The sequence below is a fragment of the Streptomyces arenae genome (genome assembly GCF_022343545.1).
In the GTDB taxonomy this organism is placed as follows: domain Bacteria; phylum Actinomycetota; class Actinomycetes; order Streptomycetales; family Streptomycetaceae; genus Streptomyces; species Streptomyces humi.
This window is the reverse complement of sequence record NZ_JAKQYH010000087.1, coordinates 1-57,671: the sequence shown is the minus strand read 5'-3', so window position 1 is coordinate 57,671 and position 57,671 is coordinate 1. Positions and strand designations below refer to the sequence as shown.

Annotated in this window: 48 protein-coding genes, 1 tRNA gene and 2 pseudogenes (1 of these 51 running past the window's edge); 24 read left to right on the top strand and 27 right to left on the bottom strand. The window is 69.2% G+C overall.

Features of this window, described 5'->3' with window-relative positions:
* On the bottom strand, window positions 1-507 hold the 5' portion of the coding sequence (locus MB828_RS39540) for a TetR/AcrR family transcriptional regulator (protein ID WP_301652547.1). The gene continues 87 nt to the left of window position 1, outside the view; 507 of the gene's 594 nt are visible here — the first part of the coding sequence; it begins with the start codon at window positions 505-507; its stop codon lies beyond the left edge, outside the window.
* A gap of 603 nt (window positions 508-1,110) precedes the next feature.
* Window positions 1,111-2,124 (bottom strand): sigma-70 family RNA polymerase sigma factor, encoded by a 1,014-nt coding sequence (locus MB828_RS39535; protein ID WP_133027992.1) that lies wholly within the window; start codon window positions 2,122-2,124, stop codon window positions 1,111-1,113.
* Between the two features lie 225 nt (window positions 2,125-2,349).
* Between MB828_RS39535 and MB828_RS39530 the strand changes: the two genes are divergently transcribed.
* The gene (locus MB828_RS39530) at window positions 2,350-2,868 is read left to right on the top strand and encodes a GNAT family N-acetyltransferase (RefSeq protein ID WP_301652381.1); all 519 of its coding nucleotides are present in this window, start codon (window positions 2,350-2,352) and stop codon (window positions 2,866-2,868) included.
* 79 nt (window positions 2,869-2,947) lie between these two features.
* On the opposite strand, the gene MB828_RS39525 is transcribed toward MB828_RS39530, so the two are convergent.
* Window positions 2,948-3,760, bottom strand: a complete 813-nt coding sequence (locus MB828_RS39525) for a dioxygenase family protein (RefSeq protein ID WP_240528553.1) — start codon at window positions 3,758-3,760, stop codon at window positions 2,948-2,950.
* A 177-nt stretch (window positions 3,761-3,937) separates the two neighbouring features.
* On the opposite strand from MB828_RS39525, the gene MB828_RS39520 reads away from it, so the two are divergent.
* A complete protein-coding gene (locus MB828_RS39520; protein WP_301652380.1) occupies window positions 3,938-4,453 on the top strand; it encodes a MarR family winged helix-turn-helix transcriptional regulator in 516 nt (171 codons plus the stop codon).
* Window positions 4,454-4,528: 75 nt separating this feature from the next.
* Here MB828_RS39520 and MB828_RS39515 read toward each other — a convergent pair whose 3' ends face one another.
* The gene (locus tag MB828_RS39515) at window positions 4,529-6,067 is read right to left on the bottom strand and encodes an MFS transporter (protein WP_301652379.1); all 1,539 of its coding nucleotides are present in this window, start codon (window positions 6,065-6,067) and stop codon (window positions 4,529-4,531) included.
* A 246-nt stretch (window positions 6,068-6,313) separates the two neighbouring features.
* Window positions 6,314-6,964 (bottom strand): TetR/AcrR family transcriptional regulator, encoded by a 651-nt coding sequence (locus MB828_RS39510; protein WP_133027996.1) that lies wholly within the window; start codon window positions 6,962-6,964, stop codon window positions 6,314-6,316.
* Window positions 6,965-7,414: 450 nt separating this feature from the next.
* On the opposite strand from MB828_RS39510, the gene MB828_RS39505 reads away from it, so the two are divergent.
* The 5 genes from MB828_RS39505 (at window position 7,415) to MB828_RS39485 (ending at window position 12,107) form a co-directional block, all read left to right on the top strand.
* Complete coding sequence (locus MB828_RS39505; RefSeq protein WP_301652562.1) at window positions 7,415-7,597, top strand: hypothetical protein; 183 nt, start codon at window positions 7,415-7,417, stop codon at window positions 7,595-7,597.
* The gene (locus MB828_RS39500; protein ID WP_133027998.1) at window positions 7,552-8,811 is read left to right on the top strand and encodes a M6 family metalloprotease domain-containing protein; all 1,260 of its coding nucleotides are present in this window, start codon (window positions 7,552-7,554) and stop codon (window positions 8,809-8,811) included. Before MB828_RS39505 ends, MB828_RS39500 begins: the two co-directional genes overlap by 46 nt.
* Window positions 8,812-8,879: 68 nt before the next feature.
* Window positions 8,880-10,598: an IclR family transcriptional regulator domain-containing protein gene (locus tag MB828_RS39495; protein WP_430381497.1), complete on the top strand. Its 1,719-nt coding sequence runs from the start codon at window positions 8,880-8,882 to the stop codon at window positions 10,596-10,598.
* Between the two features lie 68 nt (window positions 10,599-10,666).
* A tRNA-Arg gene (locus tag MB828_RS39490) sits at window positions 10,667-10,739 on the top strand.
* Between the two features lie 708 nt (window positions 10,740-11,447).
* Window positions 11,448-12,107: a class I SAM-dependent methyltransferase gene (locus tag MB828_RS39485; protein WP_301652378.1), complete on the top strand. Its 660-nt coding sequence runs from the start codon at window positions 11,448-11,450 to the stop codon at window positions 12,105-12,107.
* Here the strand turns inward: MB828_RS39485 and MB828_RS39480 are convergent.
* From MB828_RS39480 to MB828_RS39450, 7 genes are all read right to left on the bottom strand, one after another.
* Window positions 12,098-17,743 carry a DUF4011 domain-containing protein gene (locus tag MB828_RS39480; protein ID WP_301652377.1) on the bottom strand — a complete coding sequence of 1,882 codons (5,646 nt, stop codon included), beginning with the start codon at window positions 17,741-17,743 and terminating at the stop codon, window positions 12,098-12,100. The two genes, MB828_RS39485 and MB828_RS39480, sit on opposite strands and share 10 nt — an antisense overlap.
* Window positions 17,744-18,176: 433 nt before the next feature.
* Window positions 18,177-18,590: a hypothetical protein gene (locus MB828_RS39475; RefSeq protein ID WP_301652376.1), complete on the bottom strand. Its 414-nt coding sequence runs from the start codon at window positions 18,588-18,590 to the stop codon at window positions 18,177-18,179.
* Window positions 18,587-21,049, bottom strand: coding sequence for an AAA family ATPase (locus tag MB828_RS39470; protein WP_301652375.1), 2,463 nt, complete (start codon window positions 21,047-21,049; stop codon window positions 18,587-18,589). The genes MB828_RS39475 and MB828_RS39470 overlap by 4 nt, the downstream gene beginning before the upstream one ends.
* 295 nt (window positions 21,050-21,344) lie before the next feature.
* Window positions 21,345-21,779: a hypothetical protein gene (locus tag MB828_RS39465; protein ID WP_301652374.1), complete on the bottom strand. Its 435-nt coding sequence runs from the start codon at window positions 21,777-21,779 to the stop codon at window positions 21,345-21,347.
* Window positions 21,780-21,996: 217 nt separating this feature from the next.
* Window positions 21,997-22,593, bottom strand: a complete 597-nt coding sequence (locus MB828_RS39460; RefSeq protein ID WP_301652373.1) for a hypothetical protein — start codon at window positions 22,591-22,593, stop codon at window positions 21,997-21,999.
* A 63-nt stretch (window positions 22,594-22,656) separates the two neighbouring features.
* Window positions 22,657-23,229: a ribonuclease HI gene (locus tag MB828_RS39455; protein ID WP_301652372.1), complete on the bottom strand. Its 573-nt coding sequence runs from the start codon at window positions 23,227-23,229 to the stop codon at window positions 22,657-22,659.
* A gap of 152 nt (window positions 23,230-23,381) precedes the next feature.
* The gene (locus MB828_RS39450) at window positions 23,382-23,711 is read right to left on the bottom strand and encodes a hypothetical protein (protein ID WP_301652371.1); all 330 of its coding nucleotides are present in this window, start codon (window positions 23,709-23,711) and stop codon (window positions 23,382-23,384) included.
* Between the two features lie 203 nt (window positions 23,712-23,914).
* On the opposite strand from MB828_RS39450, the gene MB828_RS39445 reads away from it, so the two are divergent.
* The 7 genes from MB828_RS39445 (at window position 23,915) to MB828_RS39415 (ending at window position 37,264) form a co-directional block, all read left to right on the top strand.
* On the top strand, window positions 23,915-26,068 hold the full coding sequence (locus tag MB828_RS39445; protein ID WP_301652370.1) for an N-6 DNA methylase: 2,154 nt from the start codon (window positions 23,915-23,917) through the stop codon (window positions 26,066-26,068).
* Window positions 26,069-26,158: 90 nt separating this feature from the next.
* Window positions 26,159-28,168, top strand: a complete 2,010-nt coding sequence (locus MB828_RS39440) for a type I restriction-modification system subunit M (RefSeq protein WP_301652369.1) — start codon at window positions 26,159-26,161, stop codon at window positions 28,166-28,168.
* A gap of 107 nt (window positions 28,169-28,275) precedes the next feature.
* Window positions 28,276-29,388, top strand: a complete 1,113-nt coding sequence (locus MB828_RS39435) for a restriction endonuclease subunit S (RefSeq protein ID WP_301652368.1) — start codon at window positions 28,276-28,278, stop codon at window positions 29,386-29,388.
* Between the two features lie 2 nt (window positions 29,389-29,390).
* Window positions 29,391-32,588 (top strand): type I restriction endonuclease subunit R, encoded by a 3,198-nt coding sequence (locus tag MB828_RS39430; protein ID WP_301652367.1) that lies wholly within the window; start codon window positions 29,391-29,393, stop codon window positions 32,586-32,588.
* A 149-nt stretch (window positions 32,589-32,737) separates the two neighbouring features.
* Window positions 32,738-33,988: a hypothetical protein gene (locus MB828_RS39425; protein ID WP_301652366.1), complete on the top strand. Its 1,251-nt coding sequence runs from the start codon at window positions 32,738-32,740 to the stop codon at window positions 33,986-33,988.
* Window positions 33,989-34,146: 158 nt separating this feature from the next.
* Window positions 34,147-35,730 (top strand): serine/threonine-protein kinase, encoded by a 1,584-nt coding sequence (locus MB828_RS39420; RefSeq protein WP_301652365.1) that lies wholly within the window; start codon window positions 34,147-34,149, stop codon window positions 35,728-35,730.
* Between the two features lie 142 nt (window positions 35,731-35,872).
* The gene (locus MB828_RS39415) at window positions 35,873-37,264 is read left to right on the top strand and encodes a hypothetical protein (RefSeq protein WP_301652364.1); all 1,392 of its coding nucleotides are present in this window, start codon (window positions 35,873-35,875) and stop codon (window positions 37,262-37,264) included.
* A 51-nt stretch (window positions 37,265-37,315) separates the two neighbouring features.
* Here the strand turns inward: MB828_RS39415 and MB828_RS39410 are convergent, their stop codons facing one another.
* From MB828_RS39410 to MB828_RS39390, 5 genes and pseudogenes are all read right to left on the bottom strand, one after another.
* The gene (locus MB828_RS39410; RefSeq protein ID WP_301652363.1) at window positions 37,316-38,989 is read right to left on the bottom strand and encodes a DUF262 domain-containing protein; all 1,674 of its coding nucleotides are present in this window, start codon (window positions 38,987-38,989) and stop codon (window positions 37,316-37,318) included.
* Between the two features lie 793 nt (window positions 38,990-39,782).
* Window positions 39,783-39,851, bottom strand: a pseudogene (locus MB828_RS39405) (tyrosine-type recombinase/integrase); the annotation flags it as partial.
* Complete coding sequence (locus MB828_RS39400; protein ID WP_301652362.1) at window positions 39,820-40,272, bottom strand: hypothetical protein; 453 nt, start codon at window positions 40,270-40,272, stop codon at window positions 39,820-39,822. The pseudogene MB828_RS39405 and the gene MB828_RS39400, both read right to left, overlap by 32 nt.
* Complete coding sequence (locus tag MB828_RS39395; protein WP_301652361.1) at window positions 40,272-40,484, bottom strand: excisionase family DNA-binding protein; 213 nt, start codon at window positions 40,482-40,484, stop codon at window positions 40,272-40,274. Before MB828_RS39395 ends, MB828_RS39400 begins: the two co-directional genes overlap by 1 nt.
* Window positions 40,477-41,757, bottom strand: a pseudogene (locus MB828_RS39390) (replication initiator). The gene MB828_RS39395 and the pseudogene MB828_RS39390 overlap by 8 nt, the downstream one beginning before the upstream one ends.
* A 166-nt stretch (window positions 41,758-41,923) precedes the next feature.
* Here MB828_RS39390 and MB828_RS39385 point away from each other — a divergent pair.
* The 3 genes from MB828_RS39385 to MB828_RS39375 all read left to right on the top strand — a co-directional run bounded on the left by MB828_RS39385 (window position 41,924) and on the right by MB828_RS39375 (window position 43,189).
* Window positions 41,924-42,073, top strand: coding sequence for a hypothetical protein (locus MB828_RS39385; protein ID WP_430381496.1), 150 nt, complete (start codon window positions 41,924-41,926; stop codon window positions 42,071-42,073).
* 265 nt (window positions 42,074-42,338) lie between these two features.
* Window positions 42,339-42,560, top strand: a complete 222-nt coding sequence (locus MB828_RS39380) for a mobile element transfer protein (protein ID WP_301652360.1) — start codon at window positions 42,339-42,341, stop codon at window positions 42,558-42,560.
* A gap of 11 nt (window positions 42,561-42,571) precedes the next feature.
* Window positions 42,572-43,189 (top strand): TetR/AcrR family transcriptional regulator, encoded by a 618-nt coding sequence (locus tag MB828_RS39375; RefSeq protein ID WP_301652359.1) that lies wholly within the window; start codon window positions 42,572-42,574, stop codon window positions 43,187-43,189.
* Between the two features lie 107 nt (window positions 43,190-43,296).
* Here MB828_RS39375 and MB828_RS39370 read toward each other — a convergent pair whose 3' ends face one another.
* Both MB828_RS39370 and MB828_RS39365 read right to left on the bottom strand, forming a co-directional pair.
* Entirely contained in the window at window positions 43,297-44,163 is an 867-nt protein-coding gene (locus MB828_RS39370; protein ID WP_301652358.1) for an LLM class flavin-dependent oxidoreductase, read from the bottom strand.
* Window positions 44,164-44,349: 186 nt separating this feature from the next.
* Window positions 44,350-44,937 (bottom strand): TetR/AcrR family transcriptional regulator, encoded by a 588-nt coding sequence (locus tag MB828_RS39365; RefSeq protein ID WP_301652357.1) that lies wholly within the window; start codon window positions 44,935-44,937, stop codon window positions 44,350-44,352.
* 128 nt (window positions 44,938-45,065) lie between these two features.
* On the opposite strand from MB828_RS39365, the gene MB828_RS39360 reads away from it, so the two are divergent.
* Window positions 45,066-45,857 carry an SDR family NAD(P)-dependent oxidoreductase gene (locus tag MB828_RS39360; RefSeq protein WP_301652356.1) on the top strand — a complete coding sequence of 264 codons (792 nt, stop codon included), beginning with the start codon at window positions 45,066-45,068 and terminating at the stop codon, window positions 45,855-45,857.
* A 74-nt stretch (window positions 45,858-45,931) separates the two neighbouring features.
* Here the strand turns inward: MB828_RS39360 and MB828_RS39355 are convergent, their stop codons facing one another.
* Window positions 45,932-46,432, bottom strand: coding sequence for a cupin domain-containing protein (locus MB828_RS39355; RefSeq protein WP_301652355.1), 501 nt, complete (start codon window positions 46,430-46,432; stop codon window positions 45,932-45,934).
* Window positions 46,433-46,799: 367 nt separating this feature from the next.
* Between MB828_RS39355 and MB828_RS39350 the strand changes: the two genes are divergently transcribed.
* On the top strand, window positions 46,800-47,765 hold the full coding sequence (locus MB828_RS39350; protein ID WP_301652354.1) for a helix-turn-helix transcriptional regulator: 966 nt from the start codon (window positions 46,800-46,802) through the stop codon (window positions 47,763-47,765).
* A gap of 197 nt (window positions 47,766-47,962) precedes the next feature.
* On the opposite strand, the gene MB828_RS39345 is transcribed toward MB828_RS39350, so the two are convergent.
* The 5 genes from MB828_RS39345 to MB828_RS39325 form a co-directional block, all read right to left on the bottom strand.
* Entirely contained in the window at window positions 47,963-48,853 is an 891-nt protein-coding gene (locus tag MB828_RS39345) for a patatin-like phospholipase family protein (RefSeq protein WP_301652353.1), read from the bottom strand.
* Window positions 48,854-49,381: 528 nt separating this feature from the next.
* Window positions 49,382-50,359: a TIGR03564 family F420-dependent LLM class oxidoreductase gene (locus tag MB828_RS39340; protein ID WP_301652352.1), complete on the bottom strand. Its 978-nt coding sequence runs from the start codon at window positions 50,357-50,359 to the stop codon at window positions 49,382-49,384.
* A gap of 213 nt (window positions 50,360-50,572) precedes the next feature.
* Complete coding sequence (locus tag MB828_RS39335) at window positions 50,573-50,959, bottom strand: VOC family protein (RefSeq protein WP_301652351.1); 387 nt, start codon at window positions 50,957-50,959, stop codon at window positions 50,573-50,575.
* A gap of 269 nt (window positions 50,960-51,228) precedes the next feature.
* Window positions 51,229-51,438 carry a hypothetical protein gene (locus MB828_RS39330; RefSeq protein WP_133028007.1) on the bottom strand — a complete coding sequence of 70 codons (210 nt, stop codon included), beginning with the start codon at window positions 51,436-51,438 and terminating at the stop codon, window positions 51,229-51,231.
* Between the two features lie 369 nt (window positions 51,439-51,807).
* The gene (locus MB828_RS39325; RefSeq protein ID WP_301652350.1) at window positions 51,808-52,671 is read right to left on the bottom strand and encodes a helix-turn-helix transcriptional regulator; all 864 of its coding nucleotides are present in this window, start codon (window positions 52,669-52,671) and stop codon (window positions 51,808-51,810) included.
* Between the two features lie 101 nt (window positions 52,672-52,772).
* On the opposite strand from MB828_RS39325, the gene MB828_RS39320 reads away from it, so the two are divergent.
* The 5 genes from MB828_RS39320 to MB828_RS39300 all read left to right on the top strand — a co-directional run bounded on the left by MB828_RS39320 (window position 52,773) and on the right by MB828_RS39300 (window position 56,567).
* Entirely contained in the window at window positions 52,773-53,534 is a 762-nt protein-coding gene (locus tag MB828_RS39320; protein ID WP_301652349.1) for an SDR family oxidoreductase, read from the top strand.
* 200 nt (window positions 53,535-53,734) lie between these two features.
* Window positions 53,735-54,472 carry an SDR family oxidoreductase gene (locus MB828_RS39315; RefSeq protein WP_301652348.1) on the top strand — a complete coding sequence of 246 codons (738 nt, stop codon included), beginning with the start codon at window positions 53,735-53,737 and terminating at the stop codon, window positions 54,470-54,472.
* A gap of 75 nt (window positions 54,473-54,547) precedes the next feature.
* On the top strand, window positions 54,548-55,447 hold the full coding sequence (locus MB828_RS39310; protein WP_301652347.1) for an SDR family oxidoreductase: 900 nt from the start codon (window positions 54,548-54,550) through the stop codon (window positions 55,445-55,447).
* A gap of 77 nt (window positions 55,448-55,524) precedes the next feature.
* Window positions 55,525-55,857, top strand: coding sequence for a nuclear transport factor 2 family protein (locus tag MB828_RS39305; RefSeq protein WP_301652346.1), 333 nt, complete (start codon window positions 55,525-55,527; stop codon window positions 55,855-55,857).
* Between the two features lie 89 nt (window positions 55,858-55,946).
* The gene (locus tag MB828_RS39300) at window positions 55,947-56,567 is read left to right on the top strand and encodes a TetR/AcrR family transcriptional regulator (RefSeq protein ID WP_301652345.1); all 621 of its coding nucleotides are present in this window, start codon (window positions 55,947-55,949) and stop codon (window positions 56,565-56,567) included.
* A gap of 113 nt (window positions 56,568-56,680) precedes the next feature.
* On the opposite strand, the gene MB828_RS39295 is transcribed toward MB828_RS39300, so the two are convergent.
* Window positions 56,681-57,118 carry a DUF2267 domain-containing protein gene (locus MB828_RS39295; protein WP_301652344.1) on the bottom strand — a complete coding sequence of 146 codons (438 nt, stop codon included), beginning with the start codon at window positions 57,116-57,118 and terminating at the stop codon, window positions 56,681-56,683.
* Window positions 57,119-57,327: 209 nt separating this feature from the next.
* A partial coding sequence (locus MB828_RS39290) for an Hsp20/alpha crystallin family protein (protein ID WP_301652343.1) occupies window positions 57,328-57,671 on the bottom strand: 344 nt, incomplete at its 5' end.

Genomic DNA, 57,671 nt, shown 5'->3' with positions numbered 1-57,671 from the left:
TGGTGCCGTGCCCGCCGCCCAGGACTGCACCGCGACCCGGACCGCCGCGCCGGCCACCGCCGCCGTGAAGCGGAGGCGGGGGCTCGGGGCGACGTCGTCCTCCGGGTTCGAGGTGCGCTCCGCCAGGATCGCGGCCAGCAGGTCCTCCGCGGACTGGCACACCTCCGCCCACACCTTCCGCAGCGCCGGGCTGGTCTCGGCCAGGTGGATCAGGGTGCGGACCCACTCCCAGGAAGCCGCCGAGACACCGGCGCCCGGGGTGAGCGTGTGGTGGACGGCGTGTTCGAGGGCGTCGGGTACGGAGAGGTCCGCCGGGGCCGACCGCACCGCCTCCACCCAGCGCCGGGCGCCCGCCGCGTAGAGCGGGGCGACGGCCTCCTCCTTGGTGGCGAAGTAGCGGTAGAACGTGCGCGGGGCGATGCCCGCGGCCTGCGCGATGTCCTCGGCGCGGGTGGCCCGCAGACCGTGCCGTACGAAGAGGCCCGCGGCGGCCCGGGCGATCTCCATCCGGGTCTCGGCCTTGCGCCGCTCCGTCAGGGAGGCGGCGGGAGGGTACTGCTCGGGGGTGGTGCCAGTGGTGCCGGTAGTGCCAGTGGTGCCGGTAGTGCCGGTAGTGCGGGGGGTGCTCACCTCGGCAGGCTATGCCGCTGTGGCAGAATCTGCCATCCGGTGGTTCACCCCGTGGTTCAGGTACGGGGTGGACCACCGTTCCGGCATGCGGGGGAGGATCAGCACCGGTGGACCCGCGGAACGCATGGAACCGGGCTCCGGCGCCCGGGGGGGATGGGCGCCAGAGCCCGGCTCTGGGAAAGTCCCGGCGCCGGGGGGGATGTTGCGTCGGGACGTGGTCTCACTGGGGGGTCGGTCAGAGGTCGTCGAGGGTCGTCGAAGAGGCGGTCGGGCAGTGACGCGATCTGCCGGAACGATTCGCCCCGGTGCAGAATGGTTGTTCCCTGCGCACGGGTCCTGAAGCGGCGGTACCGCGCCATGTTTGCGCCGTCTTTCGCCACCCGGCGTACGCGCCCAGGGTGAGTGGAACCTCGCGCGCCCCCAGGCACGCGAGCCCCACGTCCACGCGTTCCCCTCGTCTCCCCCTCACCGCCGCACGCCTTACGCCGCCGGTTCGAACCCGGTGGAACGGGCCAGCTTCTTCAACTCCAGCAGTGCGTGCTTCTCGATCTGGCGGATGCGCTCACGGGTCAGCCCGTGCTCCTTGCCGACCTCCGTCAGCGTGCGCTCCCGGCCGTCCTCGATGCCGTACCGCATCTTGATGATCGACGCCGTGCGCTGGTCCAGACGGCCGATCAGGTCGTCCAGCTCCTCGCTGCGCAGCAGGGTCAGGACGGACTGCTCGGGGCTGACCGCCGACGTGTCCTCCAGGAGGTCACCGAACTGGGTGTCGCCCTCGTCGTCCACCGACATGTTCAGCGAGACCGGGTCACGGGCCCAGTCGAGGACGTCGATGACGCGCTCCGGCGTGGAGCCGAGCTCGGCGGCGATCTCGGCGGGCTCCGGGTCGCGCCCGTTCTCCCGGTTGAACTCGCGCTGGACTCGGCGGATCCGGCCGAGCTCCTCCACCAGGTGGACGGGGAGCCGGATGGTCCGGGACTGGTCCGCGATGGAACGGGTGATCGCCTGGCGGATCCACCAGGTGGCGTACGTGGAGAACTTGAAGCCCTTGCGGTAGTCGAACTTCTCGACGGCGCGCACCAGGCCGGCGTTGCCTTCCTGGATCAGGTCGAGCAGGGGCAGACCGCTGCGCGGGTAGCGCCGGGCGACGGCCACGACCAGGCGGAGGTTGGAGCGGATGAAGATGTCCTTCGCACGCTCACCTTCGGCTACGAGCGCCTCCAGCTCCTCACGGGTGGCGTCCGACGCGGACTCCTCCTCGCCGTCGAGGACCTGCCGCGCGAACACTCCCGCTTCCACGGCCTGGGACAGCTCGACCTCCTTGGCTGCGTCGAGCAGCGGTGTGCGCGCGATCTCGTCGAGGTACATGCCGACCAGGTCACGGTCGGCGATCTCGCCGGTGTGGCTGCGGACGCCACGGGCGCGAACACTGCTTGCCGAGTCGGCCGCCTCGCCAGTGGCGGTCTTACGACGGGCGACGGCACGGGTTGCCATGCGTGCTCCCTTGCGATGGTGGGCGGGCGGGTGGTCCTGTCGGTCCTTCAGCTGCCGGGTCCTCGACTCGACGCCCTGGGGAACTCCACTCCTGGAACTCCTCGGACTCTCGCCGAGTGCCCTGCATCTGATGGAAACAACGACTGGAATCCGGACAGAATTCCCACGCTGCCCCCCGATTTTTCTGATCATGCAGTATCCTGCGCGACCACGTGAGGAGTCAGGGTGTCGTCGGAACGTACAGAGGTGCAGGTCAGGCCGGGGAACGAGGGGGACCTCGAAGCCCTCACCGAGATCTACAACCACTACATCCGTGAGACGCCCATCACATTCGACACGGTGGTCTTCACTCCGGAAGAGCGTCGTCCGTGGCTGCTCTCCCACCCGGAAGACGGCCCGTACCGCCTGATGGTTGCCGTGGCGGCGGACTCACAGGAGATTCTCGGGTACGCCACATCCAGTCCCTACCGCGTGAAACCGGCCTACGGCACCTCGGTGGAGACGACGGTGTACGTGGCCCCGGACGCCGGCCGGCGCGGTGTCGGCACGCTCCTGTACACGGCCCTCTTCGCGGCGCTCGCGCGCGAGGACCTGCACCGCGCGTACGCGGGCGTCGCGCAGCCGAACGAGGCGTCCACCCGGCTGCACGAGCGCTTCGGCTTCCGGTACGTCGGCACGTACCGCGAGGTGGGCCGCAAGTTCGGCCGCTACTGGGACGTGGCCTGGTACGAGAAGGACCTCTGACCGGACGGCTTCTGACCGGGCGGCCTCTGTCCGGGCGGCTTCCGACCGGGCGGCCTCTGTCCGGGCGTTCCCGCCCCGCTCACCCGAACTGCACGGACCGCTTCGCCATTCCCAGCCAGAACCCGTCGATCACCGACTTCTGCGCGTCCAGTTCGCCGCCCGCCTCCGCCGCGCCCATGGTGACGAAGAGCGGGGCGAAGTGCTCGGTGCGCGGGTGGGCGTAGCGGCCGGCCGGGGCCTTGTCGAGGAAGTCGAGCAGGGCGTCCCAGTCGCGGTTCTCCAGGGCGCGGTGACCCCAGTCGTCGAACTCGGAGGACCAGGTCGGCACACCGCCGCCGGTGTGGCGCAGGGCGGCGAGGTTGTGGGTGAAGAAGCCGGAGCCGACGATCAGGACGCCCTCGTCGCGCAGCGGGGCGAGCCGGCGGCCGATCTCCATCAGCCGGACCGGGTCGAGGGTGGGCATGGAGATCTGGAGGACGGGGATGTCGGCGGCCGGGAACATCTCCACCAGGGGTACGTAGGCGCCGTGGTCCAGGCCGCGGTCCGGGATGTCCTGCACGGGGGTGCCGGGGGCGCGCAGCAGCTTGCGCACGCTCTCGGCCAGCTCCGGCGCGCCGGGGGCCTCGTACCGCACCTGGTAGTAGTGCTCCGGGAAACCCCAGAAGTCGTAGACGAGCGGGACGGTCCGTACGGCGCCGAGGGCGAGCGGGGCCTCCTCCCAGTGCGCGGAGACCATCAGGATCGCCTTGGGGCGGGGCAGGCCGGCGCTCCAGGCGGCCAGTTCGCCCGGCCAGACGGGGTCGTCGGCGAGCGGCGGCGCGCCGTGGCTCAGGTAGAGGGCGGGCATGCGCTCACGGGAAGCGGCGGATCGCTCCGGGGCGGCGGCGGACATGACAGCGACTCCCTCCGGGCCTTTTCCTCGACCCGATGCAACAAGCTGTAACCAGAGCTGACTGGATGTGACGAGAGTGACGAGAGTGACGAGACGTTTTAACTCTCAAGCTTTCCGTACGACACCTTACGCCGGACTTGTTTAATCTTCAAGGAGCGGCCTCGTACAGTGGGACGCATGACTACGGCATCCGCATCCGCCACCACCCGGCAGCAGCGCTGGCTCACCGCCGACGAACAGCGCGTCTGGCGCGCGTACCTGCACGCCTCGACCCTGCTGGAGGACCATCTGGACCGTCAGCTCCAGCGGGACGCGGGGATGCCGCACATCTACTACGGACTGCTCGTCGCGCTCGCCGAGGCGCCCGACCGGCGGCTGCGGATGACCGAGCTGGCGATGAACGCGAAGATCACCCGCTCCCGGCTCTCGCACGCCGTCGCCCGCCTGGAGAAGAACGGCTGGGTACGGCGGGAGGACTGCCCCTCCGACAAGCGCGGCCAGTTCGCCGTCCTCACCGACGAGGGCGCCGAGGTGCTGCGGCGCACCGCGCCCGGCCATGTGGCCGCCGTACGGCAGGCGCTGTTCGAGCGGCTGACCCCGGAACAGCAGCAGGCCTTCGGCGAGATCATGCAGATCGTCGCCGAAGGCCTGCAGCCCTGCGATGCGGGCGCGGACCTGCCCTGGCTCCGCTGAGAGCCGGCACAGGTCCGCGTGCGGGTACCCCGCGGTGGGTCGCTCAGCGGCTTGAGCGACCCACCGGAACACGGCTCAGTGGGCGACCACCGGAACCGCCAGCTCGTCCTCCGCGCCCTCGCCGGAGGTGACCGCGGTCGTCTCGGGCTTGCCGGCGTTGACGAGGGCCACCACGACCACCGCGGCCAGCACCAGCATGCCGACGGCGACCCAGATCGCGTTGGCGTAGCCGTGCACCGCACCCTCCATCTGGACCAGCTGCTGCTGCGGCTTGGAGGTCGCGGTCGCGATGTGGTCCTTGATGTACGACGTCGTCGCGGAGGCGGCGATGGTGTTCAGCAGGGCCGTGCCGATGGCGCCGCCCACCTGCTGCGAGGTGTTGACCATCGCGGAGGCGACACCGGCGTCGCGGGGCTCGACACCGAGCGTGGCCAGGGACATGGCCGGCATGAACGCCGTACCCATGCCGAGACCGAGCAGCAGCATCGCGGGGAGGATCGTCGAGGCGTACGAGGAGCCGATCTCCATCTGCGTCATGACCAGCATGCCGGCCGCGGCGACCAGGAAGCCGGGACCCATCAGCGCCCGGGCCGGGACCCGGGTCATCAGCCGGGTGCCGATCTGGGTGGAGCCGATCATCATGCCCGCGATCATGGGCAGGAAGGCGAAGCCGGTCTTGATCGGCGAGAAGCCCTTGATGACCTGGAGGTAGTAGGTCAGGAAGAGGAAGGTGCCGAACATCGCGATGATCGCGATACCGAGCGAGAGGTAGATACCGCCGCGGTTGCGGTCGAGGACCACGCGCAGCGGCAGCAGCGGGGCCTTGACCCGGGCCTCGGTGACCACGAACGCGATCAGCAGCACCGCGGAGGCGACGAACAGGCCGACGGTGGTGGCGTCGCCCCAGCCGTCGGACTCGGCGCGGGTGAAGCCGTAGACCAGGGAGACCAGGCCGAGGGTGGAGAGCAGCACGCCAGGGATGTCCAGCGGGTTGCGGTTGCGGCCGCCCTCCGGCTCCCGGATGACGAAGTACGCGCCGAGCGCGGCGACGATGGCGAACGGGATGTTCACGAAGAACGTCCAGCGCCAGTCGAGGTACTCGGTGAGCACACCGCCGAGGATGAAGCCGACGGCGCCGCCGCCACCGGCGATCGCGCCGTAGATGCCGAACGCCTTGGCACGCTCCTTGGCGTCCGTGAACATCACGGCGAGCAGGGAGAGCGCGGCCGGGGCGAGCATGGCGCCGAAGACACCCTGGAGGGCACGGGCGCCGAACATCATGGCGCCGGAGGTCGCGGCGCCACCGAGGGCGGAGGCGGCGGCGAAGCCGGTCAGGCCTATGACGAAGGCCCGCTTGCGGCCCCACAGGTCGGCGATCCGGCCGCCGAAGAGGAGCAGACCGCCGAAGGCGAGGGCATAGGCCGTGACGACCCACTGCCGGTTGCCGTCGGAGATGCCCAGGTCGGTCTGGGCGGAGGGCAGCGCGATGTTCACGATGGTGGCGTCGAGGACGACCATCAGCTGGGCGAGCGCGATGAAGACGAGCGCTTTCCAGCGGTTGGCGTCACCGGACGGTGCCGGTGCGCCGGGAGCCTTGGCGGCTGTTTCAGACATGGGGGTACCCACTTCGTGACTTCGTGACGGAAAGTCGGGAGTTCGTGACGGAATTCGGCAGGAAGAATCGGTAATCGGCGTGCGCGACGCGTCACACACGTCGGACGTGTGAGATACGGGACCGGTCGGCGGCCCAGGACTGATCGATGGGCGGATCACCCGGTTGGTCGGTGGGTTGATCGGCCGGTTGACCGGTGGGCCGATCGGTCGGTTGATCCGTGAGTTGGTCGGTGGTTCGCGGGAGGGTCAGGACTGGCGCAGGTCCTCCATGGTCACGGCCGTGCCCGGCAGGGCGGAGCGGGCCGGGGCCCGCAGTCCGTCCAGGAGCAGCTGCAGATGGCGGTGGACGAAGCGGTCGTTGATCAGGCAGCCCGTGCCGGCCGGGGGCCGGCTGAGCTGGGCCACCGCGATCATCACGTCACCGACGCCCACGTCCGGACGGAGCTGTCCGGCCGCCTTGGCGCGGTCCATGATCTGCGCGATGAGCCGCTCACACCGCTCGCGCGCCGCTTCCAGGTCGGGGTGGTTCTTGTCGAAGGTGCTGGAGACCATCGGGCACAGCGCGCTGACCCGCTCGTCGGCGGAGGTGTGCACGAACCGCTCCAGCGCCTCGAAGGCGTCCCCGGTCTCCGCGAGCGCCAGCTCGGCCGCCTCCGACGTCCGGTCCATCACGGAGCAGACGACCTCACGGACGAGCGCGTCGCGGTCGGGGAAGTTGCGGTAGAGAGTGGCGTTGCCGACGCCGGCCCGGCGGGCGATCTCGTCGAGCGGCACATCCGGGCCGAACTCGGTGAACATCTCGCGGGCGGCGGTGACGATCCGCTCCCGGTTGCGCAGGGCGTCGGCACGGGGCCGGGGTGCCTTGCGCACGGCGGGGGTTGCGGTCGCGGTCTGCACGGCGCACTCCTGGTCTGGTAGGTCGGTAACTGCTCCGGGACTGGTCGGTACCGCTACGGGTGCCGGTGATCCGGTGTCTTCGTGATCCGGGGACCGGGTCCCCGTTTCGCTCTGACACAGGTCTAAACGGGGAGAGGGTCCCCGGTTATTTCCCCACCCTCCCTCTAATTCCTGTGACCTGAATCACACTCGCATGCCCGGGAAATCCCACGATCGGCCTCTTCAGCGCGCGTCCTCCGCCTCCTCGACACAGGGTGATCGAAAGGGTGCAGCCGGACACCGGCGGCTGCCGTGGCGCGAAAGGTCCCTGCATGCAGCCGCACCCCGGTCGCCGTACACCCGTGAGCCGCCGCACCTCCGCGTTCCGGCGCGGCCCCGCCCACCGCCGGGTTCCTTCGGGCCGGCGGATATCCGCGGGAGCCGCCATATCAGCGGGATCAGCGGGAGCCGGTGGAGCGGCAGGAGCTGGTGGAGTGGCGGGAGCCGGTGGAGCGGCGGGAGCCGGTGGAGTGGCGGGAGCGGCGGGAGCCGGTGGAGCCGCGGGAGCCGGTAGAGCGGCGGGAGCCGCGGGAACCGCGGGCGGTCGTATACGCCCCCGCCGTGCGGTCTGCCTCGCCGCTGTCACCGCGCTGATCCTCGCGGTCGGTACGTCGGCGGGCTCCGGGCACCTCACGGCGGCACCCACCCCGGCCGGCGCCGGCCCGATCGCACTGGCCCGCTCGGCCGCGTACGGCCCCTGCCTGATCAGCGGCGGCCACCACGTACAGATGACCGAGGGCATACCCACACCGGGCGGCTACTCCCGCTCGACCGGCACCGTGCACGCCCTGACCCTGATGGTCGACTTCTCCGACGCGCCCGGCCAGGGCAACGCGCTCGACCGCTACCACGAGTTCTTCCCGCAGACCCAGGAGTGGTTCCGGACCGCCTCCTACGGCAAGCTCGACTACCAGCCGGCCGCCCCGGTCGACCACTGGCTGCGGATGCCCAAGCCGTTCGCCGCGTACGGCATAGAGCGCGGCGCCCCCTTCGACCCCGGCTACCGGCAGCTGGTCCAGGACATCGTGGCGGCCGCCGACCCGGACGTGGACTTCCGGTCGTACGACCTCCTGAACGTGCTGGTCACCCCGAACGCCGGTCCGTCCGCCCTGGACACGGTGCTGTCGGTGACCTTCGCGGGCAACGCCGACGCCCCGGTCGCCGACGGCGTACCGGTCGCCAACGCCTCCTTCGTCTACTCCCGCCAGGACGACGGCTCCGGCTCCTACGCCCGCACCGGCTACCGGGTCCTGCCGCACGAGAACGGCCACGTCTTCGGCCTGCCCGACCTCTACACCCAGGAGGGCGGGGGCGCGGTGGGGCACTGGGACATCATGAGCGAGGACTGGGGGGCCGACAACGACCTGCTCGCCTGGCACAAGTGGAAGCTGGGGTGGCTGGACGCCGACCAGGTCAGCTGTGCGGCGAAGCGCGGCACCACCGACCTCACCCTCACGCCGCTGTCCCGCGCGGGCGGCCGCAAACTGGTCTTCGTCCCCGTCGACGGCCGCACCGGCTACGCCCTCGAGGTGCGCACCAAGGGCGGCAACGACGAGGAGGTCTGCCGCCCAGGCGTCCTCATCTACAAGGTCGACGCGAACGTCGACACCGGGCGCGGCCCGATCAAGGTCTACGACGCCCACCGCGACAGCGGCGGCTGCACCCGCAGCCCCAACGTCCAGGCGGAACTCTCCGACGCCCCGTTCGGCCCGGGCGAGACCCTGAAGGACCCGGGCCACGGAATCGAGATACGGGTGCTGGGCGTGGACGGGGACGGGGGGTACCGGGTGCGGGTGAGCCGGGGGTGAGAGCGGGGCGCCTGTCCCTCTCTCGCGGTCTACGGTAGGCGTGCCCTGATCGCCGTACCGGAGAACCGATGCCCGCCGCCCCCCAGCCCGCCTCCTCCCCCACCCCTGCCTCCTCTCCCGGCTCTCCCGCACCGCACGAGCCGTCAGTCGAACCAGGGACGGGGGTGTCGGTCGACCCACGGACCGGGGTGTCGGTCGACCCACGGACCGGGGTGTCGGCCGAACCACGGACCGGGGTGTCGGTCGAGCCGCCGGCCGAGGCGGTCGCGCCGTTGATCCGGGGCGTGGCGGTGCTGGAGGCGCTGACCGGGGCGGGCGGGACGCTGAGCGCGAGCGCGCTGGAACGGCGTACCGGCCTGGCCCGTTCCACGGTCGACCGGATCACCGCGACCCTTGCCCGCATGGGACACGTCCGTCTGGACGGCCGGGACGCGGTGCTCACCCCCCGCGTGATGGAACTGGGCAACGCCTACCTGGCCGCGCTCCGCCTCCCCGCGCTGCTGGACGCGCACGCCGACGCGCTCGCCGACGAACTGGACGAGTCCGTGTCCCTGGCGGTCGCCGACGGGGACGGCATCCGTTTCATCCACCAGGCGACCCGCCGCCGGGCGATGTCCGTCAGCTTCCGCATCGGCGACCTGCTGCCGGCCGAACGCACCGCGCCCGGCCCGCTGTTCGCGGCCGGTTGGACGGAGGCCGAGTGGCGGGCCTGGCGCGCACGCCGCGCCGCGGACCCCACGGACGCGGGCTTTCCGGCCGTACCGCCGAGGGGACCGGACGGTGCGGACGACTTCGCGGCACGGGCGGACCGGGCCCGCGAGGACGGCTGGGCCCTGGACGACCAGCTGATCGAACCGGGCCTGGTGGCGGTGTCGGTGCCGGTCCGCGACCCCGCCACCGGCCGCCCGGCATGCGTGGCCAGCGTGGTGAGCCACACCAGCCGCCACACGGCCGCAGACCTGCGCGACACCCTCCTCCCTCGCCTCCGCGCGGCGGTGACGGCGATGGAACGGGAACTGCGCGAGGCCCACCCCCCGGAGCCGGGCCCGCCCCCCTCGGGCCTGGCCGGCTGGACGACGGCGTCGAAGCACGAACTGGGGCGTGACTTCGTGGAGTCCCTGGCCCGGGGCCTGACGGTGCTGACCGCCTTCGGCGAGGGCCGCTCGGCCCTGACCCTCACGGACGTGGCGAAGGCGACGGGCCTGGCCCGGGCGACGGCCCGCCGGGCCCTGATCACCTACGAACACCTGGGCCTGGTGACGGCCCGGGACCGCACGTTCGTCCTCACTCCCCGGGTGCTGTCCCTGGGCTACCCCCCGCTGTCCCGCACCACCCTCTCCCGCCTGGCCGCCCCGCACCTGCGCGCCCTGGCGGACCGCCTCCACGAACCGACGGCACTGGCGATCCCTGTCCCAGGCACCACCCCCGAGGAGATCCAGTACATCGCGGTGGCGGCCACGAGCCGGGTCCTCACCGTGGACATCACCGTCGGCACCCGCCTCCCGGCAGCCCACACCGCCCTCGGCCGAGCCCTCCTCGCCCCGGACGACCCGCCCGGGTACGCCCTGGCGGACGAGGAACTGGAGTCGGGCCTGCGGTCGATCGCGGTACCGGTACGCGACCGGACGGGCCGCCCGGTCGCGGCGCTGAACGTGGCCACCCACGCGGCCCGCCGCACCCTGGAGGACTGCGTCACGGACTTCCTCCCCGCCCTGCACGCCACGGCGGCCGACATCCAGACCGACCTGCACACGGCCGCCCGCTTCACCCACGTCCCACTGTCCTGACACCTCCACACCCCACCAGCCGTATCCGGTACGCTGACGCCTACGGCCCACGGGCCACGATCCACCCCGCCTTCGTAGCTCAGGGGATAGAGCACCGCTCTCCTAAAGCGGGTGTCGCAGGTTCGAATCCTGCCGGGGGCACAACAAAATGCTAGATAATCGGACACAGCACCCGTCGGCGAAGATCGCGGACGGGTGCTTTTGTCCTAGATGGGAACGGCACGATGGGTAACGAGCAGTAACCCTTCGCCGCTACCTCATGGCTGCTTCTTGTAGCCTCATCATGATCCAAGGGGGAATTGCCAGCCCCGGCGAACTGCTCTGGGCGATGCTGAGCGGGGCGGAAGCACCTGGCTCGCGCATTTGGAGAATCCGCTGGCGAAAGCGGCGCTCACCGCTTCGATCCCCCTGGCGCACACCCGCCCGGCGTCCCGCGCCTCGGGTCCGCACGAAGCACCCGCCACGCTTCCTGGTGTGCCGACCGCGATGTGCTGTCCGGCCAACTCCTGCCTCAGGCAAAGGAGATAGGCCGGAGGGCGGGCGCCGTGGAACCAAGTGCCCTTCCTTGTAGGCATGCGAACAGATGTCCCGTCTTAAATGATCTGGTTGCGCGTCGTCCCCGTGACATGCGGCGACCAGTTCACCTGAGACGTGGAGGTGCCGGGAATCTCAGGTGATGCCGTCCGCGCCAGAAAATGCCAGATGCTGTCTCAGTCGATCTGCTCCGGCGGCGCCCAAGCCCCCATGACTCTTGACCTTGCCCAAAGGTGAAGGACGACGCTGTCTGCGGCGTCCAAGTTGGCGAGCGGGGAGCTTGTCTCTAAGCGAACCCCGACGAGAGGAGCACGCATGGATGACGATGCTCTCCTGGCAGAGCAAATGGCCTACTACGCGGCCGGCGCGGCCGAGTACGACCGGCAATACGCAGAGTACGAAGCCCTGCAGAAGTTGCTGGCTGTCGTCGATGACCTCCCGATTGGCGGGGATGTTCTGGAGTTGGCCTGCGGAACGGGCCAGTGGACCCTGAGGCTCGCCGAACGGGTACGTTCGGTGACGGCTGTCGACGCATCACCCAAAGTACTGGCCATCGCCCGTACGCGCACCGCATCCCCCACCGTCCAGTTCCGTGAAGCCGACCTGTTCGAGTGGCAGCCACCACGACGCTATGACGTCGTGTTTTTCGCCTTCTGGCTCTCCCACGTTCCCCCGACACGGTTGGCCGACTTCTGGAACACCGTGGCCACCGCGCTCGCACCGGGCGGCAAAGCGATCTTCATCGACGACGGCCCAGCGGCAGCCACCTACGAGAAAGTCCTCGCGAACCAACCGACTCCTACCGCGCTTCGCCGGCTCAACGACGGCAGCCAGTACCGCATCGTGAAGGTATTCCACGATGCCCAGACACTCACGGACGAGCTCACAGCTCAGGCATGGTCGGTCCGCATCCGGCCCATGGCCGGGAACATCATCGGCATTGCAGAACCGCCGACCGCCGCCGTTCAGTCGTGAACCTGTCGGATGTGGGCGGTGCGGCGCTTCCCGGACCCGTCCTCGTACTCCACCTGGGCGCCGGCCTCGCGCCACAGCAGGGCTGCTGCGAGTGGAGTGAACGGACTGAGCGCCTGACCCTCCTCCGCGACCGGGCTCTGCGAAGTGATCTCGTACTCCTCGACACCCGCGGAACCGCCGAAGGTCAAGCCGACCAAGCGGCCAGGGGCGACCGTCGCTCCCTCGGTTGCGCGAGGGGTAACAGAGGTTGCCCTGAGGAAGCTCTCCAGGAAAGTGGCGCGCTCCTCCAGCTGTTCACGCCTCTTTTCCCATTTTCGCCGATTATCGGCACGCACCCGATAATCGGTCGCGGTATCAAGGGCCTCTGGCTGCCCCAGGTACTCGTGTATCTGGGACAGCTCGTTCTCCACACGTTGCCGGGATGTTCTGGCCAACGCTGTCACCGGATAAACGGCAACCGAAGGAGACTCGCCATGCCGCGGATTCGGCACGGTTCTGCGCTGTCGCGCAGCGGGAGCAGAAGCTGAAGCAGTCCGGGTTGCGGCGTCCTGACTCGCAGAGGACCGCCGCCCAGACCCGATGTGTGGTTCGGCTCGTGACGACGACGCTTCCGGTCTCGCGTCGTCGTCACCATCGGCCGCCGCCGGGGCGCTGTGGCTCGTACCGACGAGGGCTACCGCACGTTCGACGGCGGCGCGCAGTCGGGCTTCGGCACCGGACCGGTCGCGGTACCAGTCGGTGCCCCAGATCCGGTGCAGTTCCCAGCCGAGTCCGCGCAGCACTCCTTCGCGCAGCCGGTCACGGTCACGGGCCGCCTTCGAGGAGTGGTACATGGCGCCATCGCACTCCACCCCCAGCGCGTACAACCCCGGCCGGTGCGGATGCCGGACGCCCAGATCGATGCGGTAGCCGGCGACGCCGACCTGAGGCTGCACGTCATAGCCCCAGCCGCGCAGCACCGCCAGTACGGATTCCTCGAACGGGCTCTCCGGCTGGGCGTCCGGGTCCACCGTCTCCTGAGAGAGCACGGATGGACCGCTCTGTGCATACTGCAGATAGCGGTGGAAGTGCCGAAAACTCTTGCTGCCGGTGTTCCCCAACTCATCCGGATCGAACGAGGCCACGACCTCCACGCGGTAGCGTGCGCGGGTCACGGCGACGTTCAGACGGCGCCACCCATCTGCCTTGTTCATGGGGCCGAAGTTCTTCGAGAACTTGCCCTGGGCGTCCCGTCCATACCCGACCGACAGGATCATGACGTCCCGTTCGTCGCCCTGCACACTCTCCAGATTCTTGACGAAGAACCCGTTCAGCCGGTCCTCGGAGAAGCATTCGTCGAGGTCGGGGCGGTTCCGGCGCGCCGCGTCCACGGCGTCCTGGATCGCGACGGCCTGTGACTGGGACAGGGCGACCACACCCAACGATCTGCCCTTGCGCGTACTGAAGTGATGGATCACCCTGCGGGCCACGTCCTCGGCCTCCCCGGGGTTGTTCCGTGCGGCTGCCCCGGAACGGTAGACGCCTTGCCTGGCGCGGTAGAAGGCGACGCCGACATCCGCGCCCTCGGCGTGAGCCCCGGGGAAGGTGGTCATCGACTCGTCGTAGAACTCCCGGTTGCTGAAGGCGATCAGGTCCTCATGGCGGCTGCGGTAGTGCCAGCGCAGCGACAAACTCTCCAACAGCCCGCTTGCCTTGCACAGATCCAGCACGGAACGGAACTGATCGGGGGACTCCTCGTCCTCACCGTCCTCGTCGTCATCGCCCGTGGAGGAGAAGAATTCGGTGGGCGGCAGCTGCTTCTGGTCGCCGGCCACGATCAGTGCGCGACCACGGTAGACACAGTTGATGGCGTCCTGCGGCAAGACTTGCGACGCCTCGTCGAAGATCACCACATCGAAGACGAGGTCTGGCGGCAGAAATCGACTGACCGTAAGGGGGCTCATCATGAAGCACGGCTTGATCAGTGGCACCGTCTCCCTGGCGGCCTCCAGGAGCTCTCGCACCGGCTTGTGCCGGCTCTTCTTCTCGCCCTCTCGTCTGAGCAACGCCGCACCGGGAGCGTCCGTGGTCCGTGGGCGGCGGGCGTCACAGGTCTGGATGACGCGCGCGCGGGCGTGGTTGGCCAGTCTCGCGTCCAGTTCCCGGAAGCCGGCCACCAAGTCATCGCGGTCCGCGGATCGGGGGGTTCCCAGTCGTGGATCACGGGACAGTTGGAGATCGGCCCAGGCGCGGAGGGCCGCACGTTCGGCCAGCGCCGGAAAGTCGGCCGGAGCAACCCCGCGGCGCACCGCCCGGTCCACCAGATCGCCCAGGTTCAGGTCGTCGAGTGCCCGGCGGCCTCTGTCGTAGGCGCGCCACTCGTCAGGGCCGCCCCGATCTCCGTCCAGGACCTCGAGCACCTTCAAGGCCGCGTCCTGGCCGCGGGAGAACGACTCACGGAGCTGCTCAGCACGTTCCGGACGGAACAGACCCGCCAATGCCTCTGCGGCCCGTGCCCATGCGGCTGCGGCGGATTCCAGTCCGGTGTCGGCTTCCGCGTGGTAGAGGATCTCGGCGGTGGACGCACTCAGGGGCACCGTTTTCTGAAGTCCGCACGCCGCACGCAGAGTGGTGATCCAGTCGAGGGCGGCGGTCAGGTCCAACACGCTCGTGCTCCGGCCCCTGTAGAGATCCCCGAGCAGTGCCCGGTCGTCTACCGCTCCGGACTGGAACTTCACCGCGGCGGCACGCGCTGCCCGTACGGCATGCACACCGGCACGTGCCGTGGAGAGAGTCCACGTACCCGGAGCCGCGACTGCTCCTCCGTTCGCGACGGCGGTCTCTTCCACCGTCCGGATCAGTCGCTCGGCCTCTTGCAGAGGTGCAACATGCGCGCGGCTCCATTTCGCAGCGGCCCGGAGGCTTCCGGATTCCAATTCGTACGACGGTCCCGGCACGGGTGGAAGCACCAGGGAGTCGCGCCATTCGGCCAGCCGAGCGGCTGCCCGTTCTGCGGTCTTCCTCGCGGCAGCACGCGGTTGTCCTCCGAAAGCTACCTCGCGCGCCAGCGCGTCCTGGTTCGTCACTCGGGGTGCGAGCCTGAGAATGTCGTCGGCTCGCGTGACAAGGGAGTCCAGGCCATCGAAGTCGGTGTCCTCGCCCCGCCACCGCGGACCGAGGACAGACGCATGGCGACTGGCCTCAGCATCCAGTGTCCGTGCCGCCTGCTGCCAAGCCACCGCGGCCGGAAGCGCGGCCACAACCGCCTTGGTGCATTTACCGCCGTCAGGAAGAAGTGACCTGACCAACCGCCGGTCGGCACGGCACGCTGCGGACAACCTCCCGGTGAAGGATCGGTACACGGTGGCAAACCGGTGCGTGACCTCTTCGAGGGAGTCTTCCTGAAGTACCCGGTCCGTGAAGATTCCTTCGGCCTTCCTCCGAGTCTCGCGCAGCCGCCTGACCGCTTCACGCAGGACCATTGCGGCGGTCCTGGCATCGGCCGCTCCCTCACGGGTGAGCCATGCCGGCAGGGGCTTGGCGTCATCGGGTTGCCCCGCAAGGACGGCGAGGTGGCCCAAGCGAAGGGCCTCGTCGCAGGATTCGGGGGCGGGCAGGCCGTACATGGCGGCAACGGCGGCCAGCGACTGGACCGCCTCGTCGAGTGCCACGGCGTCTGCCTCAAGACGGTCAGCGAGCTCACGGGCGGCGTCGGCAGTCAGCACACTGATATCGATGGCCGGGGGCAGCACAGCCGACAGAGCGGTCTCCTCGGCACTCGGAGCGGGATCCGCCTCGGCAGGCAATCGCTCCCATTCTGCGCCAAGTGTCTGTTCCGCCGACCGTTCGGCTTCGATGACCTCGTCCAGACGGCGCCGGAAGCCCGCCACCGCTGTGGTCAGGCCCTGGTGATCGGCGGTCAGCCAAGAGTGCGGCAGCGTCGGCCGAGCGCCCGCGACGTGCAGCAGCGCGGTCAACCGAGCGGTGTCACGGACTCCCTCCCAATTGAGTTCAGCGAGCAGAGCCGTGTGCGGCAGCAGCCTTGTATCGAGTTCGCTGAGAGCCTCGGTGGCGAGGTCGAGCGTCTGCAGCGGGTTACCAGCCTCTGTCAGCCCGTACCAGGAGAATGCCGCGCCTTCCAAAGCCGGGCGCCACGACCTGCTGACCTTGCGGGCCGCCACGGTCACCTGGTCGAGTCCCTCGGCCGTGAGCGCCGCCGCGTCGAAGGCCGGGTCAGCGGGCAGTGGATGAGAATTGTCCAGTAGTGAGATCCTGCCCAGGACGTCATGCAGGCTCATACCGAGCCCGGGCCGGCTCTCGTTCATCGCCGCCGCGTACCCGGAGAGTTCCTGGCGCAGTTGGCGAGCACGCTGAAGATCGGCCCGGGCACCGCCCGACAGGGTGCGGCGAGGCGCTTGCAATGCCCCGCCGAGCTCCTGCGCCACCTGCTTCCGACCCGTGTTGTTGCTGTGCAATGCCAAGACGTAGTCATCGAGCCCGACATCGCTCAGACGGTTGCGGACCACATCCAGCGCGGCTGCCTTCTCGCTGACGAACAGCACGGTACGGCCCTGCTCCAGCAAGCCCGCGATCATATTGGTGATCGTCTGACTCTTGCCGGTACCGGGCGGCCCGTCCATCACGAAACTGCGACCTTCGATCGCAGCGGCAATGCACTGGCGCTGGGAAGAGTCCGCGTCGAGCACAAGCGGGGCTTGCTCGGGCGGCTGGATCTCGTCGATGCGATCCGCGTCGGCCGGCTCGAAGGCGAAGGTCCCAGGCGAGATGCCGGAGTCTGCGCCGAGCCCAATGGCCCGCACGAGAGCACTGGCCTGCACCCGATCGGCGTTGTCGAGGAGGTCTCGATACATAACCTCCTTGCTGGAGTTGAACGTGTCCAGCACCACCCGATTGGTGACTTTCCAACCGCGCATACCCGCCACCGCACGCCGGACCTGCGCGATCAGAGCTGGAATGTCACGGTGTTCCACCTGCTCGACGCGTGGCCAGTCAACACCCAACTCGCCCATTTTGATCGCGAGGGCGGGGTTGAGAGCCGGCTCCTCATCCGTGTTGGCCTTGAGGACGTACGAGTCACCGCGTCGCCGTTCCAGTACGACCGGCACCATCACCAACGGCGAGCTGAAGCTCTTCTCAGCAGACGGGGCCGGCGTCCAGTCGAGGAAGCCCACACCGAGATGAAGCACCCACAGGCCGTAGTCGTTGTACTTCTCTCGCGCAACGAGGGCGAGGCGGCGCACATGCCGGTCCTGTTCAGCCTGTGTGGACTTGGACGTGGTGATCTTTACAGCGGGGCGGTTGCTGCCGACTCCAGCCCGGGATGCAGGGGTGTCGATCGACCTGGCCCCAGAGGCGGAACCGGCGGGGAACGCTCTGGCGAGGGGTGCCAAGCCGTCCGACGAAGCGCTCTCGTCACCGTCCTCGCGTACAGCTGCGAAGGAGCAGCCACGGGAAAGCCCTTCCAGTACGGTGGACAACCCGGGCTCGACCACATCCATGCCTGCGGACGACGAGCGGCGCTGGTAGTTGAGCAGCCGGTTACGGAAGCTCAGATCGATGAGTGAGTCCCGCCATGAGGCGAGCAACCTCTCCAGCCGAGCGCGGTCCGTGGAAGGCAGCCTGCCTTGGCGGGTCATACAGCGCAGCTCCCTCGCTGGTGAAGAGGTCGTGAAGGCAACAGACGAAATGGGTGAAGCTTAGCGGCGCATCGCAACGGCGTCAGGAGGGACGGAACTGGATGATCCTCTCTGAACCGGGGCGCTGGAGGGTGAAGAAGCAACTTTCTGACAGGCATGAGTGAGGAGGCCACGGCAGGACGGCCCTTCCACACAGCATCACCCCACTCCTGAACCGTCGCCCCTGCACCCGCACAACCCGACGGGCCCGCCGGCCCACCCACTTCCGCAACGCGTGAGGCGGTCCGCCGACACCACCGAGAGGAGCGGAGTCGGCCCGGCTTGAGAGGCGGCGTACCCCTGCTGTACTGGGCTGGGTGGCGTTGGTCTCGGCGTCGAGTGAAATCCGACCGGTGAACGGTGCGGACCAAAGGTGACCCCGATGACCACACAGTCAGGGAACGCCCAGAGTCCGGACGAGCTCGCCGACCTCCGTACGCCAAGTGCGGACCTGCTCGTGGGTGGGACCGATCTCGTACTGGTGGTAGTGGCACCCCAGGCACAGGTGCGACCAAACGGCGCGGGTCCGCCGGGCGGTCTCCTCAGGGGTGTAGCAGCGCAAGCAGAGCATCTTGGCTCGCATGGTGGCGTGGGCGAGTCCCGGTACCGCTGTGTCGAGCACCCGGTCCACGCAGATCTCCAGGGCAGTTCTCAGGGCCAGTGAGGCTCCGCGGTACCGGCCGGCGGCTGTGGCCCCGCTGAGGTCGCCGGCGAGCAGCTGGTCGGCCGTCAGCAGGAGGTCTTCGACGGATGCGGGGGAAGCGGATGCTGCGGGTACGGAGGGGGAGGATGCGGCGGAGGCACTCATCGGGCGTTCCCCTCCGGCTTGCGCACCTTCTGCACCAGAGCCTCGACGTCCTGGACGAAACGGCGCGGGTCGGTGATCTGCGCTCCTGCAGCGTGGGCTCCTCTCTGGCACTGCTTGATGAGGTATGCCGCCTGCGCTCCGTAGCGGCTTTTCACTTCCTCGGCGACGTCGCGGATTCGGGTGATGTCGCCGAACAGGGCGAGCGCCGCGACCTTGGTGAACTTCTCGGCGTCGTCGACGGCGGCGTGCAGTTCCTGCTCCGGTCCGCCGGAGAGATGGAGCTTGATCCACGCGGCTTCCAGGAAGGCGTTCTCCAGGGCGATACGGCACAGGCTGGGCAGCACATGGGTCCGGGCCGCAGGCGGCAGATCCGGGGTGTGGACGATGGCCATCGCGTCGGCGATCGCCTGCGCGACCGGGTCGGTCACTCGCTCGACCTTCACCTTCGAGGCCTTGCTCCGCTCGACCTGGAACACCGTCACCGGCAGCTCCTGGCTCGTGAACGCTCGCTGGAGCCGGGTGTCGTGGGTGAACACGACGACCTGCCGGTGCTTGCCGAGTTCGTGCAGGACCTGAGCGAGCCCGTTGACCTTGGCGGGGTCCATGGACTGCACCGGATCGTCGATGACTATGAAACCGAACGGGCTGTCGGCGGTGACGGCGCGAGGCAGGAACAGGGACAGCGCGAGGGAGTGCAGCTCGCCCTGGCTCATGACGCCCAGCGCCGAGGCGTCCTGGCCGTCGACGGAGACGTCCATGACGAGCTTGCGTACGGTGGCCTTCTCGCTGCCGCGCAGACTCACGCCGTTGAGGTCGATGTTGCTCTCCTGGCGAAGCTTTTCCCAGATGCGTTGCGACTGTTCGGCGAAGCCCTCCATGCGCCGCTCCCGCAGCTCGCTGCTCAGCGCCTTGACCCAGGCACGGGCCCGCCGGATGTCTCTCAGCCGGGGATCGCTCTCCTTCGCGGCACGGGCCCGTTGCGCCCAGCCGGCCAGGCGGGTGACGAGCCGGCGCCAGTGTTCGTCCCGCTTCTCCAGCTCCCTCGCGGCGTTCTCCCTGACAGCGGCGCAAGCGTCGGCCAGCGTGGCGGCCGCCTCATGGGCGCGCGTGACGAGCTCGCCAGGATCGCTGACCGTGCGACAGGCGGTCCAGGCGTCCCAGGGGTCGGTCAACGCGGCCGGGATCCGCTGGGGCCTGTGCACGAGGTCCTGCAGGACCCGCACCGCCGACCGCAGTGCGCTGCGTGCGTCGTCGGCGGCCTTGGCTTCCTGCCGCAGTACGGCGACCTGCGCGGCGGCACGCGCGGCCCACTCCCCGTCCAGGACGCGGTCCGTTCCGCAGACCGGGCAGGACTCCTCGTCGGAGTGCCGGTCGTTGTGGGCCAGAGCCCTGGCGAGGAGGTCGGCGCGCTGGTGAGCGTCCTCGGCGCTCGTGCCGCGCACGTCCTCGGCATCGGCGAGAGACTTGCGCAGCCCGGCCACCGCGGCGGAGACCTGTTCCATGTCGGGGCCCTGCACGGCGGCCGCGGCCCGCAGTTCGGCGAGAAGACCCTCGTCGGTGTCGGCGGGCAGTCCCGCCACCAGTGCCTCGATGGTGTCGAAGTCCGGGCTGCCCGGGGTGTCGATGGCCAGAAGGGCCTGCACCGCGCGCTCGTCGTCCTCCAACGCGTACAGGGCGTCTACGAGTTCCGGGACTTCGGCCTTCGCCGCCTTCGCCGCGTCGTCGAGTACCTTCTCCTCCGCGCGAAGCCGGCTGTCCGCCGCGCTGAGGTGTCGCAGGCCGAGGATGGTGGCGATGGCGTCGTACATCTCGGAGGGCTTGCCGCTGATCATCCGGTCGAGGTCGACGTACGACAGAAAGGGCCGGTAGTCCTCCATGGCCTGCTTCCACGCGACCTGGTCGAGAGTGACGCGTCCGTGTCCGGGCCGCCTGAACTCTGCCTGGGAGCCACCGAAGTCCCCGCCGTCCCACGTACGGGTGAGCGTGCTGCGGCCGGTGTCGCCCTCGACGGCGAGCTTGACCTCGATCTCCGGCCTGGCACCGTCCTCAAGGTGGAGGTTGCGCCAGTTGCCGCTGCGCGACGCGTGCAGCCCGTGCCAGCGCATGTTCGTGCCGGTGAACGCGGTCTCGATGCCCTCGGCGATGCTGGACTTGCCGGACCCGTTGCGGCCCACCACGAGGTTCACGCCCGGCCGGGGGCTGAGGTTCAGCCAGGTGCGGGGACCGATGCCGCGGAAACCGGTGACGGCGACCGAGGCCAGGTAGATCCGGCCGACGGAGGACGGCCCTTCGGCCTCCCCCTCGCCCAGAGCGTCCTTGAGGAGCACCTTCACCGGCTCGCTGAGGCTCGCTTCCGTGAGGCGGGCCTGCACCAGTTCGGCTACGGGCATGGACGGGATGGTCTGGGTCGGCTGGGTGGAATGGTGCGCGGTGTGCTGGGGCTGTTCCGTCTCGGTCATGAGGTGCTCCGGTGTGGGCGCGGGAAAGCATGGAAGAGCCAGAGGGCTGGGCCGAAGGCGAGGCAGGTTCACCGGATCTCCGGTCAGCAGCGGGGAAAGGCGGCCTGGGAGCGTCGGCAGTCGGTGAGGGTGGCGACGGTGACCTACAGCGTGACCAGGCGCGGGAGTTCGCTGAGCGGGACGGTGTCACGCACGGAGTGCAGGCTGAACTCGGCGAGGGGGTCGGCGGCCTCGTCCAGGGGTGCCGTGCTCGACGCGTCCACGTGACCTGCCGGTCAGCGCCAAGCGGCGCCGGTCAGGGCGCGGAGTCCGTCTTGGCGGTGTCGTTGACGTTGGTCAGACACGCCTTCATGAAGTCGTCGCGGTGGACGGTGCCGCCGGTGGGCTCTTGGGAGATCTGGGCGTACTCCTGCGAGCAGGTGCTGTCGCTCGCGGTGTAGGTCATGCTGCCGTCGTCGGCGTACACGCCGCCCGATATCAGGCCGGACGCGTAGGCGCCGAGGAGCGTCGAGCGGCCGAAGACGGGCTTGTCCACAGTCTTGGTGACCGTATGGGTGACGACCTTGGGCGGACGGGACTCGGCCTGATGGGCACGGTGGTCGGCCGCAGCCGTCTGACGGCGGGCGGCGGCGAGCGCGGAGTGGGTACTGACGTGGTCCACCGTGGCCACGGTGACGGAAAGGGCTGCCAACCCGCAGGCAGCGATGGCGATGACGTTGGCTCGGTTCACGGTTGTCCTTCAGATGATGAAAAGGAGTCGGAGGGTGAGAACCACGCGGTAGGACGTGACCGGGGGCGGCGCGGAGGTGGCGGAGCATCGCCTCGCCCCCGCGCTCGAAGGTGTGCCGACCCGCTTGGGCAGCCGGTCAGCCGACTCTCGTGTCAGTCCACTTGCCGCTGAGGAACGAGCTGCCGCCGCACCACCATCACGGCCCTGACCGAAGAGATCAGTAGTTGGCGTTGGCGATGAGGTCGCCGTCCTGGCCGTAGACGCTGACGAGCCCGTTCTTGGACTCGTAGCAGGACGTGAACGCGGAGGCGATGAGCTTCGCGTCGCCCTGGTTGTCGCTCATCAGCCCGCCGGTGAAGTCGGTGTAGACCTCGGCCGAGTCCAGGATGTCGTTCCGCTTGTCCGCGCCGGTCACCTTCGTGACGTGCTGGACGGCCTTCTTCTCCGTGGCCGTACCGGACTTGGCGACGCAGGCCCTGAACTGCTCCGCCTGCGTCTTCGTCTTCTGCGTCTTCGTCTTCTGCGTCTTCTGCGCGGTCGTCGCCTCGGGCTTGTCGGACTCGGGCGTACGGCCGGCGGCGACGGCCTTGTCCTTGGCGCCGGTGTCGGTGGAGTCGCCGTTTCCGCCGCCGGCCGCGGCGACGACGCCGATCAGAACGAAGAAGGCGACGATGCCGAGGCAGCCGAAGCCGACGATCTTCCCCGCCTTCGACTTCTTCGGCGGCTGCGGCTGGAACGGCGGAGTGCCGTAACCCTGCTGCTGCGGGCCGCCCCAACCGGGCTGGGGCTGCTGCGGGTACTGCTGCTGGCTCATGGTTCCCCCCAGGGATGTGGATGCACCTTGCGGGTGCGTGTGACGTGTGAACTGGAATGTGCGTCAGGCGGCCCGGGAGCGCCGGTAGTCGGCGAGGGCGCCGGTGGCCCACAGCGGGACCAGACGCGGGAGTTCGGTGCGCGGGACGGCGCCGCGCACGCAGCGCAGGCCGAGCTTGGCGAGGGAGTCGGCGGCCTCGTTGAGAGGGTGGCCGGCGTGGGCCTTCTCGTGGACGAAGGTCAGGTGCGGGGTGTATTCGGCGAGCAACTGCAGCTTGACCAGGCTGGGCCGGCGGCCCTGGGAGCGCAGGTGGGTGTCGTAGCCCTCCGGCATGTCCGTGCCGCCCTGCTGCCAGCTGTGCAGGTGTCTCAGTGCCTGCAGGTTGTCCACGCGGACCTCGATCGGCCGGCCGGGGTGCTCGTGGAGAACCGCTGTGAGGCCCCAGTACACGGCGCGCAGTTCGGTGACGACCACGCGGGAGTGGGGGCGCGCGAGGTACTTCGGGTAGAGGTGGGCGCGCAGACCGGCGTGGCCGGTGGTGGCGAGGTAGCCGGAGGCCACCCGGTCCGGACCGCCGACGGAGGCGTCCGTGGCGAGCACGATCGGCCCGGCGACGGCCTTGACCTTGTCGTTCACTCTCACCTGGCGGCAAGTGGACGTGGTGGGGCGGGGTGCGTGGGTGAGGGGAGAACGACGACCCATGGCAGTTGTTGCCTCCTTGTCTTCATGACGGGACAGCGGGAGAGAGGGCGGGCGGCGCGTGACGCCCACCGGGTGGGGCATGTGGGTCAGGCGCCGGCGGCGGTCGGCGGGTGGACCTGGCCGTAGACGGTGAGGAACAGCTCCAGGTCGGCGCGCTCGTCGGGTGCGGCGTGACCGGAGGCGAGGCGGGCGCGGGCCTCACGGTGAGCGCGGCGCAGGTGGCCGCTGCGCTCCGGGTGGCGCCAGAGGAGGCGGAACGCCTGCTGGTGGTCGTAGAGGTTGGTCTCGTAGGACGTGCCGGTGATGTGCCGGGCCTGGACCAGCAGGGCCCGGAAGTTCTCCCCGGCGTCGCGCTTCAGCAACTGCGCCAAGTGGCGGTGGTACACGGTCAGTTCGGGCTCGCCCGTCTCGGTCAAGCAGGTCTCTCCGCTCGTGAGGCTTCGTCTGTCGTCCCGGGGCGTGCCGCAGTGGCCGGTCCCCGGGTGATGCTTCCGCCGACCACTGCCATCCGGAAGCATCCACAGATAAGCACGTCACTGAAAGCACTGTCAAACGCGTTCACGCGCTTAGTCGATGGTGTAGTGTGTTCGCTGTACCCGACGAGAGGTGAGAACCCGTCATGACCCAGCCGTCAGCCCAGGTGACAGCCGCGGAGATCTCCCGTATCGCGGGAGTCACGCGCGCCACCGTCAGCAACTGGCGCCGCCGGCACGACGACTTCCCGGCACCGGCCGGCGGCAACGAGAGCAGCCCGCTCTACGACCTGGAAACCGTGCGCGCCTGGCTGCGCTCACGCGGCCAGACCTCCGCCGCTGCCCCGGCTGAGGAGCTGCGCACCCTGCTGCGCCTGCACCCCACGGGCGCGGGCCCGGCCGCACCGCTGTTCCCCCTGGTCCTCGCCACCTCCCGCCGCTCCCCGCACGAGCTGACCGAGCTGGTCGACCTGCCGGACGCCGACCTCGCCGCACGCGCGGACGCCGCGGTCGCCGACCTCACCGGCACGCTTCCGCAGACAGAAGCCGCCCCCTTCACAGCAGCCGACGCGGCCGTCGTGCGGGCGCTGATCCACTGCGTACGGGAGGAGGGCGCCCCGGCCGCCCTCGACGTACTCGCCGAGCGGGAACTGGAGGACAGCGCCTCCACCGGCACCTACCAGACCCCCGACCGCCTGGCCGACCTCATGGCACGCCTGCTGCCCGCGGACACGGCCCGCGTCCTGGACCCCGCGTGCGGCAGCGGCACCCTGCTCGCGGCCACCGCACGCCACGGCGCCCGCGAGCTGTACGGCCAGGACGCCCTGCCCGTGCAGGCCCAACGCAGCGCGGTACGACTGCTGCTGGCCACGCCCGACGCGACGGTGGCCGTACAGGCCGGCGACAGCCTGCGCCACGACGCCTTCCCACAGCCTCCGGTCGACGCGGTCTTGTGCAACCCGCCCTACGGCGACCGCGACTGGGGCCACGACGAGCTGGCCTACGACCCCCGCTGGGCCTACGGCGTCCCACCGCGCTCCGAGCCCGAACTCGCCTGGATCCAGCACGCCCTGGCCCACCTGCACCCCGGCGGCTACGCGGTCCTGCTGCTGCCCCCCGCCACCGCCGCCCGCGCCTCGGGCCGCCGCGTGCGCGCCGAACTGGTTCGCGGCGGCGCCCTGCGGGCCGTCGCGGCCCTGCCGCCCGGCGCGGCCGCCCCCCTGCACATCGGCCTCCAGCTCTGGATCCTCCAGGCCCCGCAGCCGGACGGCCCGGACCACGCCTCCGTGCTGTTCGTGGACGCCGGCGCCGAGCGACAGCAGGACAGGCCACGCAACCGGTCCGACAGCACGCCCGGATCGACGGGAACGCGCCGCCGCCGCGACGCCCTCGACTGGGACGAGCTGACCGACACGGTGCTGGACCACTGGACGGCCTTCCGCACCAGCCCGGAGTCCTTCTCCGACCAGCCCGGCATCGCCCGGGCCGTCCCCGTACGGGACCTGCTCGACGAGGTCGTCGACCTCACCCCGGCCCGCCAGGTCCGCGCCCTGCCCACAGACATCGACCCGGCCGAGGTGGCACGGCAGACCGACGACCACCGCAAGCAGCTGACCGAGCACGCCGGCCTCCTCGCCGAGGCCGCTCAGGGCACATGGCAGCCCACCGGCGACTCCCCACGGCAGTGGCGCACGGCCACCCTCTCCGACCTCACCCGCGGCGGCGCCCTGGAGATCCTGCGGGCGGCGGCCGACACCAGGGAGAAGACCGAGGGCGTGCGATGGAGGGCCGAGAACACCGGACGGCCGGTCCTCCACGGAACCGACATCGCGGACGGCGTACCCGCCTCTGGCACGTTCCTGGACGGAATGCCGCTGAAGTCGTCACCCGTCATCGCCGAAGGGGACATCCTGGTACGCATGTTCACGGGGGACAGCGGAAACATGGCCCGAGTGGCCGACGAACAGGACATCGGCGTACTGCTCGGCCACGACCTCTACCTCCTGCGCCCCGACCCGGCGCGCCTGGACCCCTGGTTCCTCGCGGGCTTCGTCGGCGCGCACGACAACGTCACCGGGGCATCCACTGGCAGCACCACGGTCCACCTCCAACCCGGCCGACTCCGCGTACCGTTGCTGCCCCTTCAGGAGCAGCACCGCTACGGCGAGGCCTTCCGCCGCGTCCACGAGCTACACACCGCCGCCCGCCGGGCCACCGGCCTTGCCCGCGAGTACGCGGACCTCCTGACCACCGGCCTGACGGCGGGCGCACTGCTCCCACCCGAGACCGCGTCGCCCTGACGCACTGGCACGCCTCTTCACACATCCACCACACTTGGCCGCACCCGCCCCCTCGCCCGGCGGAACGGCTCGGAAGGAACTCGGGGAACCTTGAACAGCAGCAAGCACACGGAACTGGCGAACCACGCCTGGTCCGTCGCCGACCTCCTGCGCGGCGACTACAAGCAGTCCGACTACGGCAAGGTCATCCTGCCGTTCACCGTGCTGCGCCGCCTGGAGTGCGTCCTGGAGCCCACCCGGGACAAGGTCGTCGAGACGGTGGCCCGCTTCGCCGGCCAGGACATCGACACCGACCGCTTCCTGCGGAAGGCCTCGGGCAACTCCTTCTACAACAAGAGCGAGCTCACGCTGCGGAAGATCGCGGCCGACCCGCAGAACGCGGCGAAGAACCTGCAGATCTACGTCGGCGCCTTCTCCGACAACGCCCGCGAGGTCCTCGACAAGTACGAGTTCAACCAGCAGGTCAGGAAGCTCGACGGCGCGAACCTGCTCTACCAGGTCATCGGCAAGTTCACGGACCTCGACCTGCACCCCGATGTCGTGCCCAACCACAACATGGGTTACATCTTCGAGGAGTTGATCCGCCGCTTCGCCGAGCAGTCGAACGAGACCGCGGGTGAGCACTTCACCCCGCGCGAGGTCATCAAGCTGATGGTCAACCTGCTGGTGGCGCCCGACGCGGACGCCCTCAGCCTGCCGGGTGTCGTCCGCACGGTCATGGACCCGGCCTGCGGCACGGGCGGGATGCTCAGCGCCGCCGACGACCGCATCAAGGCCCTCAATCCGGACGCGACGGTCGAGGTGTATGGGCAGGAGCTCAACCCCGAGTCCTGGGCGATCTGCCGCTCCGACCTCATGATCAAGGGCCAGGACCCGGACCACATCGCCTTCGGCAACTCCTTCTCCGACGACGGCCACGCCCGCCGCAGGTTCGACTACATCCTCGCCAACCCGCCGTTCGGCGTGGAGTGGAAGAAGGTCAAGGACGAGGTCGAGTACGAGCACAAGTCACTCGGCGACGCCGGCCGCTTCGGCGCGGGCCTGCCGCGCATCAACGACGGCTCGCTGCTTTTCCTCCAGCACATGATCTCGAAGATGAAGCCGGTGGACGTGAACGGCGGGGGCGGCTCCCGTATCGCCATCGTCTTCAACGGCTCCCCGCTGTTCACGGGCGCGGCCGAGTCCGGCGAGTCCAACATCCGCCGTTGGATCCTGGAGAATGACTGGCTGGAGGCCATCGTCGCCCTGCCGGACCAGCTCTTCTACAACACCGGTATCTCCACGTACTTCTGGATCCTCACCAACCGCAAGGACGCCAGCCACAAGGGCAAGGTCGTCCTGCTGGACGCGCGCGACCAGTGGCAGAAGATGCGCAAGTCTCTCGGCGACAAGCGCAAGGAGCTGGGTGACGGGACGAACGGCCGCCCCGACCACATCGGTGACATCACCCGGCTGTACGCGGAGGCGGTGCAGGTCGCGAAGGACCCCGAGCACCCGCTGCACGGCAAGGTCAAGGTCTTCGCCAACGAGGACTTCGGCTACCAGCGCATCACCGTGGAGCGGCCGTTGAAGCTGCGGTTCGAGGTCACGGAGGAGACCCTGGCCGCGCTGGCGGAGGCCAAGCCGGTGGCCAAGCTGGAGCAGAGCGAGGAGTTCGTCGCGACGGTGCGTACGCTGCTCGGCTCGTCCTGGACGACGAAGTCCGAGGCGTTCATCGCGCTCAAGGACGCGGTGGTCGCGGCCGGCCTGACCTGGCCGTCGGGAGCGCCGTTCGCGAAGGCGGTACGGGAGACGGTCGGGGTCCGGCACCCGGAGGGCGAGGTACAGAAGGTCAAGGGCGCGCCGGAACCGGACTCCGACCTGCGGGACTACGAGAACGTGCCGCTGGGGGAGGACGTCGAGGACTACCTGAAGCGCGAGGTGCTGCCGCACGTCCCGGACGCGTGGATCGACCACACGAAGACGAAGATCGGTTACGAGATCCCGTTCACGCGGCACTTCTACGTGTACGAACCGCCGAGGCCGCTGGCGGAGATCGACGCGGAACTGAAGTCGCTGGAGGCGGAGATTCAGGCGCTGTTGGGTGAGGTGACGGCATGAGCTTCCCCGCTCACTGGCACACTCGCCGGGCGCGGTTCGTCTTCTCGCGTCGCGACGTACGAGGCGTAGATGCACCCTTGGCCTCAGCGACAAAAGACGGTGTCAGCTTGCGTAGTGACCTTGACTACGGGGTGTGGAATCCGGATTCCAACATCACCAACTACAAGCTGGTCGAGCCAGACGACTTCGTTATCGGACTGCGAAGCTTCCAGCACGGTATTTCGCACTCTGCTGTACGGGGTCTTGTGAGCCCGGCGTACACGGTGCTGCGGTCAGCAGGCGACTTGGATCCGACGTTCTTCAAGTACTACTTCCGATCCAGTCTGCTCATTTCCCACCTGGCGAACATCACCCAGGGGATTCGACAGGGACAGGCGATTGACATTGAGGCCTTCCAGAACCTCCCGGTGCCTGTACCTGAACTGGAGGAGCAGCGCAGCATCGCCGACTTCCTCGATGCAGAGACCGCCCGCATCGACAAGCTTGTGCGCCTCAGAAGCACGCAGTCGTCGCTGATCGGGGAAAGTCTCGCCGCTGAAGCGGTCGACCTGACCGGTCGTTCCCAAATCAGACGAGATGGCGGGACGACCGAAAGTACGGTTCAACTGCGACGCGCGGCCATGTCTACGCAGACCGGCAGCACACCCGCGACTCTATACGACCTGTCAGGCGGGAGCGCGCCGGAGGCTAGTATTCCTTGGTACACGCCTGCCGCTATCGATTCCTGGATGTCCATCACAACTCCTGAGAAGGCTACTCGCCGAAACGGCGTGCCACTTTTCCCGGCTGACAGCGTGCTCATTACCGGCATTGGTGAATCCCTGGGCAAGGTTGCGTACCTGGACCACGTCGCAACCGGAAATCAGCAGCTCACAGCCATCACCCCTCAGGTTGGGGTGAGTGGAAGGTTCATGGCCTGGCAACTCTGGGCTGCCGAGCAGGAGATCCGCGAATGGGCACAGTACTCGCGTATTCGCATTATCAACAACGATTCACTCAAATCATTTCCGATCTATCTTCCATCGCGCGCCGAACAAGACACAGTGGTGCGCACGCTCGATTCCCGCATGGCACGTGTTCGGCAGATTACGGACGCGTTCCTGAGGTTTCAGAGGCTTGCGGATGAGCGCCGCCAGTCCCTCATCACCGCCGCTGTAACCGGCCAGTTCGACGTCTCCACCGCCGGCGGGCGCAACGTAACGGACGGAGTCACCGCCTAGCCATGAGCCCCATCCACACGGAGTCCGCCTTCGGTGACGCCATCGTCGCCGCCATGGTCGAGCGCGGCTGGCGCGAGGCGCGTCCGCAGGACTACCGGGCCGATCTCGGCCTGGACACTAACGAGTTGTTCACCTTCATCGGGGCGACGCAGCCCGACGAGTGGAGCGAACTGCTCACCGTCTACGGCGGCGACCCGAACGAGGCCCAGCGCGGGTTCGCCGGCCGCCTCGACCAGGCCATCGCCACCGACGGGCTCCTCGACGTGCTCCGCAACGGCGTCAAGGACCGGGGTGTCCTGCTCCGCGTCGCGTACTTCAAGCCGAACCTCGTCGCCCACGACTCCGTGCTCGACGGCTACCGGGCCAACCGCCTCACCGTCGTCCGCGAACTCGAGTACGCGACGAAGCAAGCGGACTGGGGCAACCGGCTCGACCTCACCCTCTTCCTCAATGGAATCCCGGTCGCCACGGCCGAGTTGAAGAACCCGCTGACCAAGCAAGGGGTGGAGCAGGCCAAGGAGCAGTACCGCACCGACCGCGACCCCACCGAGCTGATCTTCACGCGCCGGGTCGTCGCGAACTTCGCTGTCGACCCGGACCTGGTCTTCGTCGCCACCCAGCTCAAGGGCAAGAACACCCGCTTCCTCCCCTTCAACACCGGCTCCAACGGCCCTGGTCAGCCGGGCGGCGCCGGAAACCCCGCCCCGACCGCCTACGGCACGTACGCGACCTCGTACCTCTGGGAGCAGGTCTGGCAGCCGGACAACTGGCTGGACCTGCTCCAGCGGTTCGTACACCTGCACAAGAGCAAGTCGCCCGGCGGCGGCACGACGAAGACGATGATCTTCCCCCGGTTCCACCAGTGGGACGTGGTCAAGAAGCTCACCGCGCACGCCTCCACCCACGGCGCCGGTCACGATTACCTAGTCATGGCCTCGGCCGGCTCGGGCAAGTCGAACACCATCGGCTGGCTCGCGCACCGCCTCAGCGACCTGCACACCCCCACTGACCCGTCGGAGCTCGACGCCGAGGCCGTGGCCAAGGGGCTCAAGCCGGGCGTACCGGTCTTCGACAAGGTCATCGTCATCACCGACCGCCGCAACCTGGACGCCCAACTCCGGGAAACGGTCGGAAGTTTCGAGCAGACCGCGGGCCTCGTCGTGAAGATCGACGAGAAGCATGGGGCGAAGGGCGAGCAGCTCGCCAAGGCCCTCTCCCGTGACACCGGGAAGATCGTCACCGTCACCCTGCACTCCTTCCCGGCGCTGCTGGACTACCTCCAGCGCAACCCCACCGAGATCCAGGGCAGCCGCTTCGCGATCATCGTGGACGAGGCGCATTCCTCGCAGTCCGGCGACGCCGCCACCGCCGTACGGTCCGCTCTCCGTGACCTCGGCCTGGACTCCGACTCGGACGACGCGGGCGCGACCACGGTCAAGGCCGAGGCCGCCACCCTCGACGAGCAGCTCAAGAAGAGGGCCGAGCAGCGTTCCCGCGCTGCGAACCTCTCCTACTTCGCGTTCACCGCCACGCCGAAGGCCAAGACCCTGGAACTCTTCGGCACGCTCCAGGACATCGACGGCGAGGCGACCTACCGGCCCTTCCACACGTACTCGATGCGGCAGGCGATCGAGGAGGGCTTCATCCTCGACCCGCTGCGCAACTACGTCACGTACAACACGTACTGGAAGCTGGTGAACAAGAACCCCGACGAGAAGGAAGTCGACCCGTCGAAGGCGAACAGTCTGCTTGCCCGGTACGCGCTGACCCATGACTCGACGGTCGCCCAGCACGCCCAAGTGATCGTGGAGCACTTCGTCACCCACAGCCGGGGCCGTCTCGGCGGGCGGGCCAAGTCGATGGTCGTGACCGCGTCCCGCCAGTCCGCCGTCGACATGGCACGCGCGATCAAGAGCTACATCAAGGACCGGGACTACGACACCAAGTACCCCGACCTGGGCGTCCTCGTCGCCTTCTCCGGCTCGCTCACGATCGACGGCGAGGAGACCACCGAGCCGAAGGAGAACGGCGGGCTGTCCGAGAGCGCGCTGCCGAAGGCGTTCGCGTACACGCGTGCCGACGACAAGGCCGCGCGCGCCGGCGGGGCGGGCCAGCGCGAGTACAAGATCCTCGTCGTCGCGGAGAAGTACCAGACCGGGTTCGACCAGCCGCTGCTGACGACGATGTACGTCAACAAGACACTGACCGGCATCTCCGCCGTCCAGACCCTGTCCCGGCTGAACCGGACCGCCGAACGCAAGACCCAGGCGGACCTGGCGGTGCTGGACTTCGTCAACGAAGCCGAGGACATACAGGACTCCTTCCGCCCGTACTTCGAGGAGGCGAACACCCTCCCCTCCGACCCCAACCTGCTCTACACCGCGCAGAGCCGGGTCATGCAGGCGGGGATCCTGTCCGGGCAGGAGATGGACGAGTTCGCCGCCGCGTACTTCGCCGCCAAGGAGAAGGCGGCAGGTTCGCAGTCCAAGTGGGAGAAGCTGCACGCCGAGCTGTACCGGCTGCTCTCCCCCGCCGTCGCCCGCTTCACGCCCCTGCTCGAAAGCGAGGACGAGGACGACCAGGAGGCGGCGGAGAGCTTCCGCGCCGACCTCAACGACTACGTCAGGAAGTACGGCTTCCTCGCGCAGATCGTCCCCTACCAGGACGCCGAACTGGAGCGGCTGCACCTCTACGGCCGCTACCTCCTCAACCGGCTGCCGCGCCGCGCGGACGGCGGCGTGGACATCGGCGAGATCGACCTCAGCCACATGCGGGTGGAGAAGACCGGCCAGTACGACGTCTCCCTCACCTCCGAGGGGCCGACGACGATGCAGGGCTTCGGCGACGGCTCGGGCGGCGCGAAGGAAGCGGAGAAGTCGCTGCTCTCGCAGTTGATCGAGAAGTTCAACGAACGCTTCGGCACCGAGTTCACCGAACAGGACGTCATCCGCCCGTTCGAGGAGGCCAAGGCCGACCCGAAGGTGCGGGCGGCGGCCGTCGTCAACGACGAGGACAACTTCGGCCTCGTCTTCGACAACGTCTTCGCGGACAAGATGGCCGACCACATCGACACCATCGCGGGCATGGGCCGCCAGTACTTCGGCCCCGACAAGGGCTTCAAGTCCAGCCTGGACCGCAGCGCCCGCAAGGCCGCCTGGCGGATGATCCGCCGCGAGGAGGGCTTGGAGGACGACGTCTGATGCGTAAACCCCGGCTGGACATGCCAGCCGGGGCACCCATTGTGCTCCGTACGCCGTAGCCGTGCGGAGAAGAAAGCTGACGAGCTGGTGCGGGCCGCCGCGGCCGTTTACCACCCCTCAACTACGAGAAGCCTCTCCAGGAGTAGGCGATGGACAACAAGATTCAGCTGATCAGTGACGGTGAGGGACTGGCGGTCATCGGGAATCCGACGGATGTCGACCGCTTCCTCGTCTCGGAGGGACTGTCGTCGAAGGACCTCGGACTGCAACGGCTCAAGTCCGTCTTCGGTACCGGGGCTGTAGCCGCGCAGGCAGGTTCGGATATTGCCGCCAACTCCGGCCGCTGGGTGAAGCTGACCACGGAGTCTGCGCAGCGGGTCAAGAAGTTCGGGCTGATGGAGAGCAAGACGCCAGGCGTCAGCCATGCGATGGTGGGGAAGCCTGGCTCGATCAAGTCATGGCTCCAGATCGAGACGGGGGCCGGCTCGTTCCTGACCAACCCTGCACTTCTGGCTGGTGCTGCGGGGATCATGGCGCAGGTTGCAATGCAGCAGTCCATGGTCGAGATCACCGACTATCTCGCCACGATCGACGAGAAGGTCGACGACGTGCTGCGCGCGCAGAAGGACACTGCGTTGGCCCGCATGATCGGAGTGGGCCTCGTCATCGAGGAAACCATGACCATCCGGGAGAAGCGGGGCAGGGTCGACGAGATCATGTGGTCGAAGGTGCAGACCGCGCCGACGACGATCGCGGAAACCCAGGCGTACGCATTGCGTCAACTCGACGCACTCGCCGAGAAGATGGAGCGCAAGACCGACATCGGTGATCTCGCCACGACGGCCAAGGAAGCCGAGTCGATAGTTCGGGAATGGCTCGCTGTGCTGGCTCGCTGCTTCCAGCTGCAGGACGCGATCGCCGTCCTCGAACTCGACCGGGTGCTAGACGCGTCTCCGGAGGAACTGGACGGACATCGCCGCGGGCTGAAGGCTGCCCGGCAGGACCGGCTGGAACTCATCTCGCGGAGCACCGAGCGTCTGGTGGCCCGGATGGATGCGGCTGCCGGCACGGCCAACGCGAAGGTGCTGCTGAACCCGACCAAGTCCCCGGCTGTAGTGCAGTCGAGCAACCATGTCGCGACCAGTGTCCATGACTTCCACGGGCGGCTCGGGATCGAGTCCGGTCGCCGGTCACCGGAGGTTAGACGGTGGGTGGACGCGGTCGCGGAGGTTAGGGACAAGACGCTTGAGACGGGAGCCAAGGGCGTCGGTGCCGCCGTAAGCCTCGGCAACGAGACCCTCGACCGGGCCAGCTCGGTAACGGACAAGCTCTCCAGCAAGATCGCCGAGCGAGCGCGCCGTTGGTGGCAGGACGAGGAGAAACACAACGAGGAAGCCTGAGTGAGCGCCGACCGCCGGGACTGGCATCCGCGCCACGGCGGCCCCGGCAAAGCCGTCTGGGCGGAGTACGTCGCACCGCGACCGCTGGACGGCAGATCGACACAGCGGTCACACTTGACCGCTGACCGTGACTGTTCAACACGCACACCGGGGGCAAGGTGCCGCAGGAGGCGATCTCCGCCCGATACGAACTCCTAGAGGAGCTCAGCCACGGCGGCATGGGTGACGTGTGGCGCGGCTACGACGCCGTGCTCGACCGGCCCATCGCCGTGAAGCTCATCCGCCAAGCGGCGGTCACCTCCCCTCAGCTGGCCGAGGAGTTCGCCAAGCGGTTCCGCCGCGAGGCCCGCATCACCGCGCGCATCCAGCACCCCGGCGTGCCGCAGGTGTACGACGCCGTGCTCGACGCCTCGTACGAGCGGCTGTTCCTCGTAATGGAGCTCGTCGACGGCGTACCGCTGCCCGCCTACCTCGACCCCGGCCGGCCGCTGCCGGTCAGCTGGGCGGTCGCCGTCGCCGCGCAGGTCGCGACCGTGCTGTCGTACGCGCATGACGTGCCGGTCATCCACCGGGACCTCAAGCCGGGCAACATCCTCGTCGCACGCGACGGCACCGTGAAGGTCCTCGACTTCGGCATCGCGGCGATCCTTCACACCGACGTCACCAAACTGACCGCCACCGGCAGCCCCATCGGCACCCACCAGTACATGTCACCCGAGCAGATCCGCGGCGGACGCATCACCCCGCAGACCGACCTGTACGCGCTGGGCTGTGTGCTGCACGAACTCCTCAGCGGTCGCCTCGCCTTCCATGCGGAGAACGAGTACCTGCTGATGTACCAGCACGTCAACGCCGCCCCCACCCCGCTGAGACAGCTGCGGCCTGACGTCCCCGAGGCGCTGGAGGAGCTGGTCCTGCACCTGCTGCGCAAGGCACCCGAGGCACGGCCGGCCGACACGCAGGAGGTGTACGCGCGGCTGCTGCCGTTCCTTCCGCCGCCGGGCCAGGAGCCTGGCACGGCCGATGTCGGACCGACCGGCGCACCCGACCCGACGGGCGTGTTCCGCCACCCCTTCGCGCCCCGCGCCCGGGCCCAGGCCCCCGCACCCGACGGTTCGACGCCGACAGCCGTCCTCCCGGGGGCCCAGCCGCCCGTACCCGCCCAGTTGCGCGAGGACATCAAGGCGGCGTACGCCCACTCCGACGCCCTGCTGGAGGAAGAGCGGTTCGCACAGGCCGCCGAGGTACTCGGCGAGGTCATCGAACCCGCGGCCCTCGCCCTCGGCTCCGAGAGCAAGCAGGTCCTGGCGCTGCGCCGACAGCGAGCGGCGATCCGCCTCCTCGGCGGCGACTACCGGGCCGCCCTGCCCGAATTCGACGCCCTCGCCGACGCGTACACCCGCATCGCCGGACCCACCGGCGAGCAGGCCCGCGCCTGCCGCGCCCAGGCGGCCCGGTGCCGCGCCGAACTCGGCCAAGTCACCGACGCGCTCGCCGCTCTCCAAGGCGTGCTGAACGTCGTACGAGCCGTCGACAGCGACGTGAGCGAGGAAGCCGTCGAACTACGGCACAACATCGGGATGCTGCTGCTCGCCCAGGGCCGGGTCCTCGAGGCCCGGCAGGTCCTCGAACCGCTCCACCAGGACATGTGCATGGTGTTCGGCCCCGACGACGAGATGACCGCCGAGATCGCCGAGGCACTCGCCGTGATCCGCCTCGGCCTCGACGGTCCGCCTTCCTGACCCGCCTTCTCCAGAAGCAGCACCGGCCAGAACCATGCTGCTCGCGACGGGTTCGAAGCCGCACCGCACCGGTAACACAGCTCCTGGCGCGCCTCATCCGCCACGATGAGCGGTGCGCACCACTTCACCGAAAGGACCAGCCGTGTCGGATGTCGCACGAGACGACAACCAGGATGACGACCTCGCGGAGGACGAATGGGGCTGGGAGGAAGAAGACGAGGACGCGCGACGCGTCCGGGACGCGGCAAAACTGGCTGACACTGATCCTGACCGCGGAATCCCCGCGCTTCTGGCCTTGATCGCAGACACCGACCTCGGCACCGTGGACAACCTCGAATACCGCGCAGACGCACTCGACCACCTGCTGAGCAAAGGCGGAAGCGCAGCGACCGCAGCATGGTGGGTCATCAATACCTCGAACCCCTGGCGTGAGATGCAGCGGGTTTCCTGGGAGTCGAACCAGTACACAGCTCCCGCGAAGCGGAAGCTGACCGAGGACGAACGACGGCAGGAACACGTTGCCGCGCTCCGGCACCTGGTCGCGTCCTCAGATCTGCAGGACGACCTCCGCTGGCCAGCCATCGGTGAGCTGATCAACGAGGAGGGGCGAGAAGGATACGAGGTCGTCAAGATCCTCGCTCCTGACATCAACATCGCGAACCTCGCCACCGGAACTGACGACGCGGACGATGAGCACGCCTACAGCATCGCCCGCTGGGTCGCAGCCGACCAGGATCAGCCGGCCGAGGTGCGCGTGGAAGCGGCAGCGTGGCTACTCGATGAGGACGCATGGTCCGCTGACGACGCGGTGGCGGACGCGCTACGAGATGTGCCCGTCGGCGCTTACGGACGCAGGAAGCTGCTCGCCAGGCTGCTGGAGATGGAGAACGCACACCTGGAAGTGACCGACCCGTCCGCTTTCGAGTGGCAGCAGGAGAAGGACCGCACCGACCATGTTCCCGGTGTTGTCCGCCTTGCCGTGCAGGAAGCGGAACGCAACTACCCTGCCGGACCGCTGGACGGCCTGCTTCAGTCCTGGGTCGATGCCGCGCTTCGCGACCAGTGGGAAAGTGGGTGGCCGTACGCCCGCCGGGTAGCGGACGACGCTGTCGAACAACTGGTGGACATCGCGTTCCGCCACCAGGAGCTGCGCAAGCGACTGGCCGCAGACCTCTCCGCGGCAGGCCCCGACGCAGACTGGCATCCGCTACTGATACGCGGAGTTGATCCCCGGCCGAAGCAGGAGAGTCTCTTCCGCTCCACGGCAGAGGATGGATACTTTGCCTTCAAAACAACGCCTGAGAGCCAGTTTGCACTGTGCAGGTCCGCTGGAGACACTCCCGACCTCATTGACTGGGAGCTGACGGTCCTACAGAACAGTGTCGCGTCAGCGACGTGCTTCTCCGGGCGCCTGCTCGTCCAAGACAAGCAGACGTTCATACACTTCCCCGACGACCTGAACGCGCACCCCCACTGGTCCGCAGAGCTCATCGCCGGCTTGTCCGCCATCTCCCGAGCAGAGCTTCCCGAATAAGCGTGCAGCCCACACGGCACGTGAGCCCCGCAGGCTGCTGTCCCTGACTCCTTAAAGATCCCACTCGTCGGCCAGCAGCCCCAGGAGCCGCTGCTGCCGCTTCCGCAGCAGTTCCGGCTTCCACTCCTGATGATGCAGCACCTGGCTGGTCAGGGCGAACGTGGACACGCCGTGCCTGCCAGTGAAGTACTTGGCCTTCTTTTCGGAGAAGTCGTAGTTTTGGGCATAGGCATTCTTCGTCCGGTTGAGGAGCACGAGGTTGCCCAGCCGGTGCGTCCACTGACTGCGCTGCTCGTCGGTGAAGTTCCGCAGCCACTGCGATCCCTGTTTTGGGTTCTGCGGCAGCACGTGCTCGACGGTGATCAGCGTGTGGTCGTACGAGACTCCGGGCTTCCCGGCCAGCATCTCGTCCAGGCGCAGCAGGACGTACTTACGGGTCTTGGTGACAAGGTATATGTCGCCGTCCAGGCGCGCGAGCGTCTCGGTCTTCTCCGTGTCCGTCAGGGCGAAGGACGTCGCGCCCATGCCCTTGCCGGCGTTGAGTTCGCGCAGAAGGTCCGCGTAACGCGTGACGCGGGGAGTGGTGTAGACGCGGCGGATGAACATGCTGGCCGCCAGCCGCTCCAGTGCGCCGAAAAATCTGTCGAGCCAGGCTGGGTCGTCACCATGGTTACGCAGCGCCCACAGGGCCGCGGGTCGCCAGTCGTTGTTGTCGATCTGCTGGAGGCGTTTAAACCAGGCATTGACCTGCTCCGCTCCAGAGACCGCCGCGTAGCTGGCGTCACGGATCTGCACGTAGGCGTCCGCGTATGGCACGACGACATCGTTGACGAACGACTCGGCTTTGCCGGGCAGGTAGTGGCTGAGCACCTGCTCGGGAAACTCTTTGAGCAGTTCCCGCTCCGCCCGCTTCATGGCGAACACCATGCGCAGGTGAAGGAAGAGATCGGCGAAGTCATCTCGCCCCAGAGCCTCCTCGGCGTCTTCCCACTTGCGTGCGCACTCCTCCGAGGCCTTTTCGTCCAGAGCACCGATGATGTGCGACTTGAAAATGTCCGTAGGCGAGAGGTCCATGCCGCGGGAATTCATCACGCTGAAGATGCGGTGCGCGCTGTCCAGGTCAGGGGTGCTGACGACGACCAGGAAGGTGCGATCACCAAGCATCTGCACGAGATCCAGCCGTCGATCCTCCGACCAGTCGGTGAGAATCGCGTGCAGCGCCCTGGCGTTGCGTAGAACGGCCTTCTGTGCGTCCGTCGGCAGCGTCTCTTCCTTCAGGGTCCGCAGTGCCTCGGTGGCTCCCTTCGTCTGGACGTACTTCTGGAAGAAGCCGGCGTCGCGGAATCGCAGGGTGAGCCTGGGCTTGGGATCGAGCCGGCGGACCTTGTTGCCGGGCTCCGTGACCAGTCTGTCGAGATCGCTGCGGAGGTCGGGGTCCTCCGCCAGGTCGCGAAGGAGGGCGAGCAGGATGGTCAGGGTGGTGAGGCGCTGCTGGCCGTCGATGACCTCAGCGGGCGCGTTGCCCTTGGCCTTGACGAGGACGATGGAGCCGAGGAAGTACGGCTCGTCCGTCCCCCTGTCCAGCGACTCCTCCAAGTCAGTGAGCAGCTGGACGGCCTGCTCGACGTCCCAGGCATAGGGCCGCTGGTAGTCGGGAATCCGGAAGTCGTAGTCGCTGCTGAAGACCTTGTGCAGGGAGACTTCCTGCGCCTCTAGTTGCTGCATCCCCCAAGGATGTACGGGCCACTGACACCGTGTCCCAAGAATCCCGCAAGCCAAATGATGCTGGCGGGTCCTGTCCTGGGCACAGTGCCGTCACGGACACCGCAAGGGCTGAGGCTCGGCTGCCTCACCGTCACACGAGTGCGACTCGTCAGCCGGTCCGAGATTCGCCCAAGCCCCCCGGCCTGCAGATCAGCTCGAGCCGCTCAGCCTCAGGGCCCACAGGCGGCGTGACCGTGCAGACAGTCGGAGACCCCGGCACCCCGCTATGTGGAACCTCTGTCGCCCCAAGGCTTGTGCGGTACTCAGGGCTTCGACGGCCGCGGCTGAGCTCGGCTGTCTCCCCCTCCCGCTTCCCTTTCCACGGCCCCACAGGGCCCTCATGGGAACGTCATGGGAACGGAAGGCCGAGTAAAGGCAGGGAACGATCACGCAAGGACAGAAGGCCGCACCTCGCTGACCAGAAGGAACGGAGAACCCAGGGAAAGGTCGTCACAGACAGGGCACGCTATAGGATCTCTCCTAAAGCGGGTGTCGCAGGTTCGAATCCTGCCGGGGGCACAGAACAAGGGGCCAGCTCAGGAGGTTTTCCTCCCACCCTTCGGCGTTTCAGGGGTCGTGCCACACGCGTGCCACTACGGGCCTACGGGGTCCTTATCGGAAGAGCCAGAGGCCGCTCCCCCACCGCCCCGGATCATGGTGCCGAGCCGTCGGCGATGGCCCGGTCACGGTCGCTGGTCATGTGCTGGTAGATCAGCGCTGCCCGCGAGCTGCTGTGCCCCATGCGGGTCATCAGCTCCCGCGTGCTGGCCCCGGCCGTCGAGGCCAGCGTGTTACCCGTGTGCCGAAGATCGTGGAAGTGCAGCTCGGCCGTGACGCCCGCAGCCTTCCGCGCCTTCACCCACCAGCAGCTTGCCGCGCCCGCTCCCCAGGCGGGCAGTCATCACGTCGGCCACCGTTCCGGCGCCGAAGGTGGGCTGGATGTGCAGCCGCATCACCGACTCGTTCCGCTCACGGGTGCGGTCGGCGAGCTTGCGGTCCCGTAGCCATGCGATGGCGTACTCAGCGAAATTCACCGATCCGGCTTCGGAATCCGACCACTGCCCGCGCGTGATGTCCGACTCGATGTGCGTCAGGGCGACCTGAGCATCGGTCTTGGTCGCGTACGTCTTCTCAGCCGGACGCAGTTGCCCCGTCTCCGGGTCCCGGTAGCGGACCTGCCAACGGCCGGACGGAAGCTGCCTGACCGAACCGAACTCCCTACGTCCGCCCTTTTTGTTGGCCATCAGGCAGCCCTCCGCAGGGAGCTGCGCCGGTGGCCGATCGGCTGCACCGTGTTGGCGTCGATGAAGGCGTTCAACGTGTTTTGGGGGATGTGGACGTGTCGTCCGACTTTGACGAACACTATGCGCCGCTCGGCGATCAGGCGGCGCGGGAAGCGTTCCGTGGTTCCGAGGAGTTCGGCCACCTGCACCACGGTCAGGTAGCGGTCAGCCATGGGTGGGTTCTCCTTCCGTTCCGGGTGCGGGTTCGAGGGACGCGGCCAGCCAGGCTTCGGCGTCGGACAGGCCGGTGCCGGCGAAGACCCAGTGCGCGAGGACGTAAGTCGTCTCGGTCTCCGAGCCGTTGGCTGCTGCCGCTTGGACTCGGCACCATTCGGCGCGGGCATCGCGAAGGGCGCCCAGGGTGGTGGAGTAGCGGCGGGACTTGGTGGAGAAGTGGCCGCGGAAGCCAAGCATGTGGGCCCAGGCGCGCAGGCGGAGGTGTTCGAGGTCCTTGCGGGCGCCGAGAGTCCAGGCCGTTCGGATGAGGCGGCGGGCGTGCTCGCTGATGTCGAGCTGAGCGAGTTCGGCGGCGAACTTCAGCCGGCGGTCGAGAGCTCCCGTGGCGGTCTCGGCGCCCTTGGTGGCGTACTTGGCGATGTAGGCGGCGACGGCCCGCTCGGTCAGCTCCTGGCCGCCGTCGAAGTCGGCCGAGCGGATGGTGCGAACGTCGAGCTGTCGGCCGAAGGCGAAGGTGTGCGTACGGCCGTCGATGACGGGGCCGTCGACGCGGACCTTGGCAGCGGCGGCCTCGATGGCGTCCGTGAGCAGTTCGGCGGTCGCCCAGGCCGGGGGCGGAGTGTCGCCGCCGCCGGGGCCGTCGAGGCGGATCACGGCGTGGAAGTGGACGGCTCCGCGCTTCTGGTACTCGGCGACCTTGGCGAAGGACACGCGGGCGTGCTCGCGGAGGCGTCGCTGCGAGAGGCCCGCGCGCTTGGCGACCTCCCGGCGGAGGTAGGTCGAGAAGCGCCGCCAGAGCGCACCTGCGTGTGCGTTCCAGAGCACGGCTGCCTCGTAGTCGTAGGTGTCCGGGTCGAGTGGGGTGCCAAGGGCGTCGTCGTCTGGGTCGTGGTGGGTGCCGCAGCGGCAGGGGCGGCCATCGGTGCGGCGGTTGTGGACTAGGCCGAAGCCGGGAGCGGTGAAGGTGGCGAAGACGCGAGGGTGGGCGGCGACGCGTTCCGGGGCCCTTGCCGCCGCGCAGACCGGCGGTGATCAGATGGAAGGTGTCGCGGCGGTAGACCTCTGCGCAGGCTGGGCAGCGAGTGGTGCGGCGGTTGTTGCAGCGGACGAGGAGGGGCCGGCCGGGAGGGCGGTCGAGTCGAGGTGGTGGAGGACGCGGCCGATCTCGCCGGTCGTGGTGTCGATGTCGTACTCGGTGCGGTGGCCGTCGAGGCGGATCGGGTTGGTGCAGCCGCCGAGCCCGGAGAGCTGCCGGAGGATACCGGGCAAGGTGCCGTGTTCAGCTGGCCTTGCGAGTTCCGGGAGCGGGGGCGAGGTGGTGCGGGTGAAGATGGCGGTCTCCTTCTGACTGGGCTCGGTCAGGAATGATGGCCCGAAACCACACCCGAACCGCCTGCCCAACCCGCTATCGAGGCACCCGCCCCAACACCCAACCGTGCCTGTCCCGTCCGCCCTGGTCACCCATGCCCGCAAGATCGCCGCCGAACATCACGCCCGTACCGGCGCGCCGATCGACACCCCGACCCCCCGCGCCCGCCTCGGCGTCCCGGTCCCCATGGCCCAAGTCATCGCCGCCCAGCTCTGAAGGCGTGCCCTGTCCGAAGGCTTTACCGCTTCCGCAGCACTCGCCGCGTTCCGACAACGGCCGAAATGATCAGCACCTCAAGGCAGCACATGGTGATCACGGTGCCCCAGGACTCGCCCACCCACCACCTTCCCCCAACACACGCGAGCCCAAGTACCAACGCGGCCGAACCGAAGGCGGCCAGCCGCCGCGCCCCTTGTGTCATGCCACCTGTCTACACACCCACGCCCGCCTCGGACGAGCGATCAACGAAAAGGAGACCACCGTGACCGCCAACCGCCGCTTCCGCAACGTCACCCGCATCGGCCGCGTCCAGGTCCCCACCGCCTACGACGACCGGGGCCGCGAGAAGCACACCGCCGCCTGCACCGCCCCGCGCTGCGGCCTCTCCGCCGACTACGACAGCCGAGCCGCCGCCGAACTGTTCAACGCCGTTCCAGGCGTTGTCTGTGCTCTGTCACCGCAAGTGGACTGGACGGTCTGGTAACATACGGGCGTATGTCTCCCCGTAAACGCGACCCGGAAATCCGGGAACGGATCCTCGACGTGGTGTCCCGGCTGTTCGACGGGTATGGCGTGCACGCGGTGGGGATGCAGCAGATCATCGACGAGGTCGGTTGCGGCAAAGCCATGCTGTACCGCGAGTTCGCCACCAAGGACGACCTGGTCGTGGCCTATCTGGAGCGGTACACGCGCACCTTCGCCCGGGTCCGGGAGCTTGCCGCCGAGCAGCGGCCCGACGACCCCGCCGGTCAGTTGATCATGATTGTCAGCTGGACCGCCGAACAGGTCATGACCCCGGGGTACCGCGGCTGCCCGGTCCACAACACCCACGCCGAGTTCCCGGACGAGCACCACCCGGCGCACGCCCTGTCCGTCGCCTACTACGACCAGATCCACGGCGGCCTGATCGACCTGGCCAGACAAGCAGGCGCCGCCGACCCGCGCGGGCTGGCGGACCGGCTGATGCTGATCATCGACGGGCTGAGCGTCAGCGGCGCCGCCCGTGGCCGCGAGGGCGCGGCGCCCGCAGGCGTGGCGTTCGCCGAAGAAGTGATCCGACAGGCCCTGCCTGTCAAGGCAATGGTGCAACCTCAGGTGCTGGCGGCTCAGTAGCGCACCGCGCCGGAGCGTCCCTGAACGGCGACAGCAACGTGATCGCCCGGGTGCAAGTGACGCGGCGCATGCAAGCGTCGGCCTGCGAGCAGGAACCCGGGCGATGGCTACCGCAGTCGGCTTGCTTCGGCGAGCAGTTCGGCCTGGCGGAACCAGTCACCGGCGGTGAACATCACCACCACCCGCTGGGCACCTCGGGCAGCGATGTCGGACAGGTGCTCCGCGATCAGGGCGGGCTCGCCTGTGACCACGGTGGCGTCGGCCTCATCGGCCGGAATGCCGGGGAGCGAGAGGTCGCCCTGGATGGCCACTCTGGCCATCGTGGTGATGGCCGGCACCGGGCGCCCGTTCACCGCGGCCAGCTCTTCCAGCCGTGCCCTCGCACCGGGGAGCCGGTCGGGCGGGTCGAGCGTGTACCACCCGTCACCGACGGAGGCGGCCCGCCGCAGCGCGGCATCCGACATCCCGCCGACGATGACAGGCGGCACGGTGGCGGGCGGGCTGAGCTGGATCGGCGTCGCCTCCGCCCCCAGACGAACGGGGTTGCCGGCGATGAGGTCGGGCAACAGGCGCAGCGACTCGTCGGTCAGCCGGCCACGGTCTCGCTGGGACACGCCCGCGGCGGCCCACGACTGGTGGTGGTAGTCGTTTCCGGCCCCGACCCCCAGCAGCATCCGGTCACCGGAGATGTGCTGAATCGAAGCGACCTGCTTCGCCACCCAGACGGGTTGCCGCAGCGGAAGGATGAGTACGCCCACGCCGAGCCTCACCCGCTCGGTCACAGCGGCCGCGGCTGTCAGCGAGGTCAGACTGTCCAGCAACGGCAGGCCGCTCCCGACGATGAGCTGGTCGCCCGTCCACACGGACTCGAACCCGAGCTCCTCGGCGCACCGAGCCGCCGCGACCAGCTTCCCGGGCGCTTCCCCTGGGGCCGGTGAGGCCGGGAGCATCACCCCGATGTCGATATCAGTCATGGTCGTCCTCAATTCGTCTACGCCCCGCTGATCGCGGCGCGGCTCGTACGGGGAACTGCACACCCGAGGACCCCATGGCCGGACGTCGCCGCGTGCTGCGGCATGGCGTCCGCTGCGGCCCTCGTCCTCAGCCGGGACCTTCGGCTTCATGTCGCCTGAGCCACCGGTGCCGGCCGGGAGGAACGTTCAGGAGCGGGGAACCAGTGCGTGCCGGATCACTTCCTCGGCGAACGCCACGCCCGCGGGCGCCGCACCCTCACCGCCGCGCACGGCGCCGCTGACGTTCAGTCCGTCGAGGATCAGCATCAGCCGGTCGGCCAGCGAGTCCGGGTCCGGGGCGCCCGCCTGCCTGGCCAGGTCCAGCAGCCCGGCGCGTACCCGGTCGTAGTAGGCAACGGAGATCCTGTGTGCGGGATGGTCCTCGGCCGGGAACTCGGCGTGGGTGTTGCGGACCGGGCAGCCGCGGAAGCCCGGCACCCTACCCATGTCGACGGTCAGACCGATGATCGTGACCAGCTGGCCGACGGGATCGTCGGGCCGTTGCTCGGCCACCTGCTCCAGGGTGCGGTCCCACGCGCTGATGTACCGCTCCAGGTAGGCCGCGACCAGGTCGGCCTTCGTGGGGAACTCGCGGTACAGCATGGCTTTTCCGCAGCCCAGGCCGTCGGTGATCTGCTGCATCCCGACCGCGCGGATGCCGTGCGCGTCGAACAGGCGGGAGGCGGTGTCGAGGATCCGTTCCCGGACCTCCGGATCACGTTTGCGAGGCGACATGCCCACAGACCCTACCAGACCGAACGGTCCGAATCGTCGGTTGACAAGCCCGGATCTACGCGCCTACTTTTCAGACCGATCGGTCTGTGGACTGATCGGTCTGAAACTGATACCGCCAAGGAGATCCCATGGACATGCAGCTCGCCGGCAAGACCGCCGTCGTCACCGGGGGAAGCAAGGGCATAGGTCTGGAGGTGGTCCGCCTCTTGCTCGCCGAGGGTGTGCGCGTGGTCAGCGGCTCGCGCACCGTCACACCGGAGCTCAAGGAGACGGGCGCGGTGGCCGTCACGGCGGACCTGTCCACACCGGACGGTCCCGCGCACCTGATCAACGCGGCCGTCCAGGAACTGGGAGGCATCGACATCCTGGTCAACAACGTGGGCGTCGGTGACTCCCGGGACCTGGCCAACGACGCGATGCTGACTCTGGCCGAGCTCTCGGAGGCGCAGTGGGAGCACTCGTTCAACCTGCACTTTTACAGCGCGTTGCGGGCCATCAAGGCCGCGCTGCCCACGCTGAGCGACCGCCGTGGTGTGGTCGTCAACGTCTCTTCGATCGCCGCCCGGGATCTGTCCGCCGGCCCGGTCAACTACGCCGCGGCCAAGGGTGCCCTGAACGCCCTCACCAAGGCGGTCGCCGCCCAGTTCGGCGGTCAGGGCGTACGGGCCGTCACCGTCTCCCCCGGTCCGGTCAGCACGGGCGTGTGGACCGACCCGGACGGTTTCATGGGCACGCTCGCCAAAGCCCAGGGCACCACTGTGGAGGCGTTGCAGGCCGAGTCGCTGGCGTCCCTGGGAGCCTCCACCGGGCGCGTGTCGACCCCGGAGGAGGTCGCACGGCTGATCGTGTTCGCCGCGTCTCCCAACAACATCACGGGCCAGGACCTCGTGGTCGACGGCGGAGTCCTCAAGACGCTCTGACGGCTCCGACAGGCCCGGCGGGATTGGCATGGCCCTGTGATCAGTCGGGACAGCGACAGCGCGCGCCCTGCGTGTTACTCGGGTACGACCACGGTCTTGATCACCTTTTCCGAGAACTCCAGCATTTCCGGAGTGAAGCGGTCGGCGGTCCACAGCTCCGGGGCGTGGCCGGGCAGGGGCTCGTCGCCGTACCTGAGGAAGAACTCCTCCGGGCCACCGGGAGTGTTCAGGAAAGCCATCTTGACGTCCGTGGTGGTCAGGTTCCTGAAACGGTGCCGGACACCGCGCGGCACGAAGACGAAGTCACCGGTCGACGCCGTGAAGGTCTTTTCGCCGCTCAGAAACTCCAGTTCACCGTCGAGAAGGAAGAACGACTCGTCGTTCTCCAGGTGTATGTGGGCGACCGGCCCGTTTCCCGGAGGCACGGTCGCGACGACGAAGCCCAGCGACCCGTTCGACTGCTCGCCGGTGAGTTTGATGCTGTACTCGTCACCGGAGACCCACTTCACCACGCCGCCGGACGCGGGCACGTGGACCGCGCCGTTCCCGGGCTCGCTCGAGTTCGTCGTCGACAAGGGAGACACCTTTCCTCATAGCTATCCAACTGCCGGGCGGTCCAAGGGACTCACGTCAGACCGATCGGTCCATGGACTGAACGGTCCGGAAGGTAGTCGCGTGAGGCACGTCATGTCAATCACCCCCTCGGACCAATCGGTCTGATATGGTTCATGCGGGTATACGCCCGGCAAGCGTGCTCTGGACTTCCGGAGCCGGCCCTCGACCGGTCTGCTGATCGACGGCTTTGGGGTGGTGCGGGTGCCTGCCGCTCGTCGCTTGCGTGGATGACACGACGGGGTCGGGGCCATCAGTGGATTGCCGTGGTTGCTACGGAGCCACGCACGACGTGCGGGCTCTGTGCCGGCGCAGGAGGGACTTCGGAGGGTGATCAGTACCTCTGCCCGTCTGCTGCGGCTGGTCTCGCTGCTGTCCGCACGGCCGTCGTGGACCAGTCGCGAGCTGGCCGCACGGATGGAGGTCGCCGAGCGCACCGTCCGCCGGGACATCGCGAGGCTGCGGGAGCTGGGCTACGGCGTCGAGTCCGAGCCCGGACCGTGGGGCGGCTACCGGCTGGGCGGCGGCACCCGGGTGCCGCCGCTGATCCTCGACGACGAGGAGGCACTCGCCGTGGCCGTCGCCCTGCGCGAGGCCGCGCTCAGCGGCATCCTCGGCAGCGACGAGGCCTCGCTGTCCGCGCTGCTGAAACTGCGCCAGGGACTGCCCACGCGCGTCGCGAACCGGATCGGCGAACTGGACGCCGCGCTCGTGCACACCCCCAGGCACGACGAACGGCAGATCGAGCCGGGCGTACTGCTGGAACTGGCCACCTTGTGCCACCGGAGCGAGCGCACCCGCCTGTCGTACCGGGACCGGGAAGGAAACGCCACCGTCCGGGACGTCGACCCGTACCGGCTCGTGCGCGCCGGGCGCCGCTGGTACTTCGTCGCCCGGGACGTGGCGCGGGACGAGTGGCGGACCTTCCGGGCCGACCGGGTGGCGCAAGTACAGCCGACGGGGCAGGTGGTGGAACTCGTCGACCCGCCCGACCCGGCGCACCTCGTCTCGCGAGGCATCGCCGCCGGCACGTACCCGCTCTATACGACGGTCCGCCTCCCGCTGCCCCTGGACCAGGCGCTGCGGCTGATCCCGCCCACGGTCGGCACCCACCACCCGGACGGCCCCGAGGACACCATCGTCGAGATCGGCGGCCCCGACGCCGACAAGCTCGCCAAGTACCTGCTCAGCCTGGGCACCCCGCTGCGGGTACTGTCCCCGGACGGCGTACGGCAGGCCCTGCTGCACCGCACCCGAGAAGTGTTCGAGGGCAACGGAGGCCGTATGCCCTCGTAGGCCTTCCGGCAGCCTTCCAGCAGTCGGCAGGCGTCGTGGCCGCCGATGACCAGTCCGGACTCGGCCGCGTGAGGTTCTTCGTCCACCCGGCCGTTACCGCGGCCGTTCACCGAAGGGCTCCGCCCGGGTGAACGGCCGCGGTCGTCGCTGACACGGTCCGCAGTCGGTTCGGCCGTCAGCGCAGGACCAAGAACGTGTCACGCCGACGGGCGCTGCCCCGTCCAGACGGCAGTGAGGCGCTCGAGTTCCACTTCGGCCTGGCGCAGGCCGAGGTCGTAGGCCTCGGGCGCGGCTTGGGGGTCCATCGCGTTGACCATCCGGCCCTCCTCCTTGCGGCCCATCGGCTCGACCGTGGCGAGCCACCTGGTCTTGCCGACGGCGGCGAGTTCGCGGTCGGCGTTCTTGCCCATCGCCGGGGGCATGCCCGGCACTTCGACGCCCAGGGGGACGGAGGAGATGGCGATCATACGGTCGGTCTCCGGTGCCGCGGCCGGGTTGAGGTGGTTGGCGAGCCCGCCGTCGATGTAGCGGCGTCCCTTGAGGGTGACGGTCGGGTAGATCATCGGGACGGCGCAGCTGGAGGCGACCGCGTTCTGCAGCGGCACACCGGACTCCGGTCCCCACACCACCAGTTCCCCGGTCTCGGCGTCGACCGCGGTGCAGTGGTACGCCTTGGGCCAGGGCAGACCGGCGAACGCCTCGTACACGCCCAGGTAGGCCTGCTCGTCGATCGTGTCCGAGCCTTCGGCGGCCCTGGCGACCTCGCGCAGCCCCTTCTCGGGGTCGTTCAGCAGATCGACCTGCCACACCGCGGTCATGAAGTTCTTGAAGCCCGCGGCCAGCCGCTCAGGGCCCACGAGTTCGGCCACGGCGGCCATCCTGGCCTGGCCGGCCGCGAAGTCGGTGCGGGAGGCGGCCAGCGCCCCGACCATCGACCCCGCCGACGTACCGAGGATCACGTCGGCGTCGGCCAGGTCGAGTCCGGCCTCGCGCAGGCCCGTCAGGAGGCCGCTCTGCCAGGCGATGCCCACCAGGCCACCGCCTCCCAGGACCACCGCGCGCGTCGGTTCACCGTTGCGTGTACTCATGACGTTCTCCAGTTCCGCGATACAAGTGGCCCATGGGGCCGTGAGGGGGGTGAGGTCCTCCGGATTCGCCAGAGGCTCGGCGGCCTGCATCCGCGGCCAGGAGGATTCGCTCCGCATCGCCCTGGTCACCGGGCGACGGCGTTGCCGTCGGGAGCTCCTGCCTGTGCGGTTTCGGCAGGTCGCAAGGTCGGTCTGCTTGCAGCATCAACTCCAGACCGATCAGTCTGAAACGTAGCCCGCCTGCCCGGAGCTGTCAAACGACGGCCGGCAGGGCCCCTGAGCACGTCCCCGTGCACACGCATCGTGCGAAGGGAACCGAGACCGGCGGCGAGCGAGCCGCCCACCGTCCGCGATCGTCGGTACGACAGCCGAGACCCGGCGCTCCGTGTCCCCAGGCGGCTCCGTGTCCCGGGCGAGGGAAAGCCGCGCGCGACGAGCTCGGCCGCCGGCCGCGGGTGATCGTCAGGTGCAGCGGGCTGCACCTGACGATCTCGAAGACGGTCAGGGCCGGCTCCACCTGGGTGCAGCTCAGCCGACCGGCTCCCGGCGGAGGCTGCCCAGGAAACGCACGGTGCGCTCGCGGTCCGCCTCGCCCGCGAGGTCGGTCCGGGTGAACACCACGTCGGTGGCACCGGCGTCGAAGTAGCCGCGCACCGCCGCGGTCAGGGTGTTCTCGTCGCCGATGACCGCCAGATCGGCGGCCCGTTCCACGCCTTCCTGAGCGAGCACCCGCTGGTAGGACGGAACCTGGTCGTAGAAGGCCATCTGCCGGGCGGCGGCTGCCCGTGCCGACTCCGGGTCCGACGCCAGCGCGCCGGCCACGAAGGCCACGATGCGGGGCGCGGGACGGCCGGCCCCGGCCGCGGCCGAGGTCACGGCCGGGACGATGTGCTCGCCGAGGGTTCTGGGACCGGCGAGGTAGGGCAGGATGCCGTCGGCCAGTTCCCCGCTGACCCGCAGCGCCTGCGGCCCCATCGCGGCGACCAGGAGCGGCACCCGCGGATCGGATCCGGGCAGGCCGACGGGCAGCGTCGGCGCGGTGGTCAGCAGTTCGCCGTGGAAGTCGGCGCCGCCGGTCTCCAGCAGGGTCCGCAGTGCGGTCAGGAACTCGCGCAGCCGGGCGATCGGCCGCTCGTAGGGGAGACCGAAGGCCGTTTCGGTGAACACCTTGCTGCCCAGTGCCAGCCCGAGGTGGAAGCGGCCGTGGGTGGCGGCCTGGGCCGTCTGCGCCTGGCCCGCCAGCAGAAGCGGGTGGCGGCCGAAGACCGGGACAGCCGCGGTGCCCACCTCGACCCCCGGGACCTCACGACCCACGATCCCGGCGAGGGCGGCCGCGTCGTAGCCGTACGGCTGGCCGAACCACACCGAGCGCAGACCGGCCTCCGCCGCCTCGCGCGCCTGACGGGTGACTGCGTCGACATAGTTGCCGAAGCCCGGGGCTGCGGTTGTGCCGGTGTCGGTGTCGGTGTCGTTCTTGTTGGCGGCCAGGACCACGCCGATGCTCATGTTGCTGCCTCGTTCCCGGGAGCGGCCGTCTCCCGCTGGTGGGAGATGTGCCGCGAAGTCGGCTCGGGGGTTGTCGGCGCCCCGGTCGTCGCACCGCTGTGGGTAGCCACGCAGTCTCCAGTTCCGTGATCAAACGGCCAGGCCGGCCGAAGAGGGTGGCGGAGCCGTGTGGATCCGCCGCCGGTGGCCTGCGCCCGCGAACAAGCGGACTGCTCAGCCCAAGGTGGTGATGCAGAACGGGTGGCCGGCCGGGTCCAGCAGGACCCTCCACAGCTCGGGCTGAGGCTGGGCCGGGGCCTCGACAGCACCGAGGGCGAGCAGTCGGGCCTGGGCGGCGTCCAGGTCGTCGACGCCCAGTTCGAGGTGGGCCTGCTTCTCGCGGGCGGGGTTCGGCCAGGTGGGGCGCTGGTAGCCGGCCAACCGGTTGAAGCTCAGTGCGGTCGAACCCTCCTTGCCCAGCAGGATGAAGTCGTCACTGGAGAAGCGCACGGGGAGGCCGAGAGCCTCGCCGTAGAAACGTGCCAGCTCGGCGGGGTCCGGGCAGTCGAACGTGACGGACGTGTAGCGGATGGCGGGCGCGGATGTGGTTTCGGTGCTCATGGGAGAGACGCTAGGCCGGGTCCAGGACAGGTTCTGTCCTGGTCATGGGAGAGGTTTCGGGATGTGACCAGTGCCTCTGCCCGTCCGCTCTCAAGGGCCTCTGCCCCGCCCTTCCAGATCATGTCGCCGTACCGAAGCCGCCAGGACGCTTCAGGTCGCTCGGCAGTGATCGAAGACGACCAAGCCCCCTACCGGAGGGGGACCCACGGTAGGGGGCTTGGTTGCTGTGGCTGGTGATCAGCCGGCGCGGGAGTCTCGCGATCGGGCGATCAGAAGGAGACGGTCAGTCCCACCTGGTGGTACTGGCCGACGGTGTCCAGGACCTCGTCCTTGACCGCGCCGATCTGGGACACGAGGTTCGAGCTGCTGATCGCCGTGGGGCCGGCGGTGATGCCGGCCTGCGGGCTCAGGCCACCGGAGACGGTGTCGAGTTCGGCGTCGGAGATCTCGAGGGTCTGAACCTGGGGAGCGGAGTTCATGCTGAAACTGCCCTTCGTATGGATGTTCCACAAGGGGGGAGCGGCCGGACTGGGGACAGATGGTCGGCCGCGACCGCAGTCCGCGCCGTCCCTTTCCGGACACCTTGGCGCGATCCCTGCGGCGCGAAGGATCAAATCATGGAGCATGCCCGGCATCCAGCGGGTCGTTGCTCCCAGAAGGGCAGTTGAAAAGATCGGCCACTCATCCGTCCACGCGTGCACACGGATTGGGGGCAGTCTCTCTACATACAGGGCTGCCCATTGAAACCGGCAGCTGCTGTCACGTCTGCTTCGACCCGGACAACTCCGCACCAACCAAACTCACCTGTGCCGCAGTTGCGCCTTCGCTGTGGAGATCCAGTCGGGGATTCATCGGGATGGTTCGGGTTGCATCGCCTGTGTTCCCACGACGGTCAGCAGCGCCAGTTTCTCCGCGGTGTCGGTGCCGGCGCGTGGGGTGAACCAGAGCAGCCGCTGGCGGCCGTCCTCGCTGAAGAGGCTGAGGCAGTTGAGGTCGAGCATGCCGACGGTGGGGTGGACGATCCGCTTGCGTTCGTCTCTGCGCACCTCCACGTCCTGGTCGGCCCAGAGCGCCTGGAACTCCGGCGACCGCTGTAGCAGCTCGTCCACCAGCCGGGTCGCCTCCGCGTCGCCCGGGCCGCGTCGCCCGACTGCCGCGCGCAGGTCGGCGACGAACGAGCGTGACTGCGGGGCGAGGTCCTCCCGCGGGTAGATCCCCCGCGAGGCCGGATCGGTGAACCATCGGTAGATGAAGCTCGCCGCGCGGCCGTGGTGCGTGGCCAGGTCACCGAGCATCGCGACGGCGAGCGGGTTCTGGACCAGAACGGTGTGCAGGTCCGTGCTCACCATCGCCGGGCTCCCGTCGATGCGGGTCAGCAGGTCGAGCATCGCGGGGTGGACGTGTGACGCCGTCCCGCCCTGGAGCGGGATCGGGCGGTTCGCCAACCGGTACAGATGGTCGCGTTCGTCGCGGCTGAGGCGCAGGGCGCGGGCCAGCGCGGCGAGCATCTGGTCGGAGGGCTGCGAGCCGGCACCGCGCTCGAGCTCGGTGTAGTACTCCACCGAGGCACCGGCCAGGACGGCGACCTCGTCGCGGCGCAGACCGGGGACGCGGCGCCGCGGGCCGGGCGCGAGCCCGACCTGCTCGGGGCGGATCCGTTCGCGTCGCGAACGCAGGAAGCCACCGAGTTCGGAGTACCTCGTGTTCGACATGGGCACAGCCTCCCTGGGCTGCGCCGTCGGCGCCAGGGGACGGCGTCCCCACCTTCGGGAGCAACTGTCGAGGGCCCGCGCCGCGCCACAGAGTGGCCTCCATGAACACTTCACTCACAGGCACACTCGCCGGCTCCGGCGCGTCGCCGGTCGTCGGCAGGACCGTCCTGATCACCGGTGGCACGAGCGGAATCGGGGCCGCGACCGCTCGGCTCCTGCTCGTACGTGGCCACCGGGTCGCCGTCACCGGGCGCGACCCCGGCCGGCTCAGGGCCTTCCTCGACGAGGTCGGCCACGCGCACCGCGTCCTGGGCCTGGTGGCAGACGCCTCCGACTGGGACGCCACGAACACGGCGGTCACCAGTACGGTGGAGCGCTTCGGGTCGCTGGACGCGGCGATCGCGAACGCGGGCGGCGCGTCCGAGGATCACTTCCGGACGGGCGGTGCCGGCGTCATCGACGGCGGCGATCCGGAACTGTGGGCCCCGATGGTGCTCGCCAACGTGCTCGGTCCGGCTCTGCTGGCCAAGGCGGCCCTGCCCCACCTCGAGCGGTCCCGTGGCCGGCTGGTGCTCCTCGGCAGCGTGGCCGGAACCAAGAACAGCCCGGGCAACCTCTACTCCGCCACGAAGTGGGCAGTGGTCGGCCTCGCCGAGAACCTCCGCCTGCACGCCACGACCCGCGGGGTCGGAGTCACGGTCGTGAACCCGGGCATGATCGACACCGCCTTCTGGCACGGCCAGGCTCCCCCCATCGCGATGAGCCCGGATGCGGTGGCCGAGGCGATCGGCTTCGCGCTCGACCAGCCGGCAGGGGTCGACCTCAACACGGTGACGATCCGTCCGATCGGCCAGCCCGTCTGACTCCAGGCACGTCCGACGGCCCAGCTGGGCGTCCTGGACGGCGGTCGCGTGGCGGGCGTCTGGCTGTCGGCGTCGTACTGCCGGCGAGGGGTTCGTCCTCGGGCGGGCGGAAGAATCTTGGCCGGCGATATGGACGGCGCGTTCATTAAGTGTTTATATGGACGCGTCGTTCATTTGTAGTTCCTTGGAAGGAGCACACCATGAGTGCACCCACCAACCGTGTCGCGCTGGTCACCGGCGGCTCCGGCGGCATCGGCCGGGCCGTGGCCGAGCGGCTCGCCCAGGACGGTCTCGCGGTCGCCGTGCAGTACGCCGGCAACAAGGCCAGGGCCGAGGAGACCGTGTCCGCGATCACCGCGGCCGGCGGCAGGGCCGTCGCGGTGGGGGGCGATGTCGCCGACGAGAGTGCGATGAGCGCGGCGTTCGACGCCGTCGAGGCGGCCTTCGGCGGGGTCGACGTGGTCGTGAACACCGCCGGCATCATGGTCCTGGGCCCGATCGCGACGTTCGACCTCGACGACCTGGACCGGATGCACCGCACGAACATCCGCGGCACTTTCGTCGTCTCCCAGCAGGCGGCGCGGAGGCTCCGCCCGGGCGGTGCGATCGTCAACTTCTCGACCTCGGTGGTCCGTACGCAGCTGCCGTCCTACGGCGCCTACGTCGCCAGCAAGGCCGCAGTCGAGGGCCTGACCCTCATCCTGGCCCGGGAGCTGCGCGGCCGGGACATCACCGTCAACGCCGTCGCCCCCGGCCCCACCGCCACACCGCTGTTCCTGGACGGCAAGGACGAGGCCACCGTCGCGAACTTCGCCAAGGCGACCCCGCTGGAGCGGCTGGGCAGGCCCGAGGACATCGCCGAGGCCGTCTCGTTCCTCGCCGGTCCCGCGCGCTGGGTCAACGGACAGATCCTCTACGCCAACGGCGGCCTCGCCTGAGCTCGTGGCACCCGCCGCCCCACACTCCCCCGCCCCACCCTCGCCCGTCTCCCCCTGCCGAGAGGAACCACGTCCATGTCCACCACCGGCACCATCGTCGTCATCACCGGCGCCTCCAGCGGTTTCGGGGCGCTGACCGCCCGCGCGCTGGCCGACGCCGGTCACACCGTCTACGCCGGCATGCGCCAGACCACCGGCCGCAACGCGCCCCAGGTCCGGGCCGCCGCCGACTACGCCCACGAGCACGGCGTCGACCTGCGCTCCATCGAGCTCGACGTGAACTCCCAGGGCTCGGTCGACACCGCCGTCGCGCGGATCGAGGCGGAGCACGGCCACATCGACGTGCTGATCCACAACGCCGGGCACATGGTGACCGGGCCGGCCGAGGCGTTCACCCCCGACCAGCTCGCCGAGCTCTACAACGTGAACGTGCTGTCCACCCAGCGCGTCAACCGCGCCGCGCTGCCGGGCATGCGCAGGCGGGGGCAGGGACTGGTGCTCTGGGTGTCCAGCACCAGTGTCAAAGGCGGCACCCCGCCGTACCTCGCCCCCTACTTCGCCGCCAAGGCCGGCATGGACTCCCTCGCGGTGTCCTACGCCGCCGAGCTCGCGCGCTGGGGCGTGGAGACCTCGATCGTCGTGCCCGGCTCGTTCACCAGCGGCACCAACCACTTCGCCCACTCCGGGCGCCCCGACGACACCACCGTCGAGGCCGAGTACGAGACCAGGTACGCCGGCCTGATGGACCAGGTGGCGGCCAAGCTCGCCGCTCTCGCCCCCGAGGACGCGTCCGCGTCGCTGGTCTCCGACGAGATCGCCCGCATCGTCGCCCTGCCCGCCGGAGAGCGCCCCTACCGCGTCCACGTCGACCCCGCCGACGACGGATCCGAGGAGGTCTCCGAGGTCGCCGACCGCGTCCGCCGTGAGTTCCTCACCCGCGTCGACCTGGCCGACCTGCTCACCGTCCAGCTCTGAGACCCCGGGGCCGGGACGGGCGAGGAAGGCCGCGGCCCACGCCCGTACCGGCTCCCCGTACCACCGAGGCGATCACCATGACCACCATCGAGACCCCGGCCGCCATCCAGATGTTCATCGAGGCGACCAACCGTGGCGACGCCGAGGCGTTCGCCGCCGCGTTCACCCATGACGCCGTTCTCGACGACTGGGGCCGCGTCCACCACGGCCGCGACGGCGTCCGAGCCTGGGACCGGACCGACAACATCGGCGTCCAGGCACACTTCGAGCTGGACGCGATCGCACCCGGCCCGGCCCCCGACACCTACGTGGCGACCCTGACGGTGACCGGCAACGGCCACAACGGCACCGGCCCCATGGTCTTCCGCCTGCGCGACGGGCTGATCGCGAGCCTGCGGATCACCCCGTGAGGCCGGCCGCGGCACCGGCCGCCGGCTCGACCCCGGGCGGCGCTCCGCTGGAAACTGACATGACCCCCGGCGACCGAACAGGAGCACACGTGGTGAACAAGGCGAACGGCCCCGCCGCCAAGGAAGGCAACGGCCGCGGACGCGGTCGCAGGCCGGCGGACGAGGTCCGGGCGGACGTCCTGCGCACCGCCGGCGACCTGCTGCTCACCGAGGGCATAGCCGACCTCACCTTCGAACGCGTCGCCAGGGCGTCGGGCGTCAGCAAGACCACCCTCTACAAATGGTGGCCCTCCAAAGGGGCGCTCGCCCTGGACGGCTACTTCCACGCCGTCGAGGAAACGCTCGCCTTCCCCGACACCGGAGACATCCAGGCCGACCTGCTCACCCAGCTTCGCGCCTTCGCCCACGTGATGACCCACACCCCCGGCGGGCGCGTACTGACCGAGCTGATCGGCGAGTCACAGACCGACGAGGACCTGGCGGTCGCCTACCGGAAGCTGTACTCCTCGCACCGGCGCCGGCTGGCGGCGGAGCGCCTCCACGGGGCTCAGGAACTCGGCCAGATCCGCACCGGCATCGACGTGCAGGTCCTCGTCGATCAGCTCTGGGGCGCCGTCTACCACCGGCTGCTCATCCCCGACGAACCAGTGACGGACGACTTCGTCGTCGCCCTCGTGAACAACCTCCTGGACGGAGTCCGCCCGAAGTAGACCGGTCGTGACCACGGTGAACGCGATGGCGGCGGCAGCGCGTCCCCGTGGGGATCCCGGCGTCGGTGCGGGCGCGGGGTCAGCCCACGCCCGCCGATCTCAGCGGGGTCCGGCTATGCGGCCTGGGTGAGTTCGGCGCGGCCGAAGAGCAGCGCGTAGCCGGACGGGAGCCGGTTCAGGATGCGGGTGACCAGGTCGGGACCCGCGTGGGCGGCGACGGCGGAGAAGACGGATCCGGTGTCCCAGCGGGTGGTGGCCAGGGAGGCGCCGGTGCGGGCGGCGAGGTCCTTGACGAAGGACCAGCCGGTCAGCGGCTCGAGGTCGGGGACCTGGGCGGTGAGGATGCGGGCGGCTTCGAAGGGGAGGCGGGCGGCCAGTTCGACTCGTTCGTCGCCGGTCAACTGGCGTCCCAGTCCGGCGAGGACGAGGCGGACGGCTTCCTCGGCCTTCTCACGGGTGGGGTATGCGCCGTCGTAACGGACCTTTTCCAGCATCTGCTCGTACGCCCGTCCATGGGGCCGCTGGAGTGGTGCGCTGCGGTCGGACTTCACTGCGGTGGTTGCCTTTCTGTCACCGGGGTCGTGGCGGCCGGGGTGCGGTCACCGGTGGGTGGGGGGTCGGGCGCGCTCGGCAGGCGCCCGTGGGGCGGCGCGCCGGGCTGGGCGCGCACCGTTGCGGTCCGGTGGGCGCCCAGCAGGGCGAGCGGCACGCGGAGGTCGGCGGTCCGTCCTCCGCCGTCGTCAGCCCGCGGCTGTCCGGCTCAGCCGGAGATCTCCTTGCGGTCGGACCCGACGCCGATGGCGATCTTGCGGGGCTTGGCGCGTTCGGCGATCGGGATGCGCAGGGTGAGCACGCCCGCGTCGTAGTCGGCCTCGATGTGCTCGGTGTCCAGCGTGTCGGCCAGCACGATCTGGCGGGAGAAGACGCCCAGCGGCCGTTCCGACAGGTCCATCTGCACGTCGTCGGCCTTCGCCACGGGCCTGCGCTCGGCCTTGACGGTCAGCATGTTCCGTTCGACGTCGATGTCGATCGCGTCCGCGGTGACGCCGGGGATGTCGAAGGCCACCACGTACTGGTCACCCTCGCGGTAGGCGTCCATCGGCC

Excerpts from the sequence above, each read along its gene's own strand:
- MB828_RS39325 (WP_301652350.1), bottom strand. The coding sequence starts at position 52,671 with ATGTCGAACACGAGGTACTCCGAACTCGGTGGCTTCCTGCGTTCGCGA.
- MB828_RS39365 (WP_301652357.1), bottom strand. The coding sequence starts at position 44,937 with ATGTCGCCTCGCAAACGTGATCCGGAGGTCCGGGAACGGATCCTCGAC.
- MB828_RS39425 (WP_301652366.1), top strand. The coding sequence starts at position 32,738 with ATGGACAACAAGATTCAGCTGATCAGTGACGGTGAGGGACTGGCGGTC.
- MB828_RS39310 (WP_301652347.1), top strand. The coding sequence starts at position 54,548 with ATGTCCACCACCGGCACCATCGTCGTCATCACCGGCGCCTCCAGCGGT.
- MB828_RS39320 (WP_301652349.1), top strand. The coding sequence starts at position 52,773 with ATGAACACTTCACTCACAGGCACACTCGCCGGCTCCGGCGCGTCGCCG.
- MB828_RS39460 (WP_301652373.1), bottom strand. The coding sequence starts at position 22,593 with ATGAGCCAGCAGCAGTACCCGCAGCAGCCCCAGCCCGGTTGGGGCGGC.
- MB828_RS39430 (WP_301652367.1), top strand. The coding sequence starts at position 29,391 with ATGAGCCCCATCCACACGGAGTCCGCCTTCGGTGACGCCATCGTCGCC.
- MB828_RS39315 (WP_301652348.1), top strand. The coding sequence starts at position 53,735 with ATGAGTGCACCCACCAACCGTGTCGCGCTGGTCACCGGCGGCTCCGGC.
- MB828_RS39515 (WP_301652379.1), bottom strand. The coding sequence starts at position 6,067 with ATGTCTGAAACAGCCGCCAAGGCTCCCGGCGCACCGGCACCGTCCGGT.
- MB828_RS39495 (WP_430381497.1), top strand. The coding sequence starts at position 8,880 with ATGCCCGCCGCCCCCCAGCCCGCCTCCTCCCCCACCCCTGCCTCCTCT.
- MB828_RS39475 (WP_301652376.1), bottom strand. The coding sequence starts at position 18,590 with ATGAGTGCCTCCGCCGCATCCTCCCCCTCCGTACCCGCAGCATCCGCT.
- MB828_RS39395 (WP_301652361.1), bottom strand. The coding sequence starts at position 40,484 with ATGGCTGACCGCTACCTGACCGTGGTGCAGGTGGCCGAACTCCTCGGA.
- MB828_RS39400 (WP_301652362.1), bottom strand. The coding sequence starts at position 40,272 with ATGGCCAACAAAAAGGGCGGACGTAGGGAGTTCGGTTCGGTCAGGCAG.
- MB828_RS39345 (WP_301652353.1), bottom strand. The coding sequence starts at position 48,853 with ATGAGTACACGCAACGGTGAACCGACGCGCGCGGTGGTCCTGGGAGGC.
- MB828_RS39375 (WP_301652359.1), top strand. The coding sequence starts at position 42,572 with ATGTCTCCCCGTAAACGCGACCCGGAAATCCGGGAACGGATCCTCGAC.
- MB828_RS39330 (WP_133028007.1), bottom strand. The coding sequence starts at position 51,438 with ATGAACTCCGCTCCCCAGGTTCAGACCCTCGAGATCTCCGACGCCGAA.
- MB828_RS39520 (WP_301652380.1), top strand. The coding sequence starts at position 3,938 with ATGACTACGGCATCCGCATCCGCCACCACCCGGCAGCAGCGCTGGCTC.
- MB828_RS39525 (WP_240528553.1), bottom strand. The coding sequence starts at position 3,760 with ATGTCCGCCGCCGCCCCGGAGCGATCCGCCGCTTCCCGTGAGCGCATG.
- MB828_RS39305 (WP_301652346.1), top strand. The coding sequence starts at position 55,525 with ATGACCACCATCGAGACCCCGGCCGCCATCCAGATGTTCATCGAGGCG.
- MB828_RS39370 (WP_301652358.1), bottom strand. The coding sequence starts at position 44,163 with ATGACTGATATCGACATCGGGGTGATGCTCCCGGCCTCACCGGCCCCA.
- MB828_RS39470 (WP_301652375.1), bottom strand. The coding sequence starts at position 21,049 with ATGACCGAGACGGAACAGCCCCAGCACACCGCGCACCATTCCACCCAG.
- MB828_RS39410 (WP_301652363.1), bottom strand. The coding sequence starts at position 38,989 with ATGCAGCAACTAGAGGCGCAGGAAGTCTCCCTGCACAAGGTCTTCAGC.
- MB828_RS39445 (WP_301652370.1), top strand. The coding sequence starts at position 23,915 with ATGACCCAGCCGTCAGCCCAGGTGACAGCCGCGGAGATCTCCCGTATC.
- MB828_RS39335 (WP_301652351.1), bottom strand. The coding sequence starts at position 50,959 with ATGAGCACCGAAACCACATCCGCGCCCGCCATCCGCTACACGTCCGTC.
- MB828_RS39360 (WP_301652356.1), top strand. The coding sequence starts at position 45,066 with ATGGACATGCAGCTCGCCGGCAAGACCGCCGTCGTCACCGGGGGAAGC.
- MB828_RS39340 (WP_301652352.1), bottom strand. The coding sequence starts at position 50,359 with ATGAGCATCGGCGTGGTCCTGGCCGCCAACAAGAACGACACCGACACC.
- MB828_RS39485 (WP_301652378.1), top strand. The coding sequence starts at position 11,448 with ATGGATGACGATGCTCTCCTGGCAGAGCAAATGGCCTACTACGCGGCC.
- MB828_RS39535 (WP_133027992.1), bottom strand. The coding sequence starts at position 2,124 with ATGGCAACCCGTGCCGTCGCCCGTCGTAAGACCGCCACTGGCGAGGCG.
- MB828_RS39480 (WP_301652377.1), bottom strand. The coding sequence starts at position 17,743 with ATGACCCGCCAAGGCAGGCTGCCTTCCACGGACCGCGCTCGGCTGGAG.